Genomic DNA, 57,255 nt, shown 5'->3' with positions numbered 1-57,255 from the left:
CGCAACCCAATTGGCGCAGCCCGAGAATATTGCAGACCTCCTTGACCAGCTGACCGTCGAAGAAGACCTTGTCCAGCAGGGCGTGCACCCGCACGCCCCGGTACTCGAAATCGACGGCCCGGTAGGCGTTGTTGAGCAGCAGCGGTGTCACATCGATGAACTCGGCGAGCTGGGCGCGATAGTCGGCCAGCGCCTTGGTCACCGTGGCGGTATTGGCCACCGTGGTCTGCAGCACGCCTGCGTTCTCGGCGAGCAGGGTGTCGGTCTGGCGCAGGATCTCGACCAGCTGGGCGCCGGTGCCGCCGGTGCCGATCCCGAGATCGGCCACCACATCGCCGAGTTGTCCGGTGGCGGAGCCGAATTCGTGGATGGTCTGCTCGTTGGCCGCGGCGGCGGCGACCAGCGCGGCGAGCTGGTCGACCAGCTGGGTGAGGGTCTCGCGGGTGGCTTCGCCGCCGTCCTCGCCGAGCTTCACCGCCGCCGCGAGCTGATCGAGGGTGTCGCGCAGCTGCGGACCGCTGCCGGTGGCGATCGCCGCGGACGCGCTGAGCAACCGCGCGACCGGCCCGTCACCGGGTGCCTCGCCCTCGAGCTCACCGGCCATCCGGTCGGCGGCACCGAGCAGCCGATCGAACTCCATCGGAGTGCGGGTGCGGTCCAGGCCCAGGTGCGCGCCGTCGGCGAGGGTGGGTCCGCCCCGGTAGACCGGGGTGAGTTCGACGTGGCGGTCGGTGAGGACCGAGGTCGACAGCGTCACCGCCCGCACCTCGGCGGGGATCTCGACCTCGGGGTCGACCGCCAGGGTGACCTCCACATGCGACCCGCGCGGCCGCACGGCGGTGACCTCGCCCACCGACATGCCCAGCACCGCCACCGCATTGCCCACATAGAGACCGGCGGCATTGTCGAACAGCGCGGTCACCGTGGTCCGGCGGTCGCCGCCAATCGGGCTGTCGGCGAATCCGGCGGCCGCGCCGACCAGCAGCACGACAGCGGCGCCCAGCAGTGCACGTCCGGCTCTCATCGGCAGTCCTCGAAGTAGGGGGGCAGATTCACCATCTCGGCGCGCCCGCCCAGCGCGCACATCCACGAATCGATGAGCGGTCCGGCCGGGGCGGTGAAGTCGACCTCGTTGCCGGTGCCGGAGGCGTTGGCGAAGTTGCGGATCGGGATGGGCAGGATCTCGAGGGTGTTGCGCAGCAGTTCGTCGTTGCGGGCGAGACTGCCGAGCAGGCCGTCGAGCCCGGCCAGCAGGCCGTCCACGGCGGGGCGGTCCTCGACGACGAGCCTGCGTACCTGATCGGCGAGGTCGCGGGTGGCGTTCATCAGCCCGACCACGGCGTCGCGGCGGGTCACGATCTCGGTGAGCAGGTCGCGGCCCTGGACCATGATCGCGGCCAGGTCGGCCTGCTGGCGGTCGAGCACGCCGGTCAGTTCGGCGGTGCTGGTCAGCAGGGCGCTCATCTCCCCGCGCCGATCGCCGACGACGGCGGCCAGGGTGCGCAGGTTGGCCAGCATGGCCGGTAGTACCGACGGCACGCCGTCGAGTTGCCCGGCCAGGGCGGTCAGCGAGTCGCCGATCCGGGCGGCGTCGATCTGGTCGAAGGTGACGGTGGCGTTGTCGAGCGCGGTCTGCAGATCGTAGGGAACCTCGGTGTGTTCCAGGGTGATCCGCCGATCCGGCAGCGTCCCCTCCCCCGCGGGCCGCAGTTCCACATAGCGGGCGCCGAGCAGGGTGGTGAGTTTGATCGCCGCCCCGGTGCCCGCGCCCAGCGGTACCGAGGAATCGATGTCGAGTTCGACGATCACCCGGTCACCGGCCAGCCGGGTGCTGCCCACGGCGCCGACCGAGACGCCGGCGAGGGTCACCGCGTCACCGCTGCTGATCCCCGCGGCCTGGGCGAACTCCGCCTGGTAGCGGGTGGTGCCGACGCCGAGCGCGTGCACCCCGACCGCACCGGCGGTCACCGCGACCAGCACCACGACCGCGCACAGCCCGAGCACCGCCTTGCGATGCTCTTCGATCGGCCGCCGGGCCAACCGGATCCATTGTCGGACAGTCTCTTTCATCGTCGCCTCACCTGCAGATCGGTGAATACTCGGGTTGCCCGCTCGGCGTGGCGAGACCGACCACCGTCGGTACCAGGGCCTCGAGCGAGGGCAGCAGGGTGATGTTGAAGTTGCACAGGTAGGTGCTCAGGTACGCGCCCTCCTGACTGACCCGGGCCAGGCCCTTCATCAGCGCGGGCAGATTGAAGCCGAGATAGGCGAAGTTCTCCTTGTTCTCCGCGAAATGCCGGGTGAAGCCGGGCTCGCGGTAGAGCATCGCGTTCAGGTCCGGTTCCATGGCGTCGAGCAGGCCCGCCATCCGGCCGGTGACCAGCGAGGCGGAATCCAGCGTGTCGAGCAGTTCGTCGCGGTGCTCGGCCAGGCCGCCGATGATCGCGCGCGACTGGCTGATCAGCCCGCTCACCTCACCGCTGCGCCGCGCCAGATCACCGACCACCTGACTCAGATTGGTGATCACCGCGCCGAGCACCTGGTCGGGGCCGGCCAGCGACTGTGCCAGCGAGGACACCTGTTCGACCAGCAGTACCAGCGAGGTCTGATCGCCTTGCAGGGCTTTGATCAGCGCACCGGTGACATTGTCGACCTGCGCGGGGTCGAGTCCGCCGAACAACGGCTCGAAACCGTTGAGCAGTCCGGAGATGTCGAAGGACGGTTCGGTGTGTTCCAGCGGGATCTCCGCGCCCGCGGCCAGCGGCGCGGCGTCACCGAACTCGGCGAGGGCGAGACCGAGATAGCGCTGGCCGATGACGTTCTGGTAGGTGATCGAGGCCTTGGTGTTGCCGTAGAGCACCTGGTCCTCGGCCACCCGGAATCGCACGCGGGCCTGCACACCGGCGAGTTCGATGCCGTCGACCCGCCCGACCCTGACCCCGGCCATCCGCACGTCGTCACCGACGCGCAGGCCGCTGACATCGGCGAACACCGCGGAGTACGACTTGGTGTCGCCGTTGATGCCACGGTCGAGGGTCACATAGGTGATCCAGATCAGCGCCATGGCGACCGTGACGAACAGGCTCACTCCGATGAGCGATTTGCGGTAACTCATCGCGGGACTCCCATCGGCAGCGGACCGTCGGCCAGCAAGCGGGGCCAGCAGCGCCTCGGCGCCGTTGTGGGTGCCGCCCAGTGCCTGTTCGATCAAGGTCTTGATCTCCTGCGGAAGGTCGCCGGCCAGCTCGGGCGCGGTCGGATAGGACCGCGGGTCCATGGTCTGGGGCAGCTCCTCCACCGGTATCGAGGTCGGTGCCGTCGCGCAGCTCGGGCCGGCCAGCTCGCCGTAGCGGGGGCAGTCGGCGCGAGTGTAGGGGGTGTGCGGGGTGAGCCGGAACTGGAATTTGCCACGGCCACGCGGGCTGTCGGCGTTCCAGAACTCCGCGAACCACAGGTCCGAGAGCTTGCGGATGCTCAGCACGACCTGGGTGAACGACGGTGAGCCTGCCGCGAATACGTCCAGCACCGGGCCCATCTCGTGCACGATCCCGGTGAGCTGGTCGGTGCGGCGGTCCAGGGTCGCGCCCACCGTGCCGAGGGTGGTGCCGCTCGCGCTGAGCAGGCCGGTCAGCTGCTCGCGCTGTTCGGCGAAGGTGCGCATCGGCAGTACGGCCTGGTGCAGCGCGTCGAGCAGTTCGGGTGCGGCGGCGGTCAATCCGCGGACCGAATCGGCCAGCATGGTCAGGGTGGGCGGGCCGCCGTCGGGGGTGAGCAGGGCGTCGAATTCCCTGGTGATGCGGTCGAGCTTGGCGCCCGCGCCGACCAGGTCGTCGCCGCGCCGGTCGGTGGCCTCGGCCACGGCGGCCAGCACACCCATCGTGTCGGCGCTGCCGATGCGCGCGGTGGCAGCGATGATCTCGCGCAGTTTGGTGAGCGCGGTCTGTAGCTGCACCGTGGACAGGCTGGTGTCCTGGGGGATCTCGGTGTGCGCGGTCAGCGCGGGGCCGGGACCGTTGTCCACCAGCTGCACCGAGGAGACGGCGAAGACGTTGCTGGGCACCACCCGTGCCGTCACGTTACGCGGAATACCCTGGGCCGCAACAGGGTCCAGCAGCAGTCTGACGCGATTGGTGGTGCCGCCGTTCGCCGGGGTCACCCCGTCGACGATCCCGACCAGCATCCCGCGGAACTTCACATCCGAGCGCGTGGGCAGACCGTCGCCCAGCTGCTCCAGTACCGCGATCACCTCGACCTTCTCGTCGAAGCGCCCGGTCGACTTCAGCAGCAGCACGGTGACCACCAGCGTGCTCACCACGAGCACCGCGCAGCCGCGCAGCAGCAGCATCCAGCCCGCCGGGCCGCGTCCGTCCTTCTCGAAGAGCACCGACACGAGCTCACCCACCCAGCCGTGCGCTGGCGCCGATGCCCCAGATCGCCACTGTGAGCAGCAGATTGACAATGATCATCAGCGAGATCGCCGCGCGCATCGCCCGTCCGGCGGCGATGCCGACGCCCTGCGGTCCGCCCGCGGCGTAGTAGCCGTAGTAGCACTGCACGGTCGAGGTGATGATCACGAAGACGACGGCCTTTCCCAGCGAATAGACGATGTCGGGACCGTTGAGCACGAGCTGGAAGTAGTGCTCGTAGGTCCCCGCCGACAGCCCGCCCGACATCCCGACGACGACCTGCACGGCCAGGTAGTTCGCGGCCAGGCAGACCAGATACAGCGGCACGATCGCCACCATCGACGCCAGCAGCCGGGTGCTCACCAGGTAGGGCACCGACCGGATGCCCATCGACTCCATCGCGTCGATCTCCTCGGCGATGCCCATCGCGCCCAGCTGGGCGGTGAACCGGCAGCCCGCCTGCGCGGCGAAGGCCAGCGAGGCCATGATCGGCGCGAGTTCCCTGGTCGAGGCGGTGGAGGCGATCAGGCCGATGGTCGGTTCCATGCCGAGCAGGTGCAGTGCGTTGTAGCCCTCGAGCCCGACGATGGCGCCACCGGCGGCACCGAGCACGATGATCACCCCGGCGGTCCCGCCGCCCACCACGATCGAGCCGTTACCCCAGGTGATGTCGGAGAGGATCCGCAGGAACTCGGTGCGGTAATGGCGCAGCATCACCGGGATGGAGAACAGCGCGCGCAGCAGGAAGCTGATCATGTGGCCCAGGCGCATGATCGAGACGCCCACGCGCCGCGACAGCCGCGCGACGGTCCGGGTGCCCAGCGGGCGATACGGCGTCGCCATCACAGGCCCTGCCGTGGGAACAGGATCATGAACAGCTGGGTGAACATGACATTGACCAGCATCAGCAGCAGGATCGAGGAGACCACCGTCGAGTTGACGGAGTTGGCCACACCGGCCGGACCGCCTTCGGTGTGCAGGCCCTTCTCACAGGCCACGACCGCGACGATCATGCCGTAGACCACCGCCTTGACCAGGGTCAGCCACAGGTCGCCGACGGTGGCGAAGGAGGCGAAGGTCGCCACGAAGCTGCCCGGTGCGCCGTTCTGGGCGAAGACGTTGAACAGGTAGCCGGCCAGGAAGCCGACGAAGCACACCACGCCGGTGAGCGAGACACCGACCAGCACCGCCGCCGCGACCCGGGGCACCACCAGCCGCCGCACCACCGAGACGCCCATGACCTCCATCGCGTCGAGTTCGTCGCGGATCTTGCGGGAGCCGAGGTCGGCGCAGATCGCCGAGCCCACCGCCGAGGCCATCAGCAACGCGGCCACCATCGGCGCGCCCTGCCGGATCACCGCGAGTCCGCTGGCCGCCCCGGCCAGCGAGGTCGCGCCGACCTGACCGGCGAGCAGTCCGAACTGGATGGACAGCGTCACCCCGATGGGCAGCGAGACGAAGATGGTCGGCAGGACCGCCGCCGAGGACATGAACGCCGACTGGCGGACGAACTCACCGAAGGCGAAGCGCCCGGTGGCGATGTCGGTGACGAGGTATTGCACGGCGCGCACACCGAGGATGAACTGCCCGCCGACGGTCTCCAGCGCGGCGACCGGATGACGTCGCAGATAGCCGCGCCACCAGGCGGAGATCTCCCGGGTCGCCGACCTCACCTGGGGGACCGCAACTTCGCGGGGGATCGTCATAGATGATCTTTCGGGTAGCTCCCGGAAATGAACTTCTCCATAGTGAGCTACGTCTCGCGGTCACGTCAAGAGTCGTACAACCGATTTGAGAGAATTGGATTCTCGTCAATCATCATCGGAGCACGTCGGCGCGCCGCGAGCGCACGCCGAACACGGACATGACTGTGCCGACGCCGTCGAACACGGCGGCGGCGAGCGGACTAACCCAGCGGTACGAGGTCGCGCATCTCCCCGCGGAACGACGGGGGCAGCAAGGCACCGGACCGGAAGGATTCCACCGGCGGCACCGTCGCACCGGACAGGCCGGCCGCGGTCAGGGCGCAGGACTTGAAGGCGCGGGCGGCGACACTGACCCGGTGACAGGACGCGCCGACCCGGGCTTCGAGCTCGTCGGGCAGGTCGTCGCCCCAGACCGCGACCTCGGTCAGGCCCAGGTCGAGGCAGTCGAGCACACCGGCGCGCACCTGGGGTTCGGTGCGGAAGCTGTGCACCGAGACCGCGACGGCCGTCGGCCACAGGTCGTGGCGCGGCGTCGAGAGCGATTGACGCAGGTCCAGCACGGTGGCGCCGAGAATCTGCAGTGGGCCGACGTTCACCGGGTCGGCGACCAGCGCGGTCACCTCCCAGCCTGCGGCGGCCCGGTCGAACAGCCAGCCGCCCGCGTGCCGGACGATATCGGCGGCATCCGGCCCGACCACGGCCAGCCGGTGCCGTAGCGGATGCCGGTGCGCGTGGGCGCGCCACCGATTGACCGAATGAACGCCCTGACAAGTAGCCATATCTTCATCCCCGTTTTCGCGGTGGCACCGCACCCCGGAACGTCGTTGCCGAGCACACCGTAATTTGATTCTCGCGGGCGCGAGGAAGGTTCTCAATGAACGGTGAGATGTGATCTGAATCTCATTGACACGAAGGTTGGATAGGTCGGCCGGAGATCGCCGGTGGCGGCGAGGCAGCCGCAGCACTCTTGTTCGCCCCTGCGCAAATGTGCTTCTCTGATTGGGAGAACCATATGCTCGCCGTGCCGCATCCTGCTCGGCGCGCCGATGAAGGAGTCCGCCGCATGCGCACGATCCCACCCGACTTGGCCCGCCACTACCGCGAACAGGGCTGGTGGACCGAACAGACCCTCGGCGACCTGCTCGCCGAGGGTCTCGGCGCCGCGCCGGGGACACCGTTCCGGGTGCACTCCGCGGTCCGGCCGTGGTCGGGCACCGTCGGCGAGGTCGAACACCTCGCCCGCAGGCTCGCGGCCGGACTGCGCCGGCGCGGCGTCGGACCGGGCGACATCGTCGCCTTCCAGCTGCCGAACTGGATGGAGGCCGCGGCCGTCTTCTGGGCCTCGTCGTTCCTCGGCGCGACCGTCGTCCCGGTCGTCCACTTCTACGGCAGGCGGGAACTGACCCACATCCTGGCGGCGGTCCGGCCGGCGGTGTTCGTGACCACCGACCGGTTCGGCAGCACGGAGTTCGCGCCGGAGGTGTACCGCGAGGTGCCGATCACCGGCGTGGTCGGTGGCGATTTCGACGACCTGCTCGACGACGAACCACTCACCGGCGTCCTGCCGGTGGACCCGGACCGGCCCGCCCTGATCGCGTTCACCTCCGGCACCACCCGGGCGCCGAAGGGCGTGGTGCACAGCCATCACACGCTCGGACACGAGACCCGCCAGCTGGCCGGGATCTACCCGGCCGACCGCGGCGACCAGATCACCGCAGCACCGGTCGGGCATTTCATCGGGATGGTCAACGCCTTCCTCATCCCGGTCCTGGACCGGGCACCGATCAATCTGGTCGACGTGTGGGATCCGGCGCAGGTTCTCGCGTTGATGACCGGGGAGCGGCTCGCCGTCGGCGGCGGTGTGCCGTACTACGTCACCAGCCTGCTCGATCACCCGGATTGGACCGACGCGCACCTGCCGTACCTGCGCTACGCCGGCCTCGGTGGTGCCGCGGTGCCCGCCGCGCTGACCCGGCGTCTGGACGACACCGGCATCACCGTCTACCGCTCCTACGGCAGCACCGAGCACCCGTCGATCACCGGGTCACGCCATACCGCGCCGGCCACCAAGCGGCTGTTCACCGACGGCGACACCCTGCCCGGCGTGGAGATCCGGCTGGCCCCCGACGGCGAGATCCTCAGCCGGGGACCGGATCTGTGCCTCGGGTACACCGAACCCGAGCTCACCGCCGCCGCCTTCGACGACGACGGCTGGTACCACACCGGCGACATCGGCGTACTCGACGCGGACGGCTATCTCACGATCACCGATCGCAAGTCGGACATGATCATCCGCGGCGGCGAGAACATCAGCGCGCTCGAGGTCGAGGAGATCCTGCTCGCCCTGCCCGGCGTGGCCGAGGCGGTCGCCGTCGCGGTGCCCGATCCCCGGTTCGGTGAGCGGACCGCCGCGGTGCTGCGGCTGCTGCCCGGCCACCCCGATCCCACCCTCGACCAGCTGCGCGCGCATTTCGCCGCGGCCGGGATGGCCAAGCAGAAGTGGCCCGAACAGGTGCATGTCGTCGCCGATTTCCCGCGCACCGCCAGCGGCAAGGTGCAGAAGTTCGTGGTGCGCCGCGACCTGGCCGCGCACCACGAGGACATTGCCGTTCAATCGTGAAGAGAATATGATTCTCACAAATCGGTAAGGAGGATCCACATGACGAAGATCGAGCTGCCCTATCAGCTCTTCGACGCGGACAACCATCTCTACGAGACCAAGGAAGCGCTCACCCGGCACCTGCCCAAGCAGTACGAGGGCGCCATCCAGTACATCGAGATCAACGGCCGCACCAAGATCGCGGTGCTCGGCCAGATCAGCGAGTACATCCCGAACCCGACCTTCGACGTGGTCGCGCGGCCGGGCGCCATGGAGGAGTACTTCAAGCACGGCAATCCCGAGGGCAAGAGCCGCCGCGAGATCTTCGGCAAGTCGATGAAGGCGATCGACGCCTTCCGCAATCCCGAGGCCCGGCTACAGGTCATGGACGATCTCCAGTTGCAGCGCGCGCTGATGTTCCCGACCCTGGCCAGCCTGGTCGAGGAGCGCATGCGCCACCATCCCGAACTCATCCACGCGGTGATCGAATCGCTGAACCGGTGGATGCTCGAGGACTGGGGCCAGGACGGCAGCTTCGTCCACTCCGGGCGCATCTTCACCGTCCCGGTGATCACCCTGCCGATCGTCGAACGCGCCATCGCCGAACTCAACTGGGCCGTGGTCGAACACGGCGCCAAGGCCATCCTGGTGCGGCCGGCGCCGGTGCCCGGCTACAAGGGCATGCGCTCGTTCGCGATGCCGGAGTTCGATCCGTTCTGGAAGCGGGTCGTCGAACTCGACGTGCTGGTCACCATGCACTCCTCCGACAGCGGCTACTCCCGCTTCGACGCCGAATGGGAGGGCAACAGCCTGGAGATGCTGCCGTTCCAGACCAACACCTTCGCGATGACCAACCAGTGGCGGCCGGTCACCGACGCGGTCGCCTCCTGGGTGTGTCACGGTGCGCTGAATCGCTTCCCCGACTTGAAGATCGCCGTCATCGAGAACGGTTCGGCGTGGCTCGAGCCGCTGCTGCAGCAGCTCTCCGACGTCTACAAGAAGGCGCCGGAAGGCTTCGGCTTCCGCGATCCGATCGAGGCCATCAAGCAGAGCCTCTATGTCAGCCCGTTCTGGGAGGAGGACCTGCAACGGCTCTCCGATGTGATGGGCGTCGACCACGTGCTGTTCGGGTCGGACTGGCCGCATCCGGAGGGCCTGGCCGAGCCGGCCCGCTACATCCACGAGCTCAAGGACATGCCGCAGGCCAACCAGGCCAAGATCATGGGCGGCAATCTCGCACGGCTGCTGAAGGTATGAGCTGGGAAACCCTCCCGCAGCTGGTGACGAGCGCGGCCGACCGCTTCGGTGCCGCCGAAGCGGTCGTCGACGGCGAGCTGCGCCTGAGTTTCACCGAACTCGCGGCCCGGGTACGCCGGGCCGCGGGCGCGCTCGCGGCCACGGGTATCGGCAAGGGCGATCGGGTGGCGCTGTGGGCACCGAATTCCGCGCAGTGGATGATCGCGGCGTTCGGCGTACTCACCGCGGGCGCGGTGCTGGTCCCGGTGAACACCCGGTTCAAGGCGGGCGAGGCGGCCGACGTGATCCGGCGCAGCGGGGCGAAAGCGGTGCTGGTGGAACAGGGTTTCCTCGGCACCGATTACGCCGGTGTCACCGACGTGCCGGTGTTCGATCTGAAATCCGGGTTCCTGGAGTCGGGCGAGCCGTACGAATGCGCTGTCGCGCCCACCGATGTCGCCGACATCATCTTCACCTCGGGAACCACCGGGCGCCCCAAGGGCGTCATGATGAATCACCGCCAGACGCTGCGACTCTACGCGGAGTGGTGCGAGCTGGCCGATCTGCGGGAGGGCGACCGGTATCTGATCGTCAACCCGTTCTTCCACACCTTCGGCTACAAGGCAGGCCTGGTCGCCTCGCTCATCCGGGGCGCGACCGTCCTGCCGGTGCCGGTCTTCGATGTCGACACGGTCCTGGATCTGGTGGAACGCGAACGGGTGACGATGCTGCCCGGCCCGCCCACCCTCTATCACTCGCTGCTGGCGGCCGAGGGCACCCGTGACCTGTCCTCGCTGCGTGCGGCGGTCACCGGCGCTGCCGACATCCCGGTGGAGCTCATCCGCCGGATCTCCCAGGAACTGCCGTTCCGGTCCATCATGACCGGCTACGGCCTCACCGAAGCAGGCACGGCCACCGCCTCCCGGCCCGGTGACACCTTCGAGCAGATCGCGACCACCGTGGGACAACCCTGCGACGGGGTCGAGATCCGCATCGCCGAGGACGGCGAGGTACTGGTCCGCGGATATTCGGTCATGCTGGGCTATCTCGACGATCCCGAAGCGACCGCCGCGGCCGTCGACGCCGACGGATGGCTGCACACCGGTGATCTCGGTGCGCTCGACATCGACGGCAGGCTGCGCATCGTCGGACGGAAGAAGGACATGTTCATCGTCGGTGGCTTCAATGCCTATCCGGCGGAGATCGAGGGCTTCCTGCTCGAACATCCCGCGGTCGCCCAGGCCGCCGTCGTCGGGGTGCCCGACGAGCGCCTCGGCCAGGTCGGCCGGGCGTATGTGGTGGCCGGATCGCCGGTCACCGAGGACGAGCTGATCGCCTGGAGCCGGGACCGGATGGCCGGGTACAAGGTGCCGCGCTCGGTGCGGTTCCTGGATGCCCTGCCGCTCAACGCGACCGGGAAGGTGATGAAGGATCAGCTGAGCTGACCGCTGGACCGAGACGACTCCGGCCGCGTGCGCACCAGCACGCGGCCGGAGTCGTTCTGATGGTCGGGGCGAAGTCATTTCCGTCGGTCGTGGGCGAAGTCGTTCCAGTCGTCGCGGGCGGCCGCGATCCGCCCGCAACAAGCGGGTCGGTCAGGCGCCGCGCGCGACGAGCGGGTCGATCAGGCGCCGCCCACGACGAGCGGGTCGGTTAGGCGCCGCGCGCGACCGCCGGAGCGGATGGGCAGCCGCCGGTACGGGCGTGGACGAGCAGCGGCGCCTGCTGCCACAGCGCCGCGAAACCGCCTGCGGCACGGACCGTTCCGACCGGCGGCGCCGCGCTGGGCACCGGACAGGCGAACACCCGGCCGCTCGCATCGATGCGGCAGATGTCGACACCGGCGCCGCAGGTCTCGGCGAGATCGCCGGTCGGGTGCGGGCCGAGGCCGATCTCGCCGTGCCGGGTCCGCAGCCACGCCGCCAGCGCACGCCGCTGCCCAGCGTCGGGGGCGGCGGCGACGGGCCGGTCGCCGGTCAGCCGCAACCGGGCGCCGAACAGCCCGGCGACACCGGCCAGGGCGTCGAGGTGATCGACGCTGTGCCGGGTCAGGGGTGCGGTGAGCTCGAATTCGTAGACGCCGCTGGAGGCGAGCAGTTCCATGGCGCGCACGCTCGCCCGGTACGCGCCGGGACCGCGGATCGCGTCGTCGGCGGCGGAGGTGGGTGCGGCCAGCCGGATCCGGGCGGTGAGCCGGTGGTCGCCGGCCAGGCGCCGGGCCACCGCCGGGGTGATCCCGGTGCCGTCGGTGTCGAAGGCCAGACGCATTCCGCGCGCGCGGATCCGGTCGGCGAGTTCCCAGAAATCGGCGCGCTCGGTGGGTTCGCCACCGCCGATCTCCACCGCGCCCACACCGAGCAGGGCGAGATCGTCGATCAGCTCGGCGCAGGCGGTGGTGTCGAGCGCGGGAGCGACCGGCGCCACCGACCGGCGGGGGCCTGGACGGTCGCGACGGGGGTTGAGTTCCCAGACGACAGTGGTGGGTGGATACCTGCGAGCAGTCATGTCCCCTCCAGATGAGAATGTCATTCTTGTCTGCCATGGTACCTATCAGTCCCGCAAATAGGCCATTATCGCGCACCGATCCAGCACATCTTCAGGCGATTTCGCCGCCGTCGTGCGGTATGCTTTTCCAATTGCGAGAATTTCATTCTCGCTAGGCGGGTCGCCTATTCGACCGTGCGATCCCGGCGCAGCACCTGACAGAGCGAGGAGTCCCGTGAAGACCGACGACCTGATACTCGTGAGCATCGACGACCACGTAGTCGAGCCACTCGACATGTTCGACCACCACGTCCCCCGCAAATGGGCCGACTACGCCCCGCGGGTGATCGCCGACGACAAGGGCATCGACCACTGGATCTACCGGGACCGGCCGACCGGCGTCGCCGGACTCAATGCCGTGGTCACCTGGCCCGCCGAGGAATGGGGCCGCGACCCGGCCGGCTACGCCGAGATGCGCCCCGCCGTCTACAACGTGCACGACCGCGTGCGCGACATGGACGCCAACGGCGTGCTCACCTCCATGTGCTTTCCCACCTTCACCGGTTTCAGCGCGGGACATCTCAGTCGCGGCGGCCAGGACGAGATCACCGTCGCGATGATCTCGGCCTACAACGACTGGCACATCGAGGACTGGGCCGGCGCCTATCCCGGCCGTTTCATCCCGATCGGCATCCTGCCCATGTGGGATCCGCAGCTGGCGGTCGCCGAGATCGAACGTCTCGCCGCGCGCGGCTGTCACTCGGTGACCATGCCCGAACTGCCGCACATCGACGGCCTGCCCAGCTATCACGACATCGACTACTGGGCGCCGGTGTTCCAGGCGCTCCAGGACAACGACACCGTGATGAACCTGCACATCGGCCAGGGTTTCGGCGTGCTGCGCCTGGCCCCGGACGCCCCGATCGACAATCTCATGGTGCTCGCGCCGAGCATTTCGCTCATCGCTGCCCAGGACCTGCTGTGGGGACCGGCTTTCCGGCGTTTCCCGAAGCTGAAGGTCGCGCTGTCGGAGGGCGGTGTCGGCTGGATCCCGTTCTTCCTGGACCGCTCGGACCGGCACTACACCAATCAGCGCTGGCTGCGCCGCGACTTCGGCGGCAAGCTGCCCAGCGAGGTGTTCCGCGAGCACGTGCTCGCCTGCTACGTCACCGACCGGACCGCGCTGAAGTTCCGCCACGACATCGGCATCGACAACATCGCCTGGGAATGCGATTACCCGCACTCGGATTCGATCTGGCCGAACGCGCCGGAGTTCGTGCTCGAGGAACTCCTGGCCGCCGGTGCCGACGACGACGACATCCACAAGATCACCTGGGAGAACGCCTGCCGGCACTTCAACTGGAATCCGTTCGGGCACATCCCGCGCGAGCGGGCCACGGTCGGCGCGCTGCGCGCCACCGCCACCGATGTCGACGTCTCCACCCGCTCGCGCGCCGACTACGCGGCCGCCTACACCCGCCTGCACGGCTGAGGACCGCCATGACCGCTCGATTGATGGTGTTCGCCACCCCGTACGAGGGGATGGACGAGGAATACAACCGCTGGTACACCGACGTGCACATCCCGGAGATGCTCACCATTCCCGGTGTGGTGTCGTGTGAACGCCACAAGCTGGCCAGGGGTGGACCGGACGAGGCCCGCTACCTGTCGGTGTTCGTGCTCGACGGTGAACCGTCGACCGTGCTGGCCGAACTCGGTGCCCGCGCCGCCGACGGCCGGATGACGGTGTCGTCGGCGGCCGACTCCGCCCGCACCCGGCTCACGGTCTGGCACTCCCTCTGACACCACGAGAGCCCGGTCCCGCTACCAGGGACCGGGCTCTCGTGTGTCGTGGACTCAGCGGGCAGGGCCCTCGAGAATCGTCACCGCCGCCACCGCGGTCGGTCCACCGAGATTGTGCGCCAACCCGATTCGCGCGCCCTCGACCTGGTTCACCGCGGTACCGCGCAACTGCTCGAACAGTTCAACGCACTGGGCGATACCGGTGGCGCCGGGCGGATGCCCCTTGGTCTTGAGCCCACCGCTGGGATTGACCGGCATCGCGCCACCGACCGAGGTCGCCCCGGTCTCGACGAGCTTGTGGGCCTCGAATCGCTCGGCAAAGCCGAGATCCTCGTAGCTCATCAGCTCGATGCCGGTGAAGTAGTCGTGCACTTCGGCCACGTCGATGTCGGCGGGCGCGAGCCCGGCCATCGCGAAGGCACGCCGAGCCGCCCGCAGCGTGGCCGGGAAGGTGGTCAGATCCGGGCGGTGCTGCACCATGATCGAGTCCAGGCCCAGGCCCACCCCGCGCACCCACACCGGCGCGTCGGTGTAGCGGTCGACGACGTCCTCGCTGACCAGTACCAGCGCCGCGGCGCCGTCGCTCTGCGGCGCGCAGTCGTACACCCCGAACGGGTCGGCCACGATCGGCGCCTGCAGCGCCTGCTCCAGGGTGATCTCGAATGGCAAGCGCACCTTGGGATTACGCGCACCGTGCCGGTGATTCTTCACCGCGATCATGGCCAGGTGCTCCCGGGTGGCCGGTGACTCGTGCAGATACCGGCTCACGTGCAGGGCGAACCCGGCCGGCGCGAACAGACCCAGTTCGTAGTCCCAGGCGCGATGCCTGGTCATCGATTCCCATTCGCGGAGCATGTCCTTCTCCGCGGTCTCGCGCAGCTTGTCCGCGCCGATCACCAGCGCGACGTCCACCGCGCCGGACGCGATGGCGTACAGGGCATTACGCACCGCGTCGTTGCCGGTGGCGCACGAGTTCTCGATATGGGTCACCGGCAGGTCGGGCAAGCCGAGCGCCTCGGCGAGAATCCCGGACGGGAATCCGTCGGTGGTGCGCAGCGCGCCGAACCACGCGGCCTCGATGTCGTCGAGGTGCAGGCCCTTGTCGACGGAGGCGGCGCATTCGGCGAAGGCCATCGGCAGCAGATCACTCAGGCCGAAGGCGAAGTGTTCGGCGAACGGGGTCATTCCCGCGCCGACGACAGCGACTCTTCTCATGCCGTTTCCCTTTCCGGCTCGAACGCGTATCCGTAGTCCGGGACGCCCGAACGTATCGCCACCCGGCGCAACACCATCCGGCCGCGCACGCCGATCTCGGCGGTGCCCGCGTCGGCGCCGGTCACCTTGGCCAGCGCGCGGATCCCGATGTCGTCGAGTTCGACGACGACCAGCGTGTACGGGCTCTTCTGGCCGGGCACCGGCATCCGCACGGTGGTCGCGGCGTAGACGGTGCCGGTGCGCGGCAACGGCACCAGGGTGTAGGTGGTGGCGAGGCTGCCGTCGGTGCCCAGCCGGTAGCGCGGCGGGAAGTCCAGTTCGTCGGTGCCCTCGTGGCGGCCCGCCTCCCAGCGCACTTTCGCCTCGAAGGCACGCTCGTAGGCTGCGAGGGACAACGGCAGGTCCGTGCCCGGTTCGACGACACCGTCCAGCGGCGGGCGGGCGGGTGGCTCGACCCGCCGCAGCGACACCGGTCCGGGCACCACCGTGACACCGGACAAACTCGCCTGCTCGACCCCGACCAGCAGCCCGGCGGCTTCCCATTCCGCCATCGCGGCCAGCGCGAACAGCGCCGAGGACGCCCCGGTGGTCGGCAGCTGCGGCGGCGTCCCGCACAGCGCGGCCGCCTGTTTGTATTCGACCCCGGCGACCGCGACCGGGGTGTCGAGCCAGGCCGCCGACAGCGAGGCCACCAGCCCGCGCTCGCGCAGCAGCCGGGGATCGCCGTAGTCGTGCACGCCGTCGGCGTGGCGGGTCCGCACCGGCAGGCTGCGCGCGACCCGCGCGGTGGTACGCACCTGTATCCCGTTGCGGTCGGAGATCCAGGCGGCGGCCGCGCCCGCGGGCTCGAGGTCGACACCGATCACCAGCGTGCGTGGCCGGGCCGAGCTCAGCGCGTCCAGGGTGGCCGGGGCGCCACCGAGCCGTTCGGTCACCTCGAGCTCGGGATCGAGCCCGAGCCCGGCCAGCAGGACCGCGGTATTGCTGCTCTCCACCAGCGGCAGATCGCGGCTGACCAGCACCACCCGCTCCACCGGTTCACCGCCGGACAGCGCGGCGCGCCCGGCCTCCACCGCGAGGGTGACTGCGTCCTCGTCGTCCCCGACGACACGGTGATGCCGGTCCCCCCAGCAGGGTAGATACGTCCCCATCGACGCAACATGCGGCATGTCGGCTCCTTCCGGACGACTTCTAGGTGACCGCGCCCGCGGTCTTGAGCGTGATGATGCGATCCCAGTCCAGCCCGAGTTCGAGCAGGATCTCCTCGGTCTGCGCGGCGAACTCCGGCCCCGGCCGCAACTGCGGCGGCGCCACGTCGAACTGCACCGGACTGGAGACCAGCTCGAGCTCGCCGGCGGGCAGCAGGTAGTCGTTCGCCCTGATCTGGGCATCGGCGAGCAGCTGGACCGAATCCTGCACCGGCGCCCAGGGACCCGCGAGTGTGGCGAAACGCTCGGTCCACTCGGCGAGGGTGCGCGCGCCGATCACCTGGCGCAGGATCGCCACCGCCTCGGCGGTGTGTTCGGCGATCGCGGCGGCGTCGGCGAAGCGCGGATCGTCGGCCAGCTCTGGGCGCTCGATGTGACGGCACACATCGGCCCAGAACTTGGCGGGCTGCAACATGACGAACGACAGGTAGCGGTCGTCGGAAGTGGCGTAGAGGCCGGAGAGCGGATTGGTCGGCGCGCCGTGCACGCCAGGACGCGGCGCGCGCATCGGTTGCTGCTGCGACGCCGACAGCGCGACCGTGTGCCCGAGCGCCCACAGCCCACTGCCCAGCAGCGACACGTCGACCACCGAGGTCTCGCCGGTGCGTTCGCGTTTCAGCAGCGCGGCCGCGATCCCGCCGGCCAGGTTGGTGCCGGAGATGGTGTCGCCGAAGGCCGGGCCGGGCGGCTGGATCAGGCCCTCGGTGCCCTCCGGGGTGATGGTCGCGGCGATCCCGCCCCGGCACCAGAAGGCGGTCATGTCGTACCCGCCCCGGACCGATTCGGTACCGCGGGGCCCGAGCGCGCTGCCCCTGGCGTAGACGATGCCCGGGTTGACCGCGCGGATGTCGTCGACGTCGATGCCGAATTTGGTTCGTGCCGAGGGCAGGAAACTGGTGAGGAACACGTCGGCGTTCTTCGCCAGCTCCAGGATCACCTCGCGGCCCTCCGGCACCGACATGTCGACGCCGATACTGCGCTTGCCCCGATTCGCGTGCTCCACATTGGGATTCGGATCACCCTCGACCACGAAGGCGCCCACCCGGCGCAACCCGCGCTGCGGATCACCGCCACTGGCGTGCTCCACCTTCACCACATCGGCGCCCCAGTCCGAGAGCACCGCGCCCGCCGAGGGCACGAACCCGTACATCGCGACCTCGAGCACCTTGATGCCCGTCAACGGCCCGCTCATGCGAGGACTTCCGCGAGGGTCTTGTGCTCGAGGAACTCCTCGAGCCCGGCCACACCCATCTCCCGGCCGATACCGGACTGCTTGTAGCCGCCGAACGGGGCGTCGGGGTGGAAGTAGTTGCCGCCGTTGATGCTGAAGGTGCCGGTGCGCACCCGCCGCGCCACCGCCTTGGCCCGGTCGGCGTCGGCGCTGAAGACCGCGCCGGACAGCCCGTAGATCGAGTTGTTGGCGATGCGGACCGCCTCGTCGTCGTCGGTGTACGGGATCAGCGCCAGCACCGGGCCGAACACCTCCTCCTGGGCGATCTCACTGTCGGGGTCGACATTCGCCAGCAGGGTCGGCGCGTAGAAGAAGCCGGGATCGAGCTTCTTGCCACCGGTCACCAGGGTGGCACCCGCGGCGAGCGCGCGCTCGACCATCGCGTGCACCTTGTCGCGCTGCCGGGAGCTGATGAGCGGGCCCATGTAGGTGGTCGGTTCGTTCGGATCACCGTGGCGCACATGGGCGAAGTTGGCCGCGACCAGCTCGGCGACCCGGTCGTGATCGGCGGCGGGCACCAGCAGCCGGGTGGTGAGCGCGCAACCCTGCCCGGCATGGGTGACCACACTGAACGCCGCGAACACCGCCGCCTGGGTGTAGTCGGCGTCGTCGAGCAGGATCATCGCCGACTTGCCGCCCAGCTCCAGGAACACCTTCTTGAGGGTGGCGCTCGCGGCCGCCATGATCTCCCGGCCCACCGGCGTCGAGCCGGTGAAGGTGACCACATCCACGTCCGGATGCGTGGTCATCCGCTTGCCGACCTCGATATCGGAGGACGCGAGAACGTTCACCACGCCCGCCGGGATCTCGGTGTGCTCGGCGATGATCTCGCCCAATGCCAGAGTGGCCAACGGAGTATCGGGCGCGCCCTTGAGCACCACCGTGCAGCCGGCCGCCAGCGCGGGCGCGAGCTTGGCCAGCGCGAGCTGATGCGGATAGTTGTAGGCGGCGATCGCGGCCACCACGCCGGCGGCTTCCTTCTCGACCCACCGGTGATGCTGCTGGCCACGGATCTCGACATTGCCGAGGTCCTCGGTCCAGTCGTAGGTGTCGAGCAGTTCGGCGTAGTAGCGCACGATCTCGAACGGGGTCTCCAGCTGATTGCCCGCGGTCAGCGCGCGCGTCGCGCCGACCTCGGCGATCGTCAGCGCACGCAGCTCCTCGACATTGTCGCGCAGTGCGCGGTAGAGCTGACGCAGGCAGCGCGCGCGGAACCGGGGATTGGTCGCCCAGGTGGTCTCGTCGAAGGCGCGGCGCGCGGCGGCCACGGCGTCGTCCACCTCGGCCACGCCGGCTTCGGGCGCGTAACCGTACACCTCGCCGGTCGCGGGATCGAGCGAAGCGAGCGTGCGCCCGGTTTCGCGCAGCTGCCCGTCGACGAGCAATCGCCGTGTCACCGTGCCCGCCACTTCCTGCGTTGACATCCCGCCTCCTCGCTGGGACCGAGTCCCTGTGGAAATCACATTCTCTCAATCGAGAATGCTACATGCATCAAGCGGGACGGTAACAGGGTTCGGCCACCGAAACCTCCGATTCGCCGACATCGCGCCCGGGCCCTCGAATTCGCCCGCCACCCTTGCGAATCGGTTCTCTGCGAGAGTACGGTTCTCACATCCGGAAGGGAGATTCTTGTGAAAACAGCGGTGGTCACCGGCGGTGCGTCGGGCATCGGGCTCGGCATCGCCGAACGGTTGCGCGGCGACGGATTCCACGTCGCCACCCTGGACCTGAATCCGGCGGCCGAGGACGACTTCGCCTTCCGCGCCGACGTCACCGATCCCGACCAGGTCGCGGCGGCACTCGACGCGGTCCGCGCGAAATTCGGCCCCGTCGCGGTGCTGGTGAACTCGGCCGGACTCGACGGCTTCAAGCGCTTCGGGAAGCTGTCGTTCGCCGAGTGGCAGCGCGTGATCGATGTGAACCTGCACGGCGTCTTCCACACCATCCAGGCCGTGCTGCCGGACATGGTCGAGGCGGGCTGGGGCCGCATCGTCAACATCTCCTCGTCGAGCACGCATTCGGGCCAGCCGTTCATGGCGCACTACGTCGCGGCCAAATCGGCGGTCAACGGACTCACCAAAGCCCTCGCGCTGGAACTGGGTCCGTCGGGCATCACCGTCAACGCGGTGCCGCCCGGGTTCATCGACACCCCGATGCTGCGCAAGAACGAACAGGCACAGCGCCTCGGCGGCACGGTCGAGGACCACATCCAGCGCACGCCCGTCCGCCGGGTCGGTACCCCGGCCGACATCGCCGCGGCGTGCGCCTTCCTGATCTCCGAGGAAGCGTCCTACATCACCGGGCAGATCTTCGGGGTCAACGGCGGTCGCAACACATGAGCTTCGAACACCCCGAACGAGAGGAACTCCCATGGGACGCGTAGCAGGCAAAGTCGCCTTCGTCACCGGCGCGGCACGCGGTCAGGGCCGCAGTCACGCGGTCCGGCTGGCCGAAGAGGGCGCCGACATCATCGCCGTCGACATCTGTCACGACATCGACACCATCGGCTACGCGCTCTCGCGGCCCGAGGATCTCGACGAGACCGCGCGCCTGGTCGAGAAGGCCGGTCGCCGCATCCTGACCAGGCAGGTCGACGTCCGCGACGCCGCCGCGCTGAAGACCGTGGTCGCCGACGGCGTCGCCGAATTCGGCCATCTCGACATCGTGGTCGCCCAAGCGGGTATCGCGGGGATGAAGGGCTCGCCGCAGTGGCAGGCCTGGTCCGATGTCATCGACACCAACCTGATCGGCGTCATCAACACCATCCAGGCCGCGCTGCCGCACCTGAAGGAGGGCGCCTCCATCATCGCCACCGGTTCGGTCGCGGCGCTGATGGACATCGCCAAGGTCGACCAGCCCGGCCGCGATCCGGGCGGCATCGCCTACGTCGTCGCCAAGCGCGGTCTCTCCGAGTACGTGCACCATCTGGCCCTGCACATCGCGGCACAGCGTATCCGCGCCAACGTGATCCACCCGACCAACTGCGACACCCCGATGTTGCAGAGCGAGCCGATGTATCGCTCGTTCCGCCCCGATCTCGAGCACCCGACCCGCGCCGACGCCGAGCCGGCTTTCGGTGTCCAGCAGGCGATGCCGATCCCCTACGTCGAGACTCGCGACATCAGCGACGCCGTGCTGTTCCTGGCCTCGGACGAGTCGCGGTTCATCACCGGAACGCAGCTGCGCGTCGACGGCGGCGGCTACCTGAAGTGGTACGAGTACCACATCTGAGAGGAAGATTCATCGTGAAGGTCCAGGTCGATGCGCAGCGCTGCCAGGGGCACACGCTGTGCGCCATGATCGCCCCGCAGGCGTTCGAACTCAGTGATATCGACGGCCATTCCTCACCGGTCGACGAGCAGGTACCGGTCGATCAGCAGGAGCAGGTGCGCGAGGCGGTGCATTCGTGCCCCGAGCGCGCCATCTCGCTGGCGGAGCAGTGACCGCCGGCGACGACGCACCCGCGTCCGGACGGCCGCTGCCCCAGCTCGGACTCGACAACGAGTTCTTCTGGACAGCGGGCGCCGACGGCGTCCTGCGTGTTCAGGAGTGCCGTTCCTGCGCCGCGCTGCTGCACCCGCCGCAGCCGGTGTGCCGCTACTGCCGCGGTCACGACCTCGGCGTCCGTGACCTCTCCGGCCGCGCGACGCTGATCGCGTTCACGGTGAACCACCGTTTCGCCGTCCCCGGCCTCGACCCGCCGTACGTGGTGGCCACCGTCGCGCCGGTCGAGGACACCCGAGTCCGGCTGACCACCAATATCGTTGCGGCCGAACCGGATTCGCTCGAACTCGGTATGCCGGTCGAGGTCACCTTCCAGCCCGACGGTGACGTGTGGCTGCCACTGTTCCGCCCGGTCGACGGCGAACCGGTCGCGCTGCCGGTGGACGAGATCGCCCCCGGCGACTTCGCGGCGCGCATCCGGCCGATGGTGCGCGGCGACAAGTTCGAGGACCGGGTCGCGCTCACCGGCATCGGGATGTCGCAGATCGGCCGCAGGCTCATGGTGCCGCCGCTGGCGCTGACCGTGGCGGCCTGTGAGCGCGCGGTCGCCGATGCCGGACTCACCTTCGACGATATCGACGGACTGTCGTCCTATCCCGGCGGCGGCAATCTCGGCGGCTTCGGCGAGGGCGGGGTGACCGCGCTGGAAGCCGCCCTCGGCCTCCGGCCGACCTGGCACAACGGCGGTATCGAGACCTTCGGCCCCGGCGGTTCGGTGATCGCGGCGATGACCGCGGTGGCCGCCGGGCTGGCCCGGCACGTGCTGTGCTTCCGCACGGTCTGGGAGTCGACCTTCGCCGAGCAGATGAAGGCGGGCCGGATCACGCCGAGCCCCGGCCGCACCGCCAGCTGGCTGACCCCCTTCGGCGCCACTTCCGCCGCGCACACCCTCGCGCAGAAGGCGCAGCGGCACTTCCACGACTACGGCACCACCCGCGAGACACTCGGCTGGATCGCGCTCAACCAGCGTGCCAATGCCGAACTCGACCCGACCGCGGTCTACCGCGACCCGATGACCATGGACGACTATCTCGCGGCCCGGCCCGTCACCAGCCCGTTCGGGCTCTACGACTGCGATGTGCCGTGCGACGGCGCGGTCGCGGTGATCGTCTCCGCGGTCGACACCGTCGACGATCTGGCGAGCACCCCGGTGTTCGTCGAGGCGGTCGGCACCCAGATCGTCGAGCGCATCGAATGGGATCAGAGCACGCTCACCCACGAACCGCAGGTGCTCGGCCCGGCCGCGCATCTGTGGACGCGCACCGAGCTGCGGCCCCGCGATGTCGATGTGGCCGAGCTCTACGACGGCTTCACCTTCAACTGCCTGTCCTGGATCGAGGCGCTCGGGTTCTGCGGAATCGGTGAGGCCGCGGACTTCCTCGACGGCGGCAAGAACATCGCCCGCGACGGGCTGATCCCGGTGAACACCCACGGCGGGCAGCTCTCCCACGGCCGCACCCACGGCATGGGCCTGCTGCACGAGGCGATCGCGCAGTTGCGCGGCGATGCCGGACCACGACAGGTGCCCGGCGCCCGGGTCGCGGTGGTGTCCAGCGGCGGGCTCACCCCCGGCGGTGCGATGCTGCTGCGCGCCGGGTGACGGTGCCAGGAAAGCGAGACGACGTGACCCTCACCCATTCCGAACTCCGTGCCGTCGGTGACGACGACGCGCCCGCGACCGTCGTCACCGAGGTCGACGGCATCCCGGTCTCCGCGCTGTTCGCCGAGGCCCCCGCGCCGCGTGCGGTGCTGCTCGCCCTGCACGGCGGCTCGACGACCTCGGCCTACTTCGACTGCCCCGGCCATCCGGAGCTGTCGCTGCTGCGCGCCGCGCACCGGCTCGGCTACACCGTCCTCGCCCCCGACCGCCCCGGTTACGGCAGTTCCGCGCCGTATGCCGACCGGCTGATCCCGGCCGCGGTCCGGGTGGACCTGATGTTCGAGGCCGTCGAAGCCTTCCTGCGCGATCGTCCGCGCGGCGCCGGAGTGTTCCTCACCGCCCATTCCGCCGGCGCGGAGCTGGCGATGCGGATGGCGGGCGATCCCCGGTTCACCGACCTGCTCGGGGTCGAACTGGCCGGCACCGGCTACCGCTATCACCCCGAAGGCGCCGGCATCCTGCGCACCGTCGGCCCGGATTCCCCGCGCCCGCCCGGCGTCGGCGACCTGATCTGGAATCCGCCGCGCCTCTATCCCGCCGACGCCCGCCGCGGCGCCTCGATCGCGGTGCCCGCCCCGCCCGCGGAGACCGAGGCCGTCGCCGACTGGGCGACCCAGGTCTTCCCGGCGCTGGCCGCCGGAATCGGTGTGCCGGTGCGGTTCACGGCAGGCGATCACGAGCGGGTGTGGTGCAACGACGTGACCGCGCTGGCCGAGGTCGGCGCGCTGTTCACCGCCGCGCCACGGGTGGTGCTCAACCGTCAGCCCAACACCGCGCACAACATCAGTGTGGGCAATACCGCCGCGGCCTACCACCTGGGCCTCCTCGCCTTCGCCGAGGAATGCCTGGTCACCGCCGAACACGGCGAGTTCACCGGTCCTACACCACAATTGGACGGCGGCACGGTGCCGCCGGAGAGGTGAATGTGATGGACGCGACCGATACTGCCCTGCTGTTGCTGCGAGTCGTGGTGGGCGCCACCATGATCGCGCACGGGATCAACCACTGGCTCGGCGGCGGCAAGATCGCCGGCACCGCCGGGTGGTTCACCGGGCTCGGCCTGCGCAACGGTGTGTTGCAGGCGTGGGCGAGTGTGGTCACCGAGATCGGCGCGGGGGTGCTGCTGGTGCTCGGTCTCGGCACGCCGCTGGGCGCGGGCGCGGTGGTCGGGGTGATGCTGGTGGCTGGGCTGCTCGCGCACCGCAAGAACGGGTTCTTCGTATTCAAGGAGGGCTACGAGTACGTCCTGGTGCTCGCCGTGGTGGCGATCGCGCTGGGTGCGCTCGGACCGGGCCGCGCCTCCCTCGATCACGCCTTCGACATCACCGTCACCGGCTGGGCGGGCGGACTCCTCGCCCTCGGGCTCGGTGTCGCCGCGACCGTCGGGCTGCTGGCGGCGTTCTATCGCCCGGCACCGGCGCCCGTCTCTCCGGCAGAGGCGCCCGTCTCTCCGGCGGAGGCGCCCGTTCCCCCGGCGGAGGCGCCCGTTCCCCCGGCGGAGGCGCCCGTTCCACTGGCAGAGGCGCCCGTTCCCCCGGCAGACGCGCCGGTCTCCGCTGCACCGGCGCCCGTCGTCGACCGAAACGTCGACAGAGAGAAGGCGCACTGATGCGCGTCGGATTCATCGGACTGGGTAGTCAAGGCGGGCCGATGGCCCGGCGCATCGTCGAGGCCGGCTACCCGACCACCTTGTGGGCGCGCCGATCCGCCTCACTCGAGCCCTACGCCGACACCGCGGCGAGTACCGCCGCCACCCCCGCCGCCCTCGGCGCGGCCGCCGACCTCGTCTGCGTGTGCGTGGTCGGTGACGCCGATGTCCGCGAGGTGGTCACCGGCGAGCACGGGGTACTGGCGGGCATGACCGCGGGCTCGATCCTGGCCATCCACTCCACCGTCCATCCGGACACCTGCCGGGAACTGTCGGAAACCGCTGCCCGCCAGGGTGTCTCGGTGATCGACGCCCCGGTGAGCGGTGGTGGTCCCGCCGCCGCCGAGGGCAAGCTCCTGGTGATGGTGGGTGGTCCCGGCGATGCCGTCGAGGCCGCCCGCCCGGTGTTCGCGACCTACGCGAACCCGATCGTGCACCTGGGCGAGGTAGGCGCAGGCCAGTTCGCCAAACTGCTCAACAACCTGCTGTTCACCGCGAATCTCGCGACCGCCCAGGGCACCCTGCGCCTCGGCGCCGACCTCGGCCTCGACACCACGCGCCTCGGCGAGGTCATCACTCACGGCACCGCCGACAGCTTCGCCCTCGGCCGCGTCGTCGCCTCCGGCGGCACCCTCGACGGCCTGGCCGTGCGCGCAGGCGATCTGCTCCGCAAGGACGTCGGCCTGCTCGCCGATCTCGCCGCCGCCGCAAACGCGCAGCCGGGGATCGAACTCGACGCGGCCGATGCGGCTCTGACAGTGATGAACCGAGAGCGACAGGCGCTGCCCCGCTGACGACATGGGATCAGCGAGCTCACCAGTGCGCCGTCGACTACCGCGCTACCCCACAGACAGCGTGGTGGTCGATGGCTCGGATTTCGGCCGACCATCGCAACTCGTCGCCCATGGCCTGGTGATCGACCAGCTCGACAATTCCGGCCGATCACTGCTGCCCACCGGTCATGTAATGGCCTTGCAGCCCAATATGAGCCGATCGCCGTGCTGCCCTACCGACGGCGTGGCGCTCGAAAGGCTCACTGACTGGCGACCAGCCGATGCGTCGCCGGCTTCCGGCACCGGGCGGAAGCCTCTGATGCTGTCGCCCGACGACCGCCACCGACCCAGAAGGAGAACAGCATGCGCGTGGGATTCGTCGGCGCGGGCCGGATGGGCAGGCCGATGATCGCCCGCCTCGTCGACGCCGGGCACACCGTTCGGGCCGTGGCCCGCAATGCCGAGGCGCACGCGGCGGTGACATCCGCAGGCGCCACCCCTGTCTCGTCCAGCACCCGGGCGGCACTCGACGCCGAGGTACTGATCGTCTGCGTCTTCAGTGACGACCAGGTACGCGAGATCTGCTCGGATACAGCCCTTCTCGCTGACCTGCCCGCCGGCGCACTCATCGTCCTGCACACCACCGGCAGCCCGGAGACCACCACATCCGTCGCGGCCGCGGCCGCCCGACGGGGCATCGGCGTGGTCGACGCCCCGGTCAGCGGCGGCCCCCACGACATCGCCGCAGGCACCCTCACCGTCTTCCTCGGCGGATCCGACACCGATGCCCGCCGCGCCACCGAAGTTCTCCGCACCTACGCCGACCCGATCCTGCACGTCGGCGAACTCGGCAGCGGCCAGCGCGTAAAGCTCGTCAACAACGTCCTGTTCGCCGCCCAGATCGGCCTCGTCGCGGACGCCGTCCGCCTCGCCACCCACCTCGGCCTCTCCGAACCAGCACTACTGTCCGCCCTCCCCCACGCCAGCAGCAACGGCAACGCGATCACCCGAATCGCCACCCACGGATCGGTAGCCAAATTCCGCACCACCGCAGCCGAATTCCTCCGCAAGGACATCGCCGTCGCCGACCAGGTCGCGACAGCCCTCGGCGCAAACCTCGGCCTCCTCGAAACCGCCATCCGCGCCGCCCTGCCCCCACCCGAGTCCATCTGACGCAATCGCCGCCGATCACCCCGATCCTGTGGGCACAGCTGGTCGACCGTCGCTCGGGTAGCTCCCGGTACCTTGTTCGTATGGCAAATCGTTGGGCCGGGATCACGATCGACTGCGCGTACCCGTCGCGATTGGCATCGTTCTGGAGCGCGATGCTGAGCATCCCCATAACCGCCGAACACGGCGATGACCCCGGATGGGCGACGGTGGGCTCACGCTATGATGGCAAGCCGCGCTTGACATTTCAGCGAGTCGCCGAGCCCAAAACCGGAAAGGTCCGCATCCACCTCGACATCGAGGTCGACGAGATCGAAGCCGGTCGCCGCCAGGTGGAGAACCTGGGCGGCCACTGGTCCGGCGAGCGGCACGACTACGACGAAGGAGTCGTCATGGTCATGCGTGATCCCGAGGACCACGAGTTCTGCCTGGTCCAGTATTTCCGCTGAGACACCGACCAACCATCGGTTCGACCGCAACCCGACGTAACGTCTCCATGGCGCTGTGTGGGTTCCGTGGCAGTGCAACGGAACCCACACTCGCTATTCCACGACGATGGCCTGCTCGGGACAGGCCGAGACCGCTTCCTCCACCGCACCGATCAGGTGGTCCGGGACCGCGCCGGGGGCGGTTTCGGCGTAGCCGTCCACGTTCAGGGTGAATACCTCGGGGCACAGGCCGAGGCAGGCGCCGTGGCCTCGGCAGCGGTCCGCGTCGACAGTGACCTTCATCGGGCCTCCTCGGTGTCGAATTCCAGGTGCAGGGAGGTGAGTCCGCGCAGGATGAAGGTCGGCAGGTAGTGGTAGCGGCGGTCGTTCGCGGGGCCGTGCACGGTTTCGTCGATGCGCAGGTCGGTGGTGCGGTCGAGTAGGCGCTCGATGGCGATTCGGGCTTCCGCGCGGGCCAGGGGTGCGCCGGGGCAGGTGTGCGCGCCGCGCCCGAAGGCGATGTGCTGGCGGGCATTCGAGCGCGCGGGGTCGAAGGTGGTCGGGTCGTCGAAGCGGCGCGGGTCGCGATTGGCGGCACCGTTGACGACCATCAGCACGGTGCCCACCGGTACCTCGGTCTCCCCGACCGTCGAGGTCGTCTTGGCGAGCCGGAAATCGCCCTTCACGGGGCTTTCCATCCGCAGTGATTCCTCGATGAAGTTCTGGATGCGGCTCTTGTCCGCGCGCAGGTACTCCTGGATGTCGGGCCGTTCGGCGATCAGTTTCAGCGCCGAGCTCAGCAGCCGGACCGTGGTCTCCTGGCCGGCCGAGAACACATTGGCGGCCACCCGCACCACATCGAGGACCTCCGGCTGCGAGCCGTCGGGGAAGGTGGCGGTGGCCAGGCTGGTGAGCACGTCGTTGCGCGGGTTGCGGCGACGGTCCTCGATATAGGCCGAGAACTTGCTGTAGAGGAACTCGATCGGGTTGTGCGACATGCCTTCACCCTCGGTGGAGCCCACGCTGGCGCCCTCGCGGTGCGGGTCGCGCTGGAGGGTGTGCAGGAACTCGTCCTGGTCGTCCTTGGGCACCCCGAGCAGATCGGCGATCACGTACAGCGTGAAGGGACCGGCGAATTCGCGCATGCAGTCACCGCCGGTGACCAGGTAGTGGTCGAGCATGCGGTCGGCGATCGACCACATCGCTTCCTCGTTCTCCTTCAACCGCTTCGGCGTGATCAGCCGCATGAGCAGCGCGCGGTGATCGGTGTGCGTCGGCGGGTCCAGCGTCGGCAGCTGATCGCTCATCGGCAGGCTGTCGCGATGCTCGGCGATCACCGCGTCGACATCACTGTCCTCGTCCAGCGGCACCGGGAATCCGGGGAACGGACCGGTGACGGCGATGCACGAGGAGAACCGATCGACATCGTTGTAGACCTCGAGCGCCTCGTCGTAGCCGGTCACCATCATCACGTTGTGATGGTTTTCGCGGGTCACCGGGCATTGCTCGCGCAGCGAATCGAAGTACGGGTAGGGATCTGCGACCAGCTCCTGTCCGAGAAAGAAGTCCAGATCCTGGAAGTTGTTCACCACGCGACGGGTCCCTTCGAGATTCCGGTCGACGCCACCTGGCGGATGTTTGGTGCCAGTCGACTTCCGTGATTGAGAATAAGCCTCTCACATGTGAGTATGAGATTTCCATACTGCTCGCTGCGCGTCAACCGGAGGACCGATCCCATGCCCCACGACCCCACCGCGGACCAGCGGTTTTTCCAGACGACCACCCGTGAATTCCTGGCAGGCACGGTGCCGATCGAGACCGTGCGCGCGCTCGCCGACGCGGGCGCCGGCTTCGATCGGGACTGGTGGCGACGCGGCGCCGAACTCGGCTGGACGGCGATGCTGGTGCCCGAAAGCCTGGGTGGCGGTTCGGTGTCCGGGCATCCGATGACCGAGCTGGCGCTGGTCGCCGAGGAACTCGGCCGGGCCGCCGCGCCCGGCCCGTTCGTCACCACCACCGCGGCGCTGGCGGGTCTGCGCGACACCGCCGATCACCTCGCCGAGACGGTCGCCGCCATCGTGGCGGGCACGCTCGTGGTGACCTGGGCGGTGTACGAGCCCGGTGCGGGGTTCGGTGTGCTCGCCGGTAGTGCCGGCGCCACCCGGGCGGAGCCGAGCGGGTCCGGTTACCGGCTGACCGGGGTCAAGGATCGGGTGGAGGCGGCCGATCAGGCCGATCTGTTCCTGGTAACCGCGACCGGTCCCGGCGGCCCGATCCAGCTGCTGGTGCCCGCCGAGACACCGGGGGTGACCGTCAGCCCGGCATGGACCATCGATCTCACCCGGCGCACCGGCAAGGTCGTCTTCGACGATGTCGTCGTCGGCGCCGACGCGGTGACCCACACCGGTGCCGCGGCGGAGTCCGCGATCCGCGCGCAGGCCGGCGCCGCCGCGCTCGTCACCGCCGCGGAGTCCGCCGGCGCCGCCGACCTGGCCCTCACCCGCACCCTGACCTGGCTGTTCGAGCGCTACACCTTCGGACGGCCGCTGGCCTCCTACCAGGCGCTCAAACACCGCATGGCCGACAACAAGACCTGGCTCGAGGCCTGCCGCGCCACCGCGTTCGCCGCGGCCGCCGCCTGGGACGCCGAAGCGCCCGAGAGCGACGAATACATCAGCATCGCGAAATCGTATGTGGGCGCGAAAGCCCCGGTGATCGCCCAGGACTGTGTGCAGTTGCACGGCGGGATCGGGGTCACCTGGGAGCACGATCTGCACCTGTTCCTGCGCCGGATCACCCTCGGTCGCGCGCTGTACGGCACGCCCGAGGAACACCGCCGCCACATCACCGATCTGCTCGACTCCGCGGCATGACCGCACTGTCCACTCAGGAAGGCACTGTCGTATGACCACCGACATCGAGACCGTCGAGGAATTCCGGATCAGGGCCCGGAACTGGCTGAAAGCGAACATGTCCCCGGCCCCGGCCACGATCGCGCCCGCCGATACCGAGGAGGCCTGGCAGCACGCCCGCGACCTGCAACGGCTGCTGTACGAGGGTGGTTTCGCCGGGATCTGTTTCCCCACCGAGTACGGCGGGCTCGGCCTGAGCCCGGCGCATCAGGAGGCCTTCACCGAGGAGTCGCTGCCCTACGAGCTGCCGTTGCTGCTGAATGTGCCGACGCTGGCCATCTGCGCGGCCAGCCTGCTCGAGCTGGGCACCGAGGAGCAGAAGCTGGCTCATCTGCCCGCCGTGCTGCGCGGTGAGGAGATCATGGTGCAGTTCCTGTCCGAACCGCGCGGCGGCTCGGATCTGGCCGGGCTCACCTCCCGCGCCGACCGTGACGGCGACCAGTGGATCCTCAACGGCTCCAAGATCTGGAGTTCGGGCGCCTATGCCGCCGACTACGGCCTGTGCCTGGCCCGCACCGACTGGTCGGTGCCCAAACATCAAGGGCTGACCCTGTTCCTGGTGCCGGTGCACGCCGAGGGCGTCACGGTGCAGCGGATCAAGCAGGTCACCGGGTCCACCGAGTTCTGCCAGGAGTTCTTCGACGACGTGGTGCTGCCCGCGGACGCGGTGGTCGGCAAGGTCGACGGCGGCTGGGAAGCGGCCTCCCGCTTGCTCTTCCACGAACGCGCGGCCCTCGGCGGTACCTCGCCCTACACCAGCGGCGCCCGCCCGCATCTGGGTGGCGAGGCCGATGCGCTGTTGCGCCTGGCGAAGGCGACCGGGCAGTCGGCGGACACGCGAGTGCGCGAGGACATCGGGGAGGCGCGCGCGATGAACGTGGTGCGCGACCAGCTGATCGCCCATGTCACCCGCGCCATCACCACGGGGACCCTGCCCCCCACCTCCGGCGCGATCCCCCGGCTGTTCTCCGCCGAGAACGCGTGGCTGCAAACCGATACCGCCTTGCGCATCGCCGGATCCGACGGCGCCACCTTCTCCGCGGGCGCCGAGGCCGACACCGAAACCGTCGGCCTGGACTACCTGTTCCGTGCCGCGTGGAGCCTCGCCGGTGGCAGCACCGAGATGGCCCGCAATGTCATCAGCGAGCGGGTGCTCGGGATGCCCCGCGAGGACACCGCCGACCGCGACGTGCCCTTCGACCAGGTACCACACGGCCGATGAGGTACCGGTGAGCGGCTCTCGTGAACGAGTCGCTCACCGGGCCCGGGTCATGTCGTTGCCGAGCCACACAGGCATCGCACTGCGGCCCGGATCCGGCCGCCCGATGGCACCGGCAGTCGGGGACCGGCGATCCACCGGCGATGCCGGCGGGCCGAGCGCTGCTCACCTGTGTCCGGTCAGCGACCGATCCAGCGCGGAGTTCGCTTCTCCGCGAAGGCAAGTGGTCCTTCCTGCGCATCGGCGCTCTCATAGCACGGCACCGCAGCGTGCCGGGCGGCCTGGAGCGCGGCCGCGCGGCCCATCTCGGTGGCGAGCATGACCGTGTCGCGGGCCGCGCGGACCGACAGTGGTGCCGCCTCGGCGATGCCGCGCGCGAGCTCGAGCGCGACGGGGAGCAGTTCGGCCGGTTCGGCGAGGCGGTTGACCAGGCCGATCTCGTAGGCGCGGCGGGCGTCGATCGGCTTGCCGGTCAGCAGGATCTCCATCATGATCCGCTGCGGGATCATGTGGATCAGCGGTGCGGCCCAGGGCGAGCTGCGGCCCACTTTCACCTCGGTGACGGCGAAGCTCGCCTCGGTGGAGGCGACGCACAGGTCGCAGGCCTGGGCGATCATCCAGCCGCCGGCGAACGCGGCGCCGTTGACCGCGGCGATGGTCGGTTTGCTCAGTTCCACGGTGTCGTAGGGCAGGGGGAACATGTCCCGGGGCGGCACGGCCATCCCGGTGGCCACCATCTCCTTGAGATCGCCACCGGCACAGAAGGTCCGGCCGGTGCCGGTGAGCACCGCGACCCGCAGCGCCGGGTCGGTCTCGAAACGTTCCCAGGCCACGAACAACCCGGCCCGCACCTCGGCGCTGAGGCAATTGCGGGTCTCGGGACGGTTCAGGGTGATGACCGCGATCCCGTCCGGCCTCGCCTCGAACAGCACGGCATCCTCGGACATCAGAATCCTCTCCGCTGGATCTCGTGCGCCGCACGGTCCAGCTCGTCACGAAAGTCGGGGTGCGCCACCGCGATCAGCGCGCGGGCGCGTTCGGCCAGGGTCCGCCCGGCCAGTTCGGCGGCGCCGTATTCGGTGACGATCACGTCGACGTCGCTGCGCGCGGTGGTGACCGGCCCGGACAGGGCCGCGCAGATCCGGCTCACCGTCCCGCGCTTCGCGGTGGACTGCAAGGCGATCACCGATCGCCCACCCGGCGACCGCACCCCCGCGCGCACGAAGTCGACCTGTCCGCCGGTGCCGCCGAAATACGCCGCACCGCTCTGCTCGGCATTGACCTGCCCGGTGAGATCGACCTCCACCGCGGAGTTCACCGTGACCAGCCGGCTGAGCTGCCCGAGGACCGCCGGGTCGTGGGTGTAAGCGGTGGTGCACATGCGGATCAGCGGATTGCGGTCGGCGAAACGGTAGAGCCGGTCGGTGCCGATCAGCGCGCCGGTCACCGAGACGCCGCGATCGATCTCCTTGCGCGCGTTGGTCACCACCCCCGCCTCCACCAGGTCGACCAGGGCGTCCCCGATCATGCCGGAGTGCACGCCGAGATCGGTGCGGTCGCGCAACAACCGCAGTACCGCGTCCGGCACGGCGCCGATCCCGACCTGCACTACCGCGCCGTCGTCGACGAACTCCGCGACGTGGCGGGCGATCGCCTCGTCCACCGGCCCGATCGCGGCGGCGGTGACCTGCACCGGATCCCGCGAGACCGGGATCGCATAGTCGATGTCGGTGCTGTGGATCCGTTCGCCCATAGTTCGCGGCACCCGGTCGTTCACCTCCGCGACCACCACGCGCGCCGCGCGGATCGCCGACAGCACGTGATCGCTGATGAGGCCGAGGCTGTGCGTGCCGTCCGCGTCGGCGGGCGCTACCTGCACGAACGCGACATCACACCGCAATTCCCCCGCGTCGATCATCGGCCCCACCCGGCTCACATGACACGGCACCACACTCAGCACATGCTCGGCGCTGAGGCGCCGCAGCGCGCCGATGGCACCCATGCTCACCGGCTCGAACACCGCCGCCGCGGCCGGGGTGAGCAGGCCGGAGAAGCTGGTCGCGATGAACAGCGACAGGTCCGCGATCTCGCCACCCTGCTCGATGAGTGCCTCGACCAACGTGGTCGGCTCACCACACGCCTGCCCGGCGACAATCCGGTCACCGGGCCGCAGAATCCGCCGCAGCTCGAGGTCGGCTCCCGGCACCACGGCCATCATCGCGCCACCTGCCCGAGTCTGGCCACCGCATCCGCCGCCGTCGCCGGCACCGCAGCGCGGAGCTGGTCGAGGACCGTGTCGGTGTCGGCGCCGAGGCGTGGTGCGGGACCGGCGATCCGGCCGGGGGTGTGGGAGAAGCGCACGGGTGGGCCGGGGAAGCGGGTCGGGCCTTGCGGGGTGTCGACTGTCTGGAAGAAGCCGACGGCCGCGAGGTGGTCGTTGTCGAAGAGGTCGTCGAGGGAGCGGACCGGGGCCGCGGGGATCTCCAGCGCGCGCAGCAGGGTCAGCCATTCGTCGGTGGTGCGCTGGGCGAAGGTCTCGGCGAGGTGCGCGTAGACCACATCGATGCGGGCCGCGCGCTGGGCGAGAGTGGCGAATTCCGGTCCGGCCCAGGGTGGTTGGATGGCATTCACGAAGGCGGTCCAGTGTTTGTCGTTGTAGACCAGCGCCGCCAGATACCCGTCGGCGGTCCGGTAGGGCTTGCGGTCGGGGGTCACCGCGCGTGGGTAGGCGGCGGGGCTCAGCGGCGGGGAGAACATCGCGCCGTTGGCGTGTTCGACCAGCATGAATGCCGCCATCGTCTCGAACATGGCGACCTCGACCTCCTGGCCCTGCCCGGTCCGCTCCCGGTGCAGCAGCGCCATCGTGGTGGCGTATACCGCGGTCAGCCCGGCGACCTTGTCGGCGATGATGCTGCCTACGTATCCCGGTGTGCCGGTGAGCATTTCCTGCACGGAGGGCAGCCCGCACGCGGCCTGGACGGTGTCGTCGTAGGCGGGCAGGCCCGAGTCCGGTCCGCCGCGGCCGTAGCCGTAGCAGTTGGTGTAGACGATGGCGGGCGCGAGCGCGGCCACGTCCGGATACCCGAAACCGAGCCGTTCGATCGCCGCCGCCCGCATGGAATGGATGAAGACATCGGCCCCGGCGATCAGTTCGCGCAGGGCGGCGGCGCCGTCCTCGGTGCGCAGATCGAGGACCACACTGCGCTTACCCCGGTTGACATTCACGAAGACCCCGCTCATGCCCGGCTCGGGACCCACCGAGATGTAGCGGGTGTCGTCACCGCGCGGCGGCTCGATCTTGATCACCTCGGCGCCCATGTCGGCCATGATCTGCGTGCAGTACGGGCCCATCACCATCGCGGTCAGGTCGACGACCCGAATCCCCGCGAGCGGACCTGTGTGTTCCATCGCGTCCCCTTTCGACCACCACCCGATCGGGCTATCTGGTGAATCTTTACAAGGATAGTGCTATCAAGGAAGTCGTGGACAGCTTCACCGGCAACATCCGTGCCCCGCGCCCCGTCGCGTCCGTGCTCGACGCTCCGCTGCGGGAGCGCCCCGGCGCGCCCGCGATCATCGCCGCCTCGGGCACGTGGACCTACGCCGACCTCGACGAACAGGCCGCGCGCGCGGCGGGAGCGCTGTGGTCGCTCGGCGTGCGGCCCGGCGATCGGGTCGCCGCGTGCCTGCCCAACGATCTCGCCATCGTCGCCGCGTTCCACGGCGCGCAGCGCGTCGGAGCGATCTGGACCGGGATCGGAGAAGCGAATTCTCCTGCCGAGCAACAGTACCTCCACGACCTGTGTGAGCCCGCCGTCGTGCTGGCCGGTCCGCGCTGGGGCGCGAGCTCGCCGCACGCGATCCACCCGGACCGCTGGGCCGACCTGATCACCGGAACCGAACCGGCGCCGCGAATCACCCACGACATCGACGCCCCGGCGGGTATCGCCTTCACCAGCGGCACCTCCGGGCGCCCGAAAGCGGTGGTGCACAATCAGCGCAATCTGCTGCTGCCGGGCGCGGTCGTGCGGGCCACCCGCGGCTGGGGCCCCGACCTGCGCCGCGGCGACAGCTTCCCGCTCACGATCCTGAACATGATGGTGCTGTCCACCCTGACCACGGCCCAGGCCGGCGGCTGCGCGGTGATCATGGACCGCCGCGATGTCGACGGCGTCGCCGAGTGGATCGCCGCGCACCAGGTGACGGTCTGGAACGGCGCCCCCGCCCAGCTCTACGACCTGGCCCGCAAGCCCGGCGCGGATCTGGAGTCACTGCGGGAGGTCTGGAGCGGCGGCAGCGACACCCCCGACACGGTCCGCACCGCCTTCGCCGCAACCCACCACGGCCTCGTTCCCCGCACCACCTACGGCCTCACCGAAGCGCCGACGGTCGTCGCCATCGATCCGCCGGGCACCGACTGGACGCCCGGCAGCAGCGGCCGCGTCCTCCCCCACCTCGATGTGGCCGCCTACGACGACGAGAACCGCCGCCTGCCACCGGGTTCCCTCGGCGAACTCCGCCTGGCCGCCGCCACCGACGGGCCCTGGGCCGGGCTCTGGCGCCCCACCCTCGGCTACTGGTCCGACGGCGCGGTGCACCCGCCGGACCCCGGCCCGTTCGCCACCGGCGACATCGGCACCGTCGACGCCGCGGGCCGCCTGTCGGTGCTGGACCGCAAGAAGATGGTCATCATCCGCGGCGGCGCGAACGTCTACCCGCTCGAGATCGAACGGGTTCTCGCCACCCACCCGCAGGTCACCAAGGTCGCAGTGTGCCCGGTACCGGACGAGCGTCTCGGCCAGAAGGTCGCCGCTGTGGTCGAAAGTGACAGCAGCGCCGTCGATTTCGACGACCTGGCGAACCTGTGCCGCCGCGAGCTGGCCGGCTACAAGGTCCCCGAGATCTGGGCCAGGGTGGACGCGCTGCCGGTGAACGCCATGGGCAAGGTGGAGCGCACCGGGCTCACCGCACTCGCCGTCACCGCCGACCAGGAGAACCGATGAGCGACCCGGCACTGGAACTGTTCGATCTCTCCGGCCGCGTCGCCGTGGTCACCGGCGCGTCTTCCGGGCTCGGTGCCGCCGTGGCCGAGACCCTGGCCGGACTGGGCGCCCGGGTCGCGGTGGTGGCCCGGCGCGCCGACCGGCTCACCGACCTCGCCGACCGCGTCGACGGGCTCGCCGTGGTCAGCGATCTGGCCGACCCCGCGCAGCTCGCCACCGTGGCACCCCGGGTCGTCGAGCAGCTCGGCGCGCCGACGATCCTGATCAACGCGGCGGGCAACCGCTTCACCACCGAACGCGCCGAGGACGAACCACTCGATGCCGTACAGCGCACCATCGGCCTCAACCTCATCGCACCGTTCCTGCTGGCCCAGGCACTGTTCCCGCACATGCGCGACGCGGGCGGCGGGTCGGTGGTCAATGTCTCCTCGATCAGCGGCCGCGTCGGCGTCCCCGGTATCCCGCAGGCCTCCTACGCGGCGAGCAAGGCCGGCTTGTCCGGGCTCACCACCGAACTGGCGGTGCAGTGGGCGCGGCACTCCATCCGGGTGAACACCGTCGCCCCCGGCTTCTTCCGCAGCGAGATCACCGACAGCCTCTACGACAGCGAACGCGGCGCCGAGTACCTGCGGCGCAACACCCCGCTCCCGCACGAGGGCACCGCCCAGGACCTGGTCGGCGCCATCACCTGGCTGGCCGGTGACGCCGCCCGCTATGTCACGGGGCAGACGATCGTGGTCGACGGCGGCTGGACCGCCCGCTGACAGCAGCGCCCGCACCGGGCGATTGACACCGAACACTCCCGATGAAAACATATCCATACCTACGCGAGAATTATATTCTCGCAGGAGAGAGGGGTAATCCCCATGTTCTCGGCCATCCTTATCGAGAAGAGCGGCACACCGCCCGAGGTCAGCGCGACCACGGTGTCCGAGGACGCGCTGCCCGAGGGTGACGTCACCGTCGACATCGCGTACTCCACGCTGAATTACAAAGACGCCCTGGCCATTACCGGGAAATCGCCGGTGGTCCGGTCCTTCCCGATGGTCCCCGGCATCGACTTCGCCGGGGTGGTCGCCGCGAGCGATCATCCCGACTGGGCGCCCGGTGACGAGGTGATCCTGAACGGCTGGGGTGTCGGCGAGAGTCACTGGGGTGGCCTGGCCCAGCGCGCCCGCGTCCGCGGCGACTGGCTGATCGCCCGGCCCGAGGCCTTCACCGCCCGCCAGGCCATGGCGATCGGCACCGCCGGCTACACCGCGAGCCTGTGCGTGGAGGCCCTGGCCGGTCACGGCCTGACGCCCGACGACGGCGAAATCCTGGTGACCGGCGCGACCGGCGGCGTCGGCAGCGTGGCGATCGCGCTGCTCACCGCGGCCGGCTACACCGTGGCCGCCGCGACCGGAAAACCCGCCGAGGCCGGGTATCTGAAGGACCTGGGCGCGAACACCGTCATCGACCGGGCCGACCTGGCCGAACGCGGCAAGCCGTTGCAGAAGGAACGCTGGGCCGGCGTGGTCGACGCCGCGGGCAGCCACACGCTGGTGAACGCGAGCGCCCAGGTCCGCTACGGCGGCGCCGTGGCCGCGTGCGGGCTGGCCCAGGGCATGGATCTGCCGGGCACCGTCGCCCCCTTCATCCTGCGCGGGGTCACCCTCTACGGCATCGACAGCGTCATGGCGCCGATTCCGCGCCGGATCCGGGCCTGGGAGCGGCTGGCCCGCGACCTCGACCCCGCCACGCTGGACTCCATCGCCACCGAGGTTCCGCTGAGCGAGGCGATCGCCGCCGCGAGCCGGTTCATCGACGGCACCGTGCGTGGCCGTCTCGTCGTCGACGTCAACCGCTGAACAGGGAGTATCCGTGGCCACGAACAAGCGCACCGCCGCCGTCGAACTCGATCTCAGCGATGTCGACCACCGGGTCGGGAAACCGATCGGCGGCGGCCAGCTGTGGGATCCGTGCAGTACCTCCGATATTCGCCGCTGGGTGATGGCGATGGACTATCCCAATCCCCTGCACTGGGATCAGGAATTCGCCAAGGAATCCCGCTACGGCGGGCTGATCGCACCCCAATCCATCGCGGTCGCACTGGATTACGGGCACGGCGCGGCGCCCGCCTGCGTCGGCCGCATTCCCGGCAGTCACCTGATCTTCGGTGGCGAGGAATGGTGGTTCTACGGCGCGCCGGTCCGCCCCGGCGACACCCTGTTCCAGGAGCGCCGGTTCCACGACTACAAGGTCGCCGACACGAAATTCGCCGGCCCGACCATGTTCTCGCGCGGGGACACCACCCATCGCAATCAGCACGGTGTGCTGGTCGCCCGCGAACGCTCGACCGCCATTCGCTACCTCGCCGAGGAAGCGGCCGAGCGCGGCATGTACGACAATCAGGCCGGGGAGATCAAGCGCTGGACCGCCGCCGAACTGGCCGAGGTCGACGCGCTGCGCACCGAATGGCTGCATTCCAATCGGCTCGGTGTCTCCCCGCATTTCGACGAGGTGAAAGTCGGCGACAAATTGCCGCGCCGGGTGATCGGCCCGCATTCCATCGCGAGCTTCACCACCGAATACCGCGCGTTCCTGTTCAATATCTGGGGCACGTTCGGCTGGGTCGCGCCCGAGGGTGTCGACGATCCCTGGGTGTATCAGGATCCCGGCTGGACCGAGGGTTTCGGGTTCGACGAAGAGGGCGCCAAGATCGATCCGCGGCTGCGCGACGGGCTCTATGTCGGCCCCTCCCGCGGCCATATCGATGCCGACAAGGCCGGCGAGGTCGGCATGGCCCGCGCCTACGGGTACGGCGCGACCATGGGCGCTTGGTGCACCGACTACCTGGCGTACTGGGCGGGCAACGACGGCATGGTGCGCCACACCAAGGCCGATTTCCGGCTCCCCGCGTTCGAGGGCGACGTCACCTATTTCGACGCCGAGATCATCGGCAAAGAGGACCACTCGACCTGGGGTGTCCCGCTGGTCCAGGTGGAACTGAAACTCACCGACCAGAACTCCGGCACGCTCGTGAAGTGCGTGGCCGAGGTCGAACTGCCGTTCTGAGAGAGGTCGACGATGACCGAGGAAGTAACGGACCCGGCCGTCGCGGCCGGGCCACCACTGGCCACCGAACCCGGGCTCGGCCCGCTCACCCTGCCCGGATTCCTGCGCACGGTGACCGAGCGCTACGGCGACCGGGAAGCGCTCGTCTTCCACGACGCCGCCGAGGTGACCCGCTGGACCTATGACGAGCTGTGGGAACAGTCCGTCGCGGTGGCGCGTGCCCTGCGCGCCGCCGGGGTCGGCAAGGACAGCCGGGTCGGGGTTCTCATGACGAACCGGCCGGAGTGGCTGGCGGCCGTGTTCGGGACCGCCCTCGCCGGCGGGGTCGCGGTCGCGCTGAGCACCTTCTCCACGCCGGCCGAACTCGAGCACCTGCTGAGCATGTCCGGTGTCTCGGTGCTGCTGTTCGAACGTGCCGTCGCCGGAAAGGATTTCGCGACCGTGCTCGGCGAACTGGCACCGGAGATCAGCACGGCGACACCCGGGACGGTGCGCTCGGCGGCCTATCCGTTCCTGCGCCACCTCGCCGTGGTCGGCGCACCGGTGGGCGATGGCGCGATCGAGACCTGGGACGCCTTCGTGGCGCGCGGGGAGTCCGAGCCGGTCGTCCTCGTCGAGGCGGCCGCGGCGACGGTGTCACCGAGCGATACCGCGGTGCTGTTCTTCTCCTCCGGAACCACGAGCAAGCCCAAGGGGATTCGCAGCGCGCATCGCGGGGTGACCATCCAGATGTGGCGGTTCGCGCGGATGTTCGGCTTCGGCCCCGACGACCACGTCCGCTGCTGGACCGCCAACGGCTTCTTCTGGTCCGGCAATTTCGGGCAGGCGCTGGGCTCGACCCTGGCCGCGGGCGGGTCGCTGGTGCTCCAGTCGACCTTCGACGGTGCGGCTGCGCTGGAACTGATGCAGGCCGAGCGGGTGAACTTCCCGGTCGCCTGGCCGCATCAGTGGGCTCAGCTCGAAGGCGCGCCCAACTGGTCGACGGTGGATCTGAGCGCGCTGCGGTTCGTGGATGTCGATTATCCGGCGGCCCGCCATCCCACGGTGCACACCACCTGGACCGAGCCGGGGCACGCCTACGGCAATACCGAAACCTTCACCATCACCACGTGTTTCGCCGCCAACACGCCCGCGGAGACGATCGCGGGCAGCAGCGGGGAACCACTGCCCGGCAATACGATCAAGATCGTCGACCCGCTCACCGGCGCGGTGCTGGCCCGTGGTGATCGCGGCGAGATCTGCGTCAAGGGCCCGACCCTGATGCTCGGTTACGTCGGCATTCCCCTGGACGAGACGCTCGACGCCGAGGGCTTCTTCCACACCGGCGACGGCGGCTATCTCGACGATGCCGGCCGGTTGTACTGGGAGGGCAGGCTCACCGACATCATCAAGACCGGCGGCGCCAATGTCTCCCCGCTCGAGGTGGACGAGGAGCTCAACCGGTATCCGGGCGTGAAAGTCGGTCGCACCGTGGGCATTCCGCACGACACCCTCGGCGAGATCGTGGTGGCCTGTGTCGTCCCGCACGCCGACACCGCCCTCGACGGGGAGGCGATCCGGTCGTTCCTGCGCGAACGGCTCGCCAGCTACAAGGTGCCCCGGCACGTGCTGCTCTACACCGAGGACGATTTCGCCCTCACCGGCAGCGCCAAGATCAAGTCCGCCGAACTGCGCGAACTGGCCGCGGCCCGGCTCGCGACCTAGCACGCCGGTCGCGGCGGCGGTTCCAAGACCGCCGCCGCTCCGGCGTCAGCGCTCAGGCGTCAGCGCACCGGTGCCAGCGCGCCGCCGAGGTGACCGACGGTGGCGGCGAGGTCACCGCACGCTTGTTCGTACTGTCCGCGCAGGGTCGCCACGAGTTCGGCGGTGGTCCCGGCCTCGGTGACGGCGCCGATACCCTGACCCGCGCCCCACACATCACGCCAGGCCTTGGCCTCGCTGCCGGAGTTGCCGAAGTTCATCTTCGACGGGTCCGACTCGGGCAGGTTGTCCGGGTCCAGGCCCGCGGCGACGATGCTGCCGCGCAGGTAGTTGCCGTGCACGCCGGTGAACAGGTTGCTGTAGACGATGTCGGCGGCGGTGGAGTCGACGACCATCTGCCGGTAGTCCGGCACCACATTGGCCTCGGTGGTGGACAGGAATGCCGAGCCGATATAGGCCAGGTCGGCGCCGGCGGCCTGGGCGGCCAGGATCGACCGGCCGTGCGCGATCGAGCCCGACAGCAGCAGCGGGCCGTCGAACCAGGTGCGGATCTCCTGGATCAGCGCGAACGGCGACTGCGTTCCGGCGTGCCCGCCCGCACCCGCGGCGACCGCGATGAGCCCGTCGGCGCCCTTCTCGATCGCCTTGCGCGCGAACTGGTTGTTGACGACGTCGTGCAGCACGAGCCCGCCGTAGGAGTGCACGGCGTCGTTGATCTCGGTGCGCGCGCCGAGCGAACTGATCACGATCGGCACCTTGTGCTCGACGATGACCGCCATGTCCTGCTCGAGCCGGTCGTTGGAGCGGTGCACGATCTGGTTGACCGCGAACGGCGCCACCACCGCGTCCGGATTCGCGGCCGCGAAGGCCGCGTTCTCCTCGACGATGCGGTCGAGCCAGTCGCCGAGCAGCGAGGCGGGCCGCGCGTTCAGCGCCGGAAACGATCCGACGATCCCGGCCTGGCACTGCGCGAGGACGAGTTCGGGGCCCGAGGCGATGAACATCGGCGAGGCGACCACGGGCAGGGACAGGCGGCTGGAGAGCCACTGGGGCAGTGCCATTGAATCCTCCGAAAAACGGGACAGGCCGGCGGACCGGTTGTTCGTCAGTACCCGAACGGTACGACCGAAGACCTCCGCTATGCAACCAGTTGCATAGTGATAGTGGCCGGAATCACCGCGACTACCGGACGGCCAGGTGATCGATATGCCGGACGTATCCGGAGTCCGTTGACTGGTGGATGCCGGTCAGCGCACCGCACAGGTCATCGGTACCGGCCCGCCGGTTTCTTGCGGTGCGCGGCCGGCGACCCGAACAGTGCGGTTCAGGGCCGCCCGTTCGAGGTGGACGTGGATGCCGGTCAACGCACCGGCGTGTCTGCCGCACAGGTCAGTGATACCGGGCGGCCAGCTTCTTGCGGTGCGCCGCAGGCGACCCGTACAGCGCGCGGTTCAAAGTCGCCCTTTTGAGGTGGACGTGGATGCCGCTGTCCCAGGTGTAGCCGAATCCGCCGTGCAGTTGCAGGGCGGCGCCCGCGACCCGCACCGCGGCGGAGGTCGCGTACGACTTCGCTCGTGACGCGGCGATCGCGCTGTCGGCCGAACCCTCATCGATCGCCCGCACCGCCGCGCCGACGAGATGCCCGGCGACGGTGACCTGCACGAGCATGTCGGCGCAGGCGTGCTTGACCGCCTGGAACGAGCCGACCGGGCGCCCGAACTGTTCGCGCACACGCACATAGGCGACAGTCGCGGCCAGCATGGCTTCGGCCGAGCCCAGCGAGTCGCAGGCCACCGCGACGGCGGCCCTGGCACGCAGCGCGTCCTGGTCCGGGAAGTGCCAGACCGCATGGGCGGCCACCCGGTCGGCGCTTACCCTCGCGGCCGAGCGGGTGGCGTCGACCAGCGGTGTCGGGGTGATGGTCAGTCCGGCTGCGTCGGGGACGACCGCGACGAGTTCCTCGCGCGCCGGGATCGGGACGAGCAGGAGGTCGGCGGCGGGGGCGTCCAGGACGAAGTCCGCCGAACCGGTCACCACGGGTCCGGCGGGACTGTCGTCCAGGGCGAAGGCGTTATCGGCTTCACCCGCGTCGAGGACCAGCACCGGCAGGGTGCGACCAGTGACGGTCTCGCGGAAGATATTGTCGCGCAAGTCATCTGCCGTAGCGGCGGCCAGCGCCGGGACCGACAGGGCGAGCACCGTGGGCAGCGCGGTGACAGCCGCCGCCCGCCCCGCCTCACCGAGCAGCACCGCGACCTCGGCGAAACCGGCTCCCGCACCGTCGAATTCGGGTGGCGCGGCCAATCCGGGCCACCCGGCCTCGGTGACGGTCTTCCATGACACCGGTTCGCCGGCCGATTTCGCCAGCAGGCCACGGGCCAGGGACCGCAGTTCGTCGTGGAACTCGGTGAAGTCGGTCATCGCTTGCCTCCGGCCGGTTCGCGGGGCAGCCCGAGGCCGCGTTCGGCGATGATGGTGCGCTGGATCTCGCTGGTGCCGCCGGGGATGGTCCACTCCCAGGAGCCGAGGAAGTCCAGCACCCAGGCGCCGGATTCCCAGCCGCCCGACCTCGGTGTGCGCAGCACCGTGTGCGCGGCGACTCCGCCCAGTTCGGCGCCGAAATCGGTCATCCGCTGGAGGAGTTCGCTGTAGTAGAGCTTCACGATCGAGGCGTCGGCCGGACCGACGGTCCCCGCTTCGTGCCGTTCGACCAGGTCGCGGCACAGCTCGCGCAGGCCGGTGATCTCGATCTCGAGTTCGGCGAGCCGATCGGCCACCACCGGGTCGTCGAGCGCTCGCCCACCGGGACCGGGGCGCGCGGCATCGGCCAGCAGCATCCGGAAGCCCGCATTGCCGAGCCGCTCGGCCAGTTCGAGCATGGTCAGGCCGCGTTCGGCGCCGAGCGTGCGCTGCGCGACCTGCCAGCCGGTGTGCTCCGTGCCGATCAGCGCGCTCGCGGGCACCCGCACATGATCGAGGAAGATCTCGCAGAAGTGCGCTTCCCCGGTGGCTTGCCGGATGGGCCGCACCTCGATGCCGGGGCTGCGCATGTCGAGCAGGAAGTACGAAATCCCCTGTCGTGCAGGGACGTCAGGATCGGATCTAGCCAGCAGCAGACACCAGTCCGCGTACTGCGCACCGCTGGCCCACACCTTCTGGCCGGTGATCACCCAGTCCTCACCGTCCCGGACGGCGGCGGTCCGCAAGGCGGCCAGGTCCGAGCCCGCATCGGGTTCGGAGAAACCCTGCACCCAGATCTCCCCGTCGAGAATCGCGGGCAGATGCCGCGCGCGCTGCTCGGGTGTCCCCGCCGCGAGCAGGGTGGCGGCCGCGTGATGGATGGCGACGAACGCCAGCACCAGCCGTGGCGCGTCGTGCGCCGCCAACTCCTGGTACAGCACGATCTGATGCCCGACCGGCATCCCACCCCCGTACTCGGCGGGCCAGTGCGGCACCGCGAACCCGGCGACCCGCAACCGCTGGAACCAATCCTGCTGGAACCGAACGAATTCCGCGTCGGAGGCACCGAGCTGCGTCTGCCGCCAATCCGCGGGGATCTGCGTGCGGCACCAGTGGCGGACATGCGCACGGAACGCGGAGAGGTCGGTGGTCCACCGCTCCCCCACTCCCGACACACCGGTTGGCCCAGTCGAACGCACTTCCGCCGCGTCTGCAGGTGTCATCGGGCGTGCTGACGCAGGGCGAGCAGGCGATCGCGGTGCTCGGGGGTTTGCATGGAGACGACTTCGGCGGCGAAACCGGCTTGCATCGGACCGGCCAGTGCCTGGCTGAGGTACATGTTCACGACGCGCTTGGTGCCGCGGACCGCTTCGGGGGGCTGGGCGGCGATGCGGTGGGCGAGGGCCAGTGCCTCGGGCAGGAGGTCGTCGGGGGCGACCACGCGGCTGGCCAGGCCGACGTCGACGGCTGTGGCCGCGTCGATGCGGTCACCGGTGTAGAGGTATTCGCGGGTGCGCAGGATGGGGGTGAGCAGTGGCCAGAAGGCGGCGCCGCCGTCGCCGGCGACCAGGCCGACCGCTACGTGCGGATCGGCCAGGTAGGCGCGTTCGGACAGCAGCACCACATCGCTGAGCACGGCGATGCTCGCGCCGAGGCCGACGGCGGCGCCGTTGACCGCGGCGATCACCGGCAGCGGGAAGCGCAGCATCTCCTCGATGATCTGCGCGCCTTCCCGGATGCTCTCGTCGCGGGCGACGGGGTCGTCGAGGAAGGAGGTGATCCAGTCCAGGTCGCCGCCCGCGTTGAAAGTCCTTCCGGCGCCGGTGAGTACGACCACCCGGGCGGCGGTGTCGGCGGCCAGGTGCCGCCAGACCTCGGCCAGCGCGCGGTGCAGGTCGGCGTTCACGGCATTGAGCGCGTCGGGCCGGTCGATCAGCACGACGCGGACCGGGCCGTCGGCGGTCACGGTGAGTCCGGGTGGCAGCGGGTCCACGGCGTCACGCTCCTCGGGGGTCGGAGAAGGGACCGGCCAGCCCGTCGGCCCCGATCCGGTGGGTCAGCAGGTCTTCGGTTCCGGTGATCCCCAGCGGCAGCCGCCGCAACGGCAGACTGTGCCGGGACAACCACGACAGCGTCGTCTCGTCGCAGAACCCGACCGCGCCGTGCACCTGATGCGCGACCCGGAAGACGATCTCGGCGGCTTCCAGCACCGCCAGCCGCAGGGCGAGCGCATCCGCGACCGCACCGGGCTGCCCGGTCTGGACACTCCACAGCGCGTACCGGGCCAGCATCTCGACGCCTTTGCGCTCCACCTCGGCATCGGTCAGCTGGAACTGCACGGACTGGAAATCCGCCAGCCGCCGCCCGAACTGCTCGCGCATCAGCACATGGTCCTTGGCCAGTTCCACCGCCCGGTCCAGCATCCCGAGCAACGTCCAGCACGGCAGAACCAAGGCCAAGGCCAGATCGCCCTCGCCGCGAGTATCCAACGGCCGCAAGGCAATCGACGTCACGAACGCGGTCTCCCGCGGACTCCGCCCGCCCACCGCGGCAACGATCCCCTCCACCGTTCCCCCACCGGACCGCCCGGCGGACTCGCGACCGACTCCCCCACCGAGCTGCACCGAGAACTCCCCGCCCGATCCCCCACCCAGCCGGACCGCGAACTCCCCACCACGGGACCACGCGGCAACACCCGCACCAGCTCGAACCGCGATCCCCCTATCGGACTCCCCGCCGGCCCGCCCGCCCGACCCCACCGCGACTTCCCCATCAGAACCGACCACCCGCATACCACCGGCGCCACTGTCTGCCGGCACAGCGGTTTCCCCGACGACCGATGTGGACCGGGCAGTGATCCGGCCATCAGCCTCCGAGCCGAGCCCGGCAGGGTGTCGTGGCGTCGCCGTCCATCGCCGGCCGTCCGGATCGACCGCGACGACCCGCAGGTCGAGCCCGGCGATCGGGGCGGCGGATTCGGGGCCTGCCACCACGACGAGGGCGTCGGCCTCGAGGTCGTGTGGGCGGGACAGGCGCTCCGCGATCGGATAGGGGATGGCCCAGTACCCGGCACTGCGGCACAGGGCCGCGGCTGCTTCCAGTTCGATCGGGTCGCGGCGTGGCGACAGGTCCCACGCGCCGAGGCGTTCGAAGACGGCGGCGATCGTCGTGTGCCGGACCGCCGGGTCGGCCTCGGCCGACTGGACGAGGTCGTCACCACCCGCGGCTCGCAGGGCGCGCAGTGCTTCGTAGCCGAATTCGGCGGCCTCGCTGGATAATTCGATGTGCATGGTGCCCCCAGGTGGTCTCGCGGCCGAACTCACGCCGCCGCCCCGGCTCGTCGTGGCCCGGACAGCAGCGCGCGGGACAGCAGGATCTGCTGCATCTCGACGCTGCCCGAGGCCACGGTCGCGGCGTTGGCGTAGCGCCAGTGGTCGTCGACGGCGCGGCGGAAGTTGCGGCAGGTGCCGTCCTCGTCGGGGACGTGGGCGGCCAGTTCGGTGAGCAGCGCGGCGCTCTCCTGATCCAGCCGGGTGACCGCGATCCGGTAGGCGGCGGCGTCGGCGGGCGCCACCCTGCCCGTGTTCTGCATGGCGACGACCTGATACGCGAGCAGCCGGGCCCGCCGCGCCCGCGTGAGCGCACGCGCCCACCGGCCGCGCAGGGCGGGCGGCAAGGTATCCCAGCGCTCGCCGAGCGCGGTCGGCGCGCGCTGCAGCAGCCGTTCGCAGCGGGCGTAGCGGGCGATGCCGACGCGTTCGAAGGCCAGCACCTCCTGCACCACGGCCCAGCCCTCGTCCACGGCGCCGAGCACATCGGCCGGCCCGACCGGCACATCTTCGAAGAAGACCTCGTTGAGGTGGTGCGGCCCGAGCATGGAGCGGATCGGGCGGACCTCGATGCCGGGTGCGGTCATGGGCAGCAGGAACACCGTGAGCCCCTGCTGTTTACGGCCACCGGTGGAGGTGCGGGCGAGCAGGAAGCACCACTGCGCCATGGTGGCGTAGGAGGTCCAGATCTTCTGCCCGGAGATCCGCCAGCCGTCACCGTCGGGACGGGCGGTGGTGCGCAGCGAGGCCAGGTCGGAGCCGGCGTCGGGCTCGGAGAAGCCTTGGCACCAGATCACCTCCCCGGCCGCGATGGGCGGCAGATGCAGGCGCTGCTGTTCGGCGGTGCCGTGCCGCATCAGCGTGGGCCCGACCCAGTTGACACCCATGTATTGCGCGCCGCGCGGTTCGTGCTGCGCCCACATCTCCTCGCGCACCACCGTCTGCTCCCACACCGAGGCACCCCGGCCGCCGAAACGTTCCGGCCATGCCGCACAGAGCAATCCACGATCGGCGAGCACGCCACAGAATCGCTGGGCTCTCGCCAGATCGGCGGGGTCGTCGGTGAACGCGCCGAGGAAATCGTCCGGAACCTCCGCGGCGATCAACCGCCGGAGCTCGCTGCGCAGACCCGCTGCGGCTTCGCCCATGGTGAAGTCCATACGACGCACAGTACGTCAATCCTCATAAGGATAGCAATATTTGTGGGGTCAGCGAGGCCGCGACTAGACTGCCGCGCATGGCGGAGACGACGACCCGGGATGCAGCGCGCGACAGGCGAGCCGCATGACCGGCCCGCGCCGGGGCCGGGTGCCGCAGCGCCGGATCGCCGAGACCGTCGCCGCCGAACTGCGCGCCCGCATCCTCACCGGGGACGCGGACTACCGGCTGCCCACCCAGGACCAGCTGGTCCAGGACTTCGGCGTCAGCTACCCGTCGATCCGCGAGGCGCTGCGCATTCTGGAGACCGAGGGCCTGGTCACCGTGCGCCGCGGCAATGTCGGCGGCGCCGAGGTGCACCGGCCCGACGAGTCCTCGGCCGCTTACCATCTCGGCCTGGCTCTCCAGGGCGCCCGGGTGACACTCGGCGATCTGGCCGCCGGCCTGCGCATGCTCGAACCGCTGTGCGCCGCTGCCTGCGCCGGCCGGGCCGACCGGGCGACCACGGTGGTGCCCGCCCTGCTCGAGAATGTAGACAAGTCCGCCGAACTGCTCGACGACGGCGCCGAATTCACCCACACCGCCAGGGAATTCCACGATCTGATCGTGACCCACACCCCCAATCTCACCGTGCGCTACATGGTCAGTTCGCTGGTCACGCTGTGGTCGGCGCAGGAACAGGCCTGGGCGGTGGAGCTCACCCAGGAGGGCGAGTACCCCTCTCGCGAGCAGGCCGACGCCGCCGTGCGCACGCACCGCCGGATCGCGGTGGAGATCGAGGCAGGCCGCGCCGCCGAGGCCGAGCGGCTCTACCGCAGCCACCTCTCGGCCACCCAGACCCTGGTGCTCGAACGCTACGACGCCGACATGATCAGCGCGTCACCCCAGGGCGCCCGGCCCACGACCCGCCTACGCCCGAGCACCCGGATCTGAGCTCGACCATCCGCCGCACCATGCCCTGCCCCTTCACCATTCCGTCAGCGTTGCTCCGGGCAACCGGATTTCACGGCAGGCCGGTGCCGTTGGCGTGGTTGACCAGTCCGGTCTGGTGGGCGATGACGACGAGCTGTGCACGATCGCGAGCGTGCAGTTTGTTCATTGCGCGCTGCACGTGAGCGCGGACGGTGAACGGGCTGACGAACAGTTGCCCGGCGATCTCGTTGTTGGACAGTCCTTGTGCGACAAGCATGGTCATTTCGCGTTCTCGCGGGGTGAGTGCGTCGAGTTTCCCGGAAGTTTGCGCGGCCGCGTCGTCGGGTGGGGTCGCGAGGAAGCGGGCGATCAAGGTGCGCGTCGCCGCGGGCGAGAGGAGGGTTTCGCCGTCGGCGATGGTGCGCACGGCAGCGAGCAGTTCCGCTGCGCCGATGCCCTTTCCGATGAAGCCGCTCGCGCCCGCGCGGAGTGCCTGTGCGACATAGTCGTCGGTCTCGTAGGTGGTGAGGATGAGGACTCGGCTGTCGCGCAGGTGCGGGTCCGCGCAGATCTGCGTGGTGGCGGTGATGCCGTCGGTCTCGGGCATCCGGATGTCCATGATGATCACATCGGGGTGCAGTTCACGGGTGAGCCGCACCGCTTGTGCGCCGTCGGCGGCTTCGCCGACCACACTGATGTCGTCGGCGGTGTCGAGCAGCGTACGGAACGCTTGGCGGAGCAGGGCCTGGTCGTCGGCGAGCAGCACTCGAATTGTCATGGGGGACCACCGTTCTCCGTGTCGCCGGTCGTGTTCGCCGGTGTGAGTGGCAGGTGAGCGGAGACGATGAAGCCGCCCGCCGGGCTGTTTTCGGTGAAGAGCTGACCCCCGACCGCCGTGGCGCGTTCTCGCATACCGATGAGCCCGTAGCCCGACGGCCGGTCCGACCCCGTGAAGCTCGGCCCGTTCGCTGCCCGCGAGTCGGGTCCGTCGTCGGCGACGGTGATGCTGAGCCGATCGCGGCTCCAGGACAGGCGGATGCGAGCGTGACTGGTCCCGGCGTGTTTGCCCACGTTGGTCAGGGCCTCCTGGATGACCCGGTAGGCAGTGAGATCCACCCCTGGCGGTAGCGGGGCGGGCGTGCCCTCGTTGTCCGTCGTCACTCGCAGCCCCGCACGGTCGAACGACTCGAGCAGCCGGGGGAGCTGGGACAGGCCGGGTGACGGTTCGGCGGAAGTGTTCGCGTCCCCGGCCTGGCGCAGCAGTCCGACCGTGGCGCGCAGGTCGTCGAGGGCGTTTCTCGTTGTCTCGATGATGTTGTTCAGGTTCGAACGGGTCTGTTCCGGCTGGGAGTCGAACACGTGCGCGGCAACAACAGCTTGGGCGTTGGCGAGGGTGATCTGGTGTGCGACGACGTCGTGGAGCTCGCGGGCGATGCGCACCCGTTCCTCGGCGACGCTGCGCCGCGCCTCGCTCTCCCGGCTCTCCTCGGCGCGCAGGGCCCGCTCCTCCATGGCAGCCAGGTAGGCTCGCCGGTTCTGGGTCGCGTTGCCGAGTGCTCCGGCGATCAGTGGGAGCACCGCCACCGACAGCAGCCTGCTGCCATCCTGCCAGGACAGCCCGTCGAGCAGCGGCGTCACCGCGACCAGCAACGCCACGGCGGGGAGCAGGACCGCGATCGCCACCCTCAGCTCGGTGTGCAATGCCAGCGCGTAGGCGGCGATCGCGACGGGCACCACGATCAGCGGGGTCAACAGCAGGCCGCACGGTGCGACCAGCATCCCGCACGCGGTGGTTACCGCGACCACGGCTACGGGCGCCCGATGCCGCACGGCCAGCGCCGCACACGAGATCCCCGCGACGACATAGGTGGCCATCGGCGGCCATCCGAGGGTGTTGTCGGGGTGAAAGATCCCGCCGGACAGGCACAGCAGGAACGCCGTCGCGAGCACGAGCGTCTCGCGCCACCACACGGGTCGTCGTGCCACCTGGTGGATGGCCGTCACCGGATCGGGGAACGCTGCTGGGGTGGCAACACCTCGCCCAAGATACGCGTCGGAGCCGCCCGGCAACCGCAAGGCGTTCGACCCGGTTCGTACGCACCAGGAGTGCGCGGTCGTCTAGTGCAACAGCACCAGCGGCAATCGGTGACAAGAGACGATGCCCGCCGACGGCTCCGCTGGAACGGTTGTAGCCAGAACATCCCTGCACGGCGCAAACCCCCGCCGAGTCGGGAAATCAAGTCTGGTGAGGAGCCGAAATCAATGCAGCAGAACACAACCGACGGTGCGAACGTCGGTCTTCACGCGAGGTGGAGCTGGCGACTACTCGGCCTCGTAGCGATCCTGGCTCTGGTGAATTTCGTGGTGGACTCCGCGATCGGCGCACCGCTGATCGTCCTGCCCGAGATGCTCGACCATTTCGGCACCGACCAGGCGGCGTGGCTCAACGCCACCGCGATGCTGGCGGGCGTGATGTGGGCCCCGTTGCTCGGTAAGAGTGCCGACATATACGGAAAACGCAGAGTCCTCGTGCTGACCTTGCTGATCAGTTGTGTGGGTGCGCTGATCTGCGCGGTGGCCCCGACGATGTGGATATTCGTCATCGGACGCATGTTGCAGGGAGCCGCGTTGGCCGCCCTGTTCTTGTCGGTCGCGATCGTGCGAACCGTCTGCACGCCACGACTGGCCATGATCATCGTCGGCATCGTGACCACCGGCACCGCGATCCTCAACGTCGCCTCCCGCTTCCTCATCGAGAAGCTGGCCATGGAGTTCGGCTTCCAGGTCCTGTTTCTCATCTCGGCCGCGGTGGCGGTGGCGATGGCTGCTTGCGTGCGTTTCCTGGTTCCCGAATCGCTCGTGAAGACTCCGGGCCGGCTCGACATCTCGGGTGCGCTGCTGCTCGGCGGCGGTCTGCTCGGTGTGCTCGGCTACATCAGCATGGGTCCCGAGCTCGGCTGGTCCGCTCCCGGACCGCTCGGCCTTCTCCTCGGCGGGGTCGTGGCGCTGGTCAGATGGTTCACGGTTTCGAGCCGAAAGGCCGACCCGCTGATCGACGTCGGAAATCTCGGCAAGCCACTGCTTCTCACACTCCTCGTCGTCTTCCTCGGCGCGGGTTCCTACCAGAGCATGCTGCAACTCATCCCGCTCATCAGTGATGTCTCGGCGGACCAGAACTTGGGTTACGGGCTCGGCGGTCACGGGTCGGTGGCGCTGCTTCTCGCGGCACCCGCTGTCGGCGTCATGCTCGGCGGTCCGGTGGCTGGCTGGCTGGGTACGCGAATCGGGCCTGCCCGGACCCTGGCCGGGGCGGTCATGCTCGGAACCGTGGCCACGATCGGGATGTTCCTCGGTGCGTTCCAGCTGGTCGCGGCGCTGTGCTTCGCGTTCCTGCTCGGTGTCACGGTCGCGGCGTTGGGCGCGTCGGGCTTCAACATGGCGGGCAACTCGGCGTCGGCGCAACGGCAGGGCATCGTGTCCAGCCTGGTCATGGTGATGGTCTCGACCGGGGCCGTGGTGTTCAACTTCGTCGGCGCGGCTGTTCTCGCATCGACCACTGTCGTCGCGAACGGCGAGACGGTGAACTCGGCCACCGGCGTATTCAGCTATATCGCGATCGCCACCGCGGCCTTCGCGATCGCCGCGGTCGTGGTCGTCCTTCTTGTGCGAACCACGCACCCGCAGCGTCCGATGCCCGCGCCGGAACTCGAGCCCCAGGCTGTCGAAACGCGCGCGTGACCCTTTCCATCAGACACCGAGGAGTTGACATGAAGTCCAGCGGAACTGTGCTGGTTTCCGGCGCGAGCATCGCGGGTCCCGCGTTGGCGTTCTGGTTGCACAGATACGGATTCGAGGTGACGGTGGTAGAGAAATCTGCCGGTGTGCGCGGCGGCGGATACCCGATCGACGTGCGTGGCACCGCCGTCGAGGTCGCGCACCGGATGGGCATTCTGCCTCAGCTACAGCGAGCCCATATCGATACGCGGCGGGTGACTTTCCTCGAGGCCGACGGCAGCCGCGCAGCTGTCGTTCATCCGCAGGCGGTGGTCGGGGGAGCCGACGGACACGACCTCGAGGTCCCCCGGGGGACGCTGACGAACATCCTGTACGCAGCAGTCCGCGACGACGTGGAGTTCGTCTTCGACGATTCCGTCGACACGCTCACCGAACACGAGCACGGTGTGGACGTCACCTTCCGCAGCGGCACCCAACGCAGTTTCGATCTTGTTGTCGGCGCCGACGGATTGCACTCACGCACCAGGACTCTCGCCTTCGGCCCCGAACAGAACTACCTGCGCTACCTCGGCTACTGCTTCTCGATCTGCACCATGCCCAATACATTCGGGCTCTCCCACGAAGCACTCATCTGGAACGCCCCCGGACGAGCCGCCGCTCTCTACGCCGTGGGAACCAGCAACGACGTACACGCCCTCCTGACCTTCGCCCACCCCGAACCATCCCACGAAGCCCTCCGCGACAACGAGACTCAGCGTGCACTGATCTCCACGCTCTTCGGCGACGACGGTTGGCGGGTACCGGCAATCGTCGACGCCATGCGTAGCTCCCCGGATCCGTTCTTCGACACGGTTGGTCAGATCCATCTGCCGCAATGGTCCACCGGGCGGGTGGCACTCGTCGGCGACGCCGCCTACGCCCCGTCGTTCCTGACCGGGCAGGGATCGAGCCTCGCGCTCGTCGGCGCCTACATGCTCGCCGAATCCCTGGCCGCACACGACGACCACATCACCGCCTTCACCGCCTACGAACGCGCCAGCCGCCCATTCATCGAAATCAACCAATCGCAGATCTCCACCGGCGATGCGGCCCTGTTTCCCACCACGGCCGAAGCCCTGCAAGCCCGAAACCATAGACTCCGCAACCTCACCGTGTCGCCCCGGGCCTCCGGTCGGCCCGCCCACACAGCCCTCACTCTGCCTGAGCTCAGAGGTATGGCCTCGTAACCGTGGGCGCGGCGTAGAGATGACCGGGTCGGCATCCCTACGACCGCGAGGAACAGGCACAGGTTCTCCGAAATCTCAGCCGATACCGACCCAGGACCACACCATTGTGGATAACCTGATTCTCACGTTCTTACATATCTAATTCCCTTGCCTTTCGGCGAGTCCGCCCGATCCCGGTCGCCGCCCTCGACGGCACCGCCTCACCCTCGGAGCGCCTCGCCATACAGTCGTGCCCACACGCGCGGGCAACGCACTGAGCAGGGGTTTCCTTCGGGCAAATCCAGTATTGCAATCATTGTGAGGATTGACGTACCGTGACCCGCAACACCCACTGATCCGACCGTAGGGGAGGGCCCCGCAGTGACCCGAGGGGCGCGCTACACCAGCGAGACACCATTCACCGTCGCCGAGGGCTGGAGCCTGCGCCGACTCACGCCACCGAGCCGCCTGTTCGGCGCCAACGGCCTGCGCACCGGCGCCGACAACCGCATCTACATCGCGCAGGTGGCGGGCAGCCAGATCAGCGCGCTCGATGTCGCCACCGGCGAGCTCGAGACCGTCAGCGCCAAGGGCGGCGACATCGTCGCCCCCGACGATCTCGCCTTCGATACCGACGGCAATCTCATCGCCACCGAGTACATGGACGCCCGCGTCAGCGTGCGCAGTCCCGACGGCACCTCGCGCGTCCTGCGCGCCGGCCTGCCCGGCGCGAACGGCATCACCTTCCACAACGGCAGGCTGTTCGTCAACGAATGCCGGGTCGGCGGGCGCCTGATGGAACTGCCGCTCGACGGCGGCGCCCCGCGCGTGCTGCAGGACAACCTGCCGATGCCCAATGCCATGGAGTTCGGCCCTGACGGACTCCTCTACTACCCGGTCATGGGCACCAACGACATCTGGCGCATCAATCCCGACGGTGGTGAACCCGAACGGGTCGTCGGCGATCTCGGCGTGCCCGACTCGGTCAAGTTCGACGCCGAGGGTTTCCTCGTCTCGACCCAGGTCGGCACCGGCGAGGTCCTGCGGATCGACCCGCGCACCGGCGAACGCCAGGTACTGGCCGCGCTCGCACCCGGCCTGGACAACTGCACCTTCGTCGGCAACCGGCTGTTCGTGTCGAGCTTCACCGGCGAGATCACCGAGATCCTGGCCGGCGGCGCGACGAAAGCCGTGCTGGAGGGCGGCCTCATGTGGCCGCTGGATCTGACCGTCGCTCCCGACGGCACGCTCTACGTCGCCGACGGCACCTACCTCTACGAGTTCGGTGACGCCGGGCTGACCCAGGTCGCGTCGCTGTTCAGCCTCAACACCCCCGGCTACGTCCGCGGCGTCACCGCCGTCGGTCCCGGCGAGCTGCTGGTGGCCACCTCCTCGGGCGAGATCGCCTCCTACCGGCCGGGTCCCGAACCCGTCACCGAGGTACTGGCCGAGGGCTACGACCAGCTCTACGGCATCGCCGCCACCGCCGACCGCACCGTCGTGGTCGCGGAATTCGGTGCGGGACGGGTGCTTTCGCTGCGCGGTGGCTCGGTCGAGGTGCTGGCGAGCGGCCTGGACCGCCCGCTCGGCGTGGCTATCGGCCCCGACGACACCGTGCTGGTCTCCGAGTCCGGCAGCGGGCGGATCGTCTCGATCGGCAGCGGCGGCGTGGACACCGTCGTCGACGGTCTGGACACACCGCACGGAATCCTGGTGCGCGGCAACCGATTGCTCATCGTCGACGTCGGACTCAAGGCACTGATCGAATTCGATCTCGCGACCAAGGTCCGCACCGTCCTCGCGGCGAACCTGCCGGTGGGCGTGCCCGCGGGCGTGGTCGCCAAACCGCTGCTCGGCACTCCCCCGTTCTCCGGCCCGATGGGCCCGTTCGCTGGCATCACCGCCGGACCCGACGGCACCGTCTACCTCTCCGCCGACGCCGAGGGCAGCGTGCTCGCCCTCCAGGTACTGGCATGAGCGCGGCGGGCCTCGACGGTCTGGGGCTGGGCGGGCGGATCGTCATCGTCTCGGGTGCGGGCGGCGGCGGCATCGGCACGGCGGTCACCCGCCTGGTCGCCACCGCCGGGGCGACCGTGGTGGCGGTGAGCCGGTCGAAGGACAATCTCGACACCCACATCAATCCTCTGGCAGCCGAAGGGCTTTCGGTGATTCCGGTCGCCGCCGACGCAGGCACCGACGAGGGGATCGCGAAGGTCCTGGACCGGGTCGCCGACCTGCCCGGCACCCTGCACGGACTGGTGAACGTGGCGGGCGGCGCCGACCCCGCCACCTGGATGCCGGCCACCCGCGTCACCCGCGAGGACTGGCGCGCGCTGTTCGCCCAGAACCTGGAAACCATGTTCTTCATGAGCCAGGGCGTGGCCAAGGCGTTGCGTGCACAGGGCAACGCGGGGTCGATCGTCTCGGTCTCCTCGATCAGCGGCATGAACACCGCGCCCTTCCACATCGCCTACGGCACCGCCAAAGCCGCCCTGGTGGCGGCCACCCGGACACTGGCCGTGGAGCTGGCGCAGGACGGTATCCGGGTCAACGCGGTCGCGCCCGGCGTCACCGAGACCCCGGCCTCGCGGGCCTACGTCGGCGCCGATCCCGACCGCGACCGGCGCGCCATCACCATGGGCAGGCGCGGGCAGCCCGATGAACAGGCCGGGCCGATCCTGTTCCTGCTCTCGGACCTGTCGACCTATCTGACCGGCCAGACGCTGCTCGTCGACGGCGGCCTGAATCTGCGCTGGACCCATCTGGGCGGTGACCACACCTCGCTGTTCCTCGAGAACGAGGACTTCCGCGCCGCCATCACCCGCTGACGAACCCCGGTGTGCACGAGGAGAATGTCATGACCGAAACCACCGAAACCGCCACCGATCCGCTGTCGACCCCGATGACCATCGGCGTCGAGGCCTACATCTCCCCCGAGTACGCCAAGGCCGAAGGCGACCGGCTGTGGGCCAAGGTGTGGCAGCAGGTCTGCCGGGTCGAGGAGATCCCCCGGGCCGGCGACTACCTGACCTACGAGATCGGCGCCGACTCCATCATCGTCGTCCGGACCACGCCCGAGACCCTGCGCGCCTACCACAATGTGTGCGCCCACCGCGGCCGCCGCCTGATCGACACTCCCCCCGGCACGCACGACGGACGCGGCCAGGCCCGCCAGTTCACCTGCAACTTCCACGGCTGGCGCTACGACCTCGACGGCCGCAACACCTTCGTCGCCGAACGCGAGGACTGGCCGTGCGGTCTCACCGACCGCAACGACGGACTGCAGACGGTCCAGATCGACACCTGGGGCGGCTGGGTCTGGATCAATATGGACCCCGACTGCGAATCGCTGCGCGACTACCTCGAACCCGCCGCGAGCCTGCTCGAGCATTTCGAGCTGGAGAAGATGCGCTACCGGTGGCGCAAATGGCTGACCTTCGACTGCAATTGGAAGGTCGCCTTCGAAGCGTTCATGGAGACCTATCACGTCCCC

Annotated in this window: 50 protein-coding genes and 1 pseudogene (2 of these 51 running past the window's edge); 27 read left to right on the top strand and 24 right to left on the bottom strand. The window is 69.5% G+C overall.

What is annotated here, in order from left to right:
- The 6 genes from ACFXK0_RS08975 to ACFXK0_RS08950 all read right to left on the bottom strand — a co-directional run.
- On the bottom strand, window positions 1–1,024 hold the 5' portion of the coding sequence (locus ACFXK0_RS08975) for an MCE family protein (RefSeq protein ID WP_379409445.1). It extends 80 nt beyond the left edge of the window; the window shows 1,024 of its 1,104 coding nt (coding positions 1–1,024); the start codon lies at window positions 1,022–1,024; the stop codon falls past the left edge of the window.
- Window positions 1,021–2,070 carry an MCE family protein gene (locus tag ACFXK0_RS08970; protein WP_379409444.1) on the bottom strand — a complete coding sequence of 350 codons (1,050 nt, stop codon included), beginning with the start codon at window positions 2,068–2,070 and terminating at the stop codon, window positions 1,021–1,023. The genes ACFXK0_RS08975 and ACFXK0_RS08970 overlap by 4 nt, the downstream gene beginning before the upstream one ends.
- A 7-nt stretch (window positions 2,071–2,077) precedes the next feature.
- A complete protein-coding gene (locus ACFXK0_RS08965; RefSeq protein WP_379409443.1) occupies window positions 2,078–4,390 on the bottom strand; it encodes an MlaD family protein in 2,313 nt (770 codons plus the stop codon).
- 4 nt (window positions 4,391–4,394) lie between these two features.
- Window positions 4,395–5,249 (bottom strand): ABC transporter permease, encoded by an 855-nt coding sequence (locus tag ACFXK0_RS08960; protein ID WP_379409442.1) that lies wholly within the window; start codon window positions 5,247–5,249, stop codon window positions 4,395–4,397.
- Entirely contained in the window at window positions 5,249–6,112 is an 864-nt protein-coding gene (locus tag ACFXK0_RS08955) for an ABC transporter permease (protein ID WP_379409441.1), read from the bottom strand. Before ACFXK0_RS08955 ends, ACFXK0_RS08960 begins: the two co-directional genes overlap by 1 nt.
- 200 nt (window positions 6,113–6,312) lie before the next feature.
- Window positions 6,313–6,891 carry a hypothetical protein gene (locus ACFXK0_RS08950; RefSeq protein WP_379409440.1) on the bottom strand — a complete coding sequence of 193 codons (579 nt, stop codon included), beginning with the start codon at window positions 6,889–6,891 and terminating at the stop codon, window positions 6,313–6,315.
- A gap of 284 nt (window positions 6,892–7,175) precedes the next feature.
- On the opposite strand from ACFXK0_RS08950, the gene ACFXK0_RS08945 reads away from it, so the two are divergent.
- The 3 genes from ACFXK0_RS08945 to ACFXK0_RS08935 are packed head-to-tail and all read left to right on the top strand — an operon-like array spanning window position 7,176 to window position 11,392.
- Window positions 7,176–8,732, top strand: coding sequence for an AMP-binding protein (locus ACFXK0_RS08945; protein ID WP_379409439.1), 1,557 nt, complete (start codon window positions 7,176–7,178; stop codon window positions 8,730–8,732).
- A 39-nt stretch (window positions 8,733–8,771) separates the two neighbouring features.
- Entirely contained in the window at window positions 8,772–9,968 is a 1,197-nt protein-coding gene (locus ACFXK0_RS08940) for an amidohydrolase family protein (RefSeq protein WP_379409438.1), read from the top strand.
- Window positions 9,965–11,392, top strand: coding sequence for a FadD3 family acyl-CoA ligase (locus tag ACFXK0_RS08935; RefSeq protein WP_379409437.1), 1,428 nt, complete (start codon window positions 9,965–9,967; stop codon window positions 11,390–11,392). Before ACFXK0_RS08940 ends, ACFXK0_RS08935 begins: the two co-directional genes overlap by 4 nt.
- A gap of 208 nt (window positions 11,393–11,600) precedes the next feature.
- Here ACFXK0_RS08935 and ACFXK0_RS08930 read toward each other — a convergent pair whose 3' ends face one another.
- A complete protein-coding gene (locus tag ACFXK0_RS08930; protein WP_379409436.1) occupies window positions 11,601–12,452 on the bottom strand; it encodes a radical SAM protein in 852 nt (283 codons plus the stop codon).
- Between the two features lie 214 nt (window positions 12,453–12,666).
- Here ACFXK0_RS08930 and ACFXK0_RS08925 point away from each other — a divergent pair, with 214 nt between their 5' ends.
- Both ACFXK0_RS08925 and ACFXK0_RS08920 read left to right on the top strand, forming a co-directional pair.
- Window positions 12,667–13,923: an amidohydrolase family protein gene (locus tag ACFXK0_RS08925; RefSeq protein ID WP_379409435.1), complete on the top strand. Its 1,257-nt coding sequence runs from the start codon at window positions 12,667–12,669 to the stop codon at window positions 13,921–13,923.
- Between the two features lie 8 nt (window positions 13,924–13,931).
- Window positions 13,932–14,234: a hypothetical protein gene (locus ACFXK0_RS08920; RefSeq protein WP_379409434.1), complete on the top strand. Its 303-nt coding sequence runs from the start codon at window positions 13,932–13,934 to the stop codon at window positions 14,232–14,234.
- A gap of 54 nt (window positions 14,235–14,288) precedes the next feature.
- Here ACFXK0_RS08920 and ACFXK0_RS08915 read toward each other — a convergent pair whose 3' ends face one another.
- Genes ACFXK0_RS08915 through ACFXK0_RS08900 form a run of 4 tightly spaced genes read right to left on the bottom strand, consistent with a single transcriptional unit; the run spans window position 14,289 to window position 19,312 of the window.
- Window positions 14,289–15,449 (bottom strand): thiolase family protein, encoded by a 1,161-nt coding sequence (locus ACFXK0_RS08915; RefSeq protein WP_379409433.1) that lies wholly within the window; start codon window positions 15,447–15,449, stop codon window positions 14,289–14,291.
- Entirely contained in the window at window positions 15,446–16,618 is a 1,173-nt protein-coding gene (locus ACFXK0_RS08910; protein ID WP_379409432.1) for an OB-fold domain-containing protein, read from the bottom strand. Before ACFXK0_RS08910 ends, ACFXK0_RS08915 begins: the two co-directional genes overlap by 4 nt.
- A gap of 22 nt (window positions 16,619–16,640) precedes the next feature.
- The gene (locus ACFXK0_RS08905) at window positions 16,641–17,849 is read right to left on the bottom strand and encodes a CaiB/BaiF CoA transferase family protein (protein ID WP_379409431.1); all 1,209 of its coding nucleotides are present in this window, start codon (window positions 17,847–17,849) and stop codon (window positions 16,641–16,643) included.
- Entirely contained in the window at window positions 17,846–19,312 is a 1,467-nt protein-coding gene (locus tag ACFXK0_RS08900; RefSeq protein WP_379409430.1) for an aldehyde dehydrogenase family protein, read from the bottom strand. The genes ACFXK0_RS08905 and ACFXK0_RS08900 overlap by 4 nt, the downstream gene beginning before the upstream one ends.
- 207 nt (window positions 19,313–19,519) lie before the next feature.
- On the opposite strand from ACFXK0_RS08900, the gene ACFXK0_RS08895 reads away from it, so the two are divergent.
- The 9 genes from ACFXK0_RS08895 to ACFXK0_RS08855 all read left to right on the top strand — a co-directional run bounded on the left by ACFXK0_RS08895 (window position 19,520) and on the right by ACFXK0_RS08855 (window position 27,092).
- On the top strand, window positions 19,520–20,227 hold the full coding sequence (locus tag ACFXK0_RS08895; protein ID WP_379409429.1) for an SDR family NAD(P)-dependent oxidoreductase: 708 nt from the start codon (window positions 19,520–19,522) through the stop codon (window positions 20,225–20,227).
- A 31-nt stretch (window positions 20,228–20,258) separates the two neighbouring features.
- On the top strand, window positions 20,259–21,119 hold the full coding sequence (locus ACFXK0_RS08890; protein WP_379409428.1) for a mycofactocin-coupled SDR family oxidoreductase: 861 nt from the start codon (window positions 20,259–20,261) through the stop codon (window positions 21,117–21,119).
- 14 nt (window positions 21,120–21,133) lie between these two features.
- Entirely contained in the window at window positions 21,134–21,331 is a 198-nt protein-coding gene (locus ACFXK0_RS08885) for a ferredoxin (protein WP_379409426.1), read from the top strand.
- The gene (locus ACFXK0_RS08880; RefSeq protein WP_379409425.1) at window positions 21,328–22,992 is read left to right on the top strand and encodes an OB-fold domain-containing protein; all 1,665 of its coding nucleotides are present in this window, start codon (window positions 21,328–21,330) and stop codon (window positions 22,990–22,992) included. The genes ACFXK0_RS08885 and ACFXK0_RS08880 overlap by 4 nt, the downstream gene beginning before the upstream one ends.
- A 23-nt stretch (window positions 22,993–23,015) precedes the next feature.
- Entirely contained in the window at window positions 23,016–23,975 is a 960-nt protein-coding gene (locus ACFXK0_RS08875) for an alpha/beta hydrolase (protein WP_379409423.1), read from the top strand.
- A gap of 5 nt (window positions 23,976–23,980) precedes the next feature.
- On the top strand, window positions 23,981–24,661 hold the full coding sequence (locus ACFXK0_RS08870; RefSeq protein WP_379409422.1) for a DoxX family protein: 681 nt from the start codon (window positions 23,981–23,983) through the stop codon (window positions 24,659–24,661).
- The gene (locus ACFXK0_RS08865; protein WP_379409421.1) at window positions 24,661–25,494 is read left to right on the top strand and encodes an NAD(P)-dependent oxidoreductase; all 834 of its coding nucleotides are present in this window, start codon (window positions 24,661–24,663) and stop codon (window positions 25,492–25,494) included. Before ACFXK0_RS08870 ends, ACFXK0_RS08865 begins: the two co-directional genes overlap by 1 nt.
- Before the next feature lie 246 nt (window positions 25,495–25,740).
- Window positions 25,741–26,646, top strand: coding sequence for an NAD(P)-dependent oxidoreductase (locus ACFXK0_RS08860; protein ID WP_379409523.1), 906 nt, complete (start codon window positions 25,741–25,743; stop codon window positions 26,644–26,646).
- A gap of 80 nt (window positions 26,647–26,726) precedes the next feature.
- Window positions 26,727–27,092: a VOC family protein gene (locus ACFXK0_RS08855; RefSeq protein ID WP_379409420.1), complete on the top strand. Its 366-nt coding sequence runs from the start codon at window positions 26,727–26,729 to the stop codon at window positions 27,090–27,092.
- Between the two features lie 93 nt (window positions 27,093–27,185).
- On the opposite strand, the gene ACFXK0_RS08850 is transcribed toward ACFXK0_RS08855, so the two are convergent.
- Window positions 27,186–27,374: a ferredoxin gene (locus ACFXK0_RS08850; RefSeq protein WP_379409418.1), complete on the bottom strand. Its 189-nt coding sequence runs from the start codon at window positions 27,372–27,374 to the stop codon at window positions 27,186–27,188.
- Window positions 27,371–28,663: a cytochrome P450 gene (locus ACFXK0_RS08845; protein WP_379409416.1), complete on the bottom strand. Its 1,293-nt coding sequence runs from the start codon at window positions 28,661–28,663 to the stop codon at window positions 27,371–27,373. The genes ACFXK0_RS08850 and ACFXK0_RS08845 overlap by 4 nt, the downstream gene beginning before the upstream one ends.
- Before the next feature lie 144 nt (window positions 28,664–28,807).
- On the opposite strand from ACFXK0_RS08845, the gene ACFXK0_RS08840 reads away from it, so the two are divergent.
- Entirely contained in the window at window positions 28,808–29,944 is a 1,137-nt protein-coding gene (locus tag ACFXK0_RS08840) for an acyl-CoA dehydrogenase family protein (RefSeq protein WP_379409415.1), read from the top strand.
- 31 nt (window positions 29,945–29,975) lie between these two features.
- Window positions 29,976–31,205 (top strand): acyl-CoA dehydrogenase family protein, encoded by a 1,230-nt coding sequence (locus ACFXK0_RS08835; RefSeq protein ID WP_379409413.1) that lies wholly within the window; start codon window positions 29,976–29,978, stop codon window positions 31,203–31,205.
- A 176-nt stretch (window positions 31,206–31,381) separates the two neighbouring features.
- On the opposite strand, the gene ACFXK0_RS08830 is transcribed toward ACFXK0_RS08835, so the two are convergent.
- The 3 genes from ACFXK0_RS08830 to ACFXK0_RS08820 are packed head-to-tail and all read right to left on the bottom strand — an operon-like array spanning window position 31,382 to window position 34,610.
- Window positions 31,382–32,149 (bottom strand): enoyl-CoA hydratase/isomerase family protein, encoded by a 768-nt coding sequence (locus ACFXK0_RS08830; protein ID WP_379409412.1) that lies wholly within the window; start codon window positions 32,147–32,149, stop codon window positions 31,382–31,384.
- Entirely contained in the window at window positions 32,149–33,420 is a 1,272-nt protein-coding gene (locus tag ACFXK0_RS08825; protein ID WP_379409411.1) for an acetyl-CoA hydrolase/transferase family protein, read from the bottom strand. The genes ACFXK0_RS08830 and ACFXK0_RS08825 overlap by 1 nt, the downstream gene beginning before the upstream one ends.
- A complete protein-coding gene (locus tag ACFXK0_RS08820; protein ID WP_379409410.1) occupies window positions 33,417–34,610 on the bottom strand; it encodes a CaiB/BaiF CoA transferase family protein in 1,194 nt (397 codons plus the stop codon). Before ACFXK0_RS08820 ends, ACFXK0_RS08825 begins: the two co-directional genes overlap by 4 nt.
- Before the next feature lie 74 nt (window positions 34,611–34,684).
- Between ACFXK0_RS08820 and ACFXK0_RS08815 the strand changes: the two genes are divergently transcribed.
- The 5 genes from ACFXK0_RS08815 (at window position 34,685) to ACFXK0_RS08795 (ending at window position 40,966) form a co-directional block, all read left to right on the top strand.
- Window positions 34,685–36,205: a class I adenylate-forming enzyme family protein gene (locus ACFXK0_RS08815; RefSeq protein WP_379409409.1), complete on the top strand. Its 1,521-nt coding sequence runs from the start codon at window positions 34,685–34,687 to the stop codon at window positions 36,203–36,205.
- On the top strand, window positions 36,202–36,969 hold the full coding sequence (locus tag ACFXK0_RS08810; RefSeq protein WP_379409408.1) for an SDR family NAD(P)-dependent oxidoreductase: 768 nt from the start codon (window positions 36,202–36,204) through the stop codon (window positions 36,967–36,969). The genes ACFXK0_RS08815 and ACFXK0_RS08810 overlap by 4 nt, the downstream gene beginning before the upstream one ends.
- 102 nt (window positions 36,970–37,071) lie before the next feature.
- Window positions 37,072–38,055: an MDR family oxidoreductase gene (locus ACFXK0_RS08805; protein WP_379409407.1), complete on the top strand. Its 984-nt coding sequence runs from the start codon at window positions 37,072–37,074 to the stop codon at window positions 38,053–38,055.
- A 13-nt stretch (window positions 38,056–38,068) separates the two neighbouring features.
- Entirely contained in the window at window positions 38,069–39,262 is a 1,194-nt protein-coding gene (locus tag ACFXK0_RS08800) for a MaoC family dehydratase N-terminal domain-containing protein (protein ID WP_379409406.1), read from the top strand.
- Window positions 39,263–39,274: 12 nt separating this feature from the next.
- Window positions 39,275–40,966: a class I adenylate-forming enzyme family protein gene (locus ACFXK0_RS08795; RefSeq protein ID WP_379409404.1), complete on the top strand. Its 1,692-nt coding sequence runs from the start codon at window positions 39,275–39,277 to the stop codon at window positions 40,964–40,966.
- 59 nt (window positions 40,967–41,025) lie between these two features.
- Here the strand turns inward: ACFXK0_RS08795 and ACFXK0_RS08790 are convergent, their stop codons facing one another.
- The 6 genes and pseudogenes from ACFXK0_RS08790 to ACFXK0_RS08765 form a co-directional block, all read right to left on the bottom strand.
- Window positions 41,026–42,024 (bottom strand): NAD(P)H-dependent flavin oxidoreductase, encoded by a 999-nt coding sequence (locus ACFXK0_RS08790; protein WP_379409403.1) that lies wholly within the window; start codon window positions 42,022–42,024, stop codon window positions 41,026–41,028.
- Between the two features lie 328 nt (window positions 42,025–42,352).
- Complete coding sequence (locus ACFXK0_RS08785; RefSeq protein WP_379409402.1) at window positions 42,353–43,384, bottom strand: acyl-CoA dehydrogenase family protein; 1,032 nt, start codon at window positions 43,382–43,384, stop codon at window positions 42,353–42,355.
- Entirely contained in the window at window positions 43,381–44,589 is a 1,209-nt protein-coding gene (locus ACFXK0_RS08780) for an acyl-CoA dehydrogenase family protein (protein WP_379409400.1), read from the bottom strand. Before ACFXK0_RS08780 ends, ACFXK0_RS08785 begins: the two co-directional genes overlap by 4 nt.
- A 53-nt stretch (window positions 44,590–44,642) precedes the next feature.
- On the bottom strand, window positions 44,643–45,416 hold the full coding sequence (locus ACFXK0_RS08775) for an enoyl-CoA hydratase/isomerase family protein (RefSeq protein WP_379409399.1): 774 nt from the start codon (window positions 45,414–45,416) through the stop codon (window positions 44,643–44,645).
- Window positions 45,417–45,420: 4 nt separating this feature from the next.
- Window positions 45,421–45,993, bottom strand: a pseudogene (locus tag ACFXK0_RS08770) (acyl-CoA dehydrogenase family protein); the annotation flags it as partial.
- A 749-nt stretch (window positions 45,994–46,742) separates the two neighbouring features.
- Window positions 46,743–47,912, bottom strand: coding sequence for an acyl-CoA dehydrogenase family protein (locus ACFXK0_RS08765; RefSeq protein WP_379409397.1), 1,170 nt, complete (start codon window positions 47,910–47,912; stop codon window positions 46,743–46,745).
- A gap of 124 nt (window positions 47,913–48,036) precedes the next feature.
- Between ACFXK0_RS08765 and ACFXK0_RS08760 the strand changes: the two genes are divergently transcribed.
- Complete coding sequence (locus tag ACFXK0_RS08760) at window positions 48,037–48,843, top strand: FadR/GntR family transcriptional regulator (protein WP_379409396.1); 807 nt, start codon at window positions 48,037–48,039, stop codon at window positions 48,841–48,843.
- Window positions 48,844–48,913: 70 nt separating this feature from the next.
- Here the strand turns inward: ACFXK0_RS08760 and ACFXK0_RS08755 are convergent, their stop codons facing one another.
- Both ACFXK0_RS08755 and ACFXK0_RS08750 read right to left on the bottom strand, forming a co-directional pair.
- The gene (locus tag ACFXK0_RS08755) at window positions 48,914–49,600 is read right to left on the bottom strand and encodes a response regulator (RefSeq protein WP_379409395.1); all 687 of its coding nucleotides are present in this window, start codon (window positions 49,598–49,600) and stop codon (window positions 48,914–48,916) included.
- The gene (locus tag ACFXK0_RS08750) at window positions 49,597–50,808 is read right to left on the bottom strand and encodes a sensor histidine kinase (RefSeq protein WP_379409393.1); all 1,212 of its coding nucleotides are present in this window, start codon (window positions 50,806–50,808) and stop codon (window positions 49,597–49,599) included. The genes ACFXK0_RS08755 and ACFXK0_RS08750 overlap by 4 nt, the downstream gene beginning before the upstream one ends.
- A 135-nt stretch (window positions 50,809–50,943) precedes the next feature.
- Here ACFXK0_RS08750 and ACFXK0_RS08745 point away from each other — a divergent pair, with 135 nt between their 5' ends.
- The 5 genes from ACFXK0_RS08745 to ACFXK0_RS08725 all read left to right on the top strand — a co-directional run.
- On the top strand, window positions 50,944–52,560 hold the full coding sequence (locus tag ACFXK0_RS08745; protein WP_379409392.1) for an MFS transporter: 1,617 nt from the start codon (window positions 50,944–50,946) through the stop codon (window positions 52,558–52,560).
- A 29-nt stretch (window positions 52,561–52,589) separates the two neighbouring features.
- Window positions 52,590–53,783 carry an FAD-dependent monooxygenase gene (locus ACFXK0_RS08740; RefSeq protein ID WP_379409390.1) on the top strand — a complete coding sequence of 398 codons (1,194 nt, stop codon included), beginning with the start codon at window positions 52,590–52,592 and terminating at the stop codon, window positions 53,781–53,783.
- Between the two features lie 360 nt (window positions 53,784–54,143).
- Entirely contained in the window at window positions 54,144–55,739 is a 1,596-nt protein-coding gene (locus tag ACFXK0_RS08735) for an SMP-30/gluconolactonase/LRE family protein (RefSeq protein WP_379409389.1), read from the top strand.
- Window positions 55,736–56,590: an SDR family NAD(P)-dependent oxidoreductase gene (locus tag ACFXK0_RS08730; protein WP_379409387.1), complete on the top strand. Its 855-nt coding sequence runs from the start codon at window positions 55,736–55,738 to the stop codon at window positions 56,588–56,590. Before ACFXK0_RS08735 ends, ACFXK0_RS08730 begins: the two co-directional genes overlap by 4 nt.
- Window positions 56,591–56,619: 29 nt before the next feature.
- A protein-coding gene (locus tag ACFXK0_RS08725; protein WP_379409386.1) for an SRPBCC family protein crosses the window boundary here: on the top strand, window positions 56,620–57,255 show its 5' end (the start). It continues 726 nt past the right edge of the window; 636 of the gene's 1,362 nt are visible here — the first part of the coding sequence; its start codon is at window positions 56,620–56,622; its stop codon lies beyond the right edge, outside the window.

Source organism: Nocardia sp. NPDC059177, assembly GCF_042755165.1.
Lineage (GTDB): Bacteria > Actinomycetota > Actinomycetes > Mycobacteriales > Mycobacteriaceae > Nocardia.
This window is presented reverse-complemented; position numbering and strand designations above follow the sequence as displayed.

What these genes read in the sequence shown, in the direction of transcription:
- ACFXK0_RS08970 (WP_379409444.1), bottom strand. Translation starts at nt 2,070, where the DNA reads ATGAAAGAGACTGTCCGACAATGGATCCGGTTGGCCCGGCGGCCGATC.
- ACFXK0_RS08960 (WP_379409442.1), bottom strand. Translation starts at nt 5,249, where the DNA reads ATGGCGACGCCGTATCGCCCGCTGGGCACCCGGACCGTCGCGCGGCTG.
- ACFXK0_RS08955 (WP_379409441.1), bottom strand. Translation starts at nt 6,112, where the DNA reads ATGACGATCCCCCGCGAAGTTGCGGTCCCCCAGGTGAGGTCGGCGACC.
- ACFXK0_RS08950 (WP_379409440.1), bottom strand. Translation starts at nt 6,891, where the DNA reads ATGGCTACTTGTCAGGGCGTTCATTCGGTCAATCGGTGGCGCGCCCAC.
- ACFXK0_RS08945 (WP_379409439.1), top strand. Translation starts at nt 7,176, where the DNA reads ATGCGCACGATCCCACCCGACTTGGCCCGCCACTACCGCGAACAGGGC.
- ACFXK0_RS08940 (WP_379409438.1), top strand. Translation starts at nt 8,772, where the DNA reads ATGACGAAGATCGAGCTGCCCTATCAGCTCTTCGACGCGGACAACCAT.
- ACFXK0_RS08935 (WP_379409437.1), top strand. Translation starts at nt 9,965, where the DNA reads ATGAGCTGGGAAACCCTCCCGCAGCTGGTGACGAGCGCGGCCGACCGC.
- ACFXK0_RS08930 (WP_379409436.1), bottom strand. Translation starts at nt 12,452, where the DNA reads ATGACTGCTCGCAGGTATCCACCCACCACTGTCGTCTGGGAACTCAAC.
- ACFXK0_RS08920 (WP_379409434.1), top strand. Translation starts at nt 13,932, where the DNA reads ATGACCGCTCGATTGATGGTGTTCGCCACCCCGTACGAGGGGATGGAC.
- ACFXK0_RS08915 (WP_379409433.1), bottom strand. Translation starts at nt 15,449, where the DNA reads ATGAGAAGAGTCGCTGTCGTCGGCGCGGGAATGACCCCGTTCGCCGAA.
- ACFXK0_RS08910 (WP_379409432.1), bottom strand. Translation starts at nt 16,618, where the DNA reads ATGCCGCATGTTGCGTCGATGGGGACGTATCTACCCTGCTGGGGGGAC.
- ACFXK0_RS08905 (WP_379409431.1), bottom strand. Translation starts at nt 17,849, where the DNA reads ATGAGCGGGCCGTTGACGGGCATCAAGGTGCTCGAGGTCGCGATGTAC.
- ACFXK0_RS08900 (WP_379409430.1), bottom strand. Translation starts at nt 19,312, where the DNA reads ATGTCAACGCAGGAAGTGGCGGGCACGGTGACACGGCGATTGCTCGTC.
- ACFXK0_RS08890 (WP_379409428.1), top strand. Translation starts at nt 20,259, where the DNA reads ATGGGACGCGTAGCAGGCAAAGTCGCCTTCGTCACCGGCGCGGCACGC.
- ACFXK0_RS08870 (WP_379409422.1), top strand. Translation starts at nt 23,981, where the DNA reads ATGGACGCGACCGATACTGCCCTGCTGTTGCTGCGAGTCGTGGTGGGC.
- ACFXK0_RS08865 (WP_379409421.1), top strand. Translation starts at nt 24,661, where the DNA reads ATGCGCGTCGGATTCATCGGACTGGGTAGTCAAGGCGGGCCGATGGCC.
- ACFXK0_RS08855 (WP_379409420.1), top strand. Translation starts at nt 26,727, where the DNA reads ATGGCAAATCGTTGGGCCGGGATCACGATCGACTGCGCGTACCCGTCG.
- ACFXK0_RS08850 (WP_379409418.1), bottom strand. Translation starts at nt 27,374, where the DNA reads ATGAAGGTCACTGTCGACGCGGACCGCTGCCGAGGCCACGGCGCCTGC.
- ACFXK0_RS08840 (WP_379409415.1), top strand. Translation starts at nt 28,808, where the DNA reads ATGCCCCACGACCCCACCGCGGACCAGCGGTTTTTCCAGACGACCACC.
- ACFXK0_RS08835 (WP_379409413.1), top strand. Translation starts at nt 29,976, where the DNA reads ATGACCACCGACATCGAGACCGTCGAGGAATTCCGGATCAGGGCCCGG.
- ACFXK0_RS08830 (WP_379409412.1), bottom strand. Translation starts at nt 32,149, where the DNA reads ATGTCCGAGGATGCCGTGCTGTTCGAGGCGAGGCCGGACGGGATCGCG.
- ACFXK0_RS08825 (WP_379409411.1), bottom strand. Translation starts at nt 33,420, where the DNA reads ATGATGGCCGTGGTGCCGGGAGCCGACCTCGAGCTGCGGCGGATTCTG.
- ACFXK0_RS08820 (WP_379409410.1), bottom strand. Translation starts at nt 34,610, where the DNA reads ATGGAACACACAGGTCCGCTCGCGGGGATTCGGGTCGTCGACCTGACC.
- ACFXK0_RS08810 (WP_379409408.1), top strand. Translation starts at nt 36,202, where the DNA reads ATGAGCGACCCGGCACTGGAACTGTTCGATCTCTCCGGCCGCGTCGCC.
- ACFXK0_RS08805 (WP_379409407.1), top strand. Translation starts at nt 37,072, where the DNA reads ATGTTCTCGGCCATCCTTATCGAGAAGAGCGGCACACCGCCCGAGGTC.
- ACFXK0_RS08795 (WP_379409404.1), top strand. Translation starts at nt 39,275, where the DNA reads ATGACCGAGGAAGTAACGGACCCGGCCGTCGCGGCCGGGCCACCACTG.
- ACFXK0_RS08790 (WP_379409403.1), bottom strand. Translation starts at nt 42,024, where the DNA reads ATGGCACTGCCCCAGTGGCTCTCCAGCCGCCTGTCCCTGCCCGTGGTC.
- ACFXK0_RS08785 (WP_379409402.1), bottom strand. Translation starts at nt 43,384, where the DNA reads ATGACCGACTTCACCGAGTTCCACGACGAACTGCGGTCCCTGGCCCGT.
- ACFXK0_RS08765 (WP_379409397.1), bottom strand. Translation starts at nt 47,912, where the DNA reads ATGGACTTCACCATGGGCGAAGCCGCAGCGGGTCTGCGCAGCGAGCTC.
- ACFXK0_RS08760 (WP_379409396.1), top strand. Translation starts at nt 48,037, where the DNA reads ATGACCGGCCCGCGCCGGGGCCGGGTGCCGCAGCGCCGGATCGCCGAG.
- ACFXK0_RS08755 (WP_379409395.1), bottom strand. Translation starts at nt 49,600, where the DNA reads ATGACAATTCGAGTGCTGCTCGCCGACGACCAGGCCCTGCTCCGCCAA.
- ACFXK0_RS08740 (WP_379409390.1), top strand. Translation starts at nt 52,590, where the DNA reads ATGAAGTCCAGCGGAACTGTGCTGGTTTCCGGCGCGAGCATCGCGGGT.
- ACFXK0_RS08730 (WP_379409387.1), top strand. Translation starts at nt 55,736, where the DNA reads ATGAGCGCGGCGGGCCTCGACGGTCTGGGGCTGGGCGGGCGGATCGTC.